This window comes from Ensifer sp. 1H6 (assembly GCF_001976035.1).
In the GTDB taxonomy this organism is placed as follows: Bacteria; Pseudomonadota; Alphaproteobacteria; order Rhizobiales; family Rhizobiaceae; genus Ensifer; species Ensifer canadensis.
Genome location: NZ_MOAI01000010.1, coordinates 165,384 through 220,322 on the forward strand (window position 1 = coordinate 165,384; position 54,939 = coordinate 220,322).

The 54,939-nt window shown below is 61.9% G+C and carries 52 protein-coding genes and 3 pseudogenes (1 of these 55 cut by a window edge); 34 read left to right on the top strand and 21 right to left on the bottom strand.

Annotated elements, in window-relative coordinates; genetic code table 11:
* Window positions 1-279, top strand: partial view of a TraR/DksA C4-type zinc finger protein gene (locus tag BKP54_RS14330; RefSeq protein ID WP_025426309.1) — the 3' portion only. The gene continues 66 nt to the left of window position 1, outside the view; 279 of the gene's 345 nt are visible here — the last part of the coding sequence; the start codon falls outside the window, past its left edge; the stop codon is at window positions 277-279.
* A 185-nt stretch (window positions 280-464) separates the two neighbouring features.
* On the opposite strand, the gene BKP54_RS14340 is transcribed toward BKP54_RS14330, so the two are convergent.
* Entirely contained in the window at window positions 465-920 is a 456-nt protein-coding gene (locus BKP54_RS14340) for a GNAT family N-acetyltransferase (protein WP_025426310.1), read from the bottom strand.
* Window positions 921-1,156: 236 nt separating this feature from the next.
* On the opposite strand from BKP54_RS14340, the gene BKP54_RS14345 reads away from it, so the two are divergent.
* Entirely contained in the window at window positions 1,157-1,819 is a 663-nt protein-coding gene (locus tag BKP54_RS14345) for a hemolysin III family protein (protein WP_025426311.1), read from the top strand.
* Between the two features lie 17 nt (window positions 1,820-1,836).
* On the opposite strand, the gene BKP54_RS14350 is transcribed toward BKP54_RS14345, so the two are convergent.
* From BKP54_RS14350 to BKP54_RS35090, 4 genes are all read right to left on the bottom strand, one after another.
* A complete protein-coding gene (locus tag BKP54_RS14350; RefSeq protein WP_025426312.1) occupies window positions 1,837-2,361 on the bottom strand; it encodes a hypothetical protein in 525 nt (174 codons plus the stop codon).
* A gap of 114 nt (window positions 2,362-2,475) precedes the next feature.
* Window positions 2,476-2,883 (bottom strand): peptide-methionine (R)-S-oxide reductase MsrB, encoded by a 408-nt coding sequence (msrB, locus tag BKP54_RS14355; RefSeq protein ID WP_025426313.1) that lies wholly within the window; start codon window positions 2,881-2,883, stop codon window positions 2,476-2,478.
* Between the two features lie 215 nt (window positions 2,884-3,098).
* Window positions 3,099-4,715 (bottom strand): EAL domain-containing protein, encoded by a 1,617-nt coding sequence (locus tag BKP54_RS14360; RefSeq protein ID WP_025426314.1) that lies wholly within the window; start codon window positions 4,713-4,715, stop codon window positions 3,099-3,101.
* Window positions 4,716-4,839: 124 nt separating this feature from the next.
* On the bottom strand, window positions 4,840-5,139 hold the full coding sequence (locus tag BKP54_RS35090) for a hypothetical protein (RefSeq protein ID WP_057221497.1): 300 nt from the start codon (window positions 5,137-5,139) through the stop codon (window positions 4,840-4,842).
* A 202-nt stretch (window positions 5,140-5,341) separates the two neighbouring features.
* Between BKP54_RS35090 and BKP54_RS14365 the strand changes: the two are divergent.
* From BKP54_RS14365 to BKP54_RS14410, 9 genes and pseudogenes are all read left to right on the top strand, one after another.
* Window positions 5,342-7,701 (top strand): annotated as a pseudogene (locus tag BKP54_RS14365) (putative monovalent cation/H+ antiporter subunit A).
* Window positions 7,698-8,116 (top strand): annotated as a pseudogene (locus BKP54_RS14370) (Na(+)/H(+) antiporter subunit B). Before BKP54_RS14365 ends, BKP54_RS14370 begins: the two co-directional pseudogenes overlap by 4 nt.
* Window positions 8,116-8,493 (top strand): Na+/H+ antiporter subunit C, encoded by a 378-nt coding sequence (locus BKP54_RS14375; protein WP_025426317.1) that lies wholly within the window; start codon window positions 8,116-8,118, stop codon window positions 8,491-8,493. Before BKP54_RS14370 ends, BKP54_RS14375 begins: the two are co-directional and overlap by 1 nt.
* 7 nt (window positions 8,494-8,500) lie before the next feature.
* Window positions 8,501-10,063 (top strand): Na+/H+ antiporter subunit D, encoded by a 1,563-nt coding sequence (locus BKP54_RS14380; protein ID WP_084814543.1) that lies wholly within the window; start codon window positions 8,501-8,503, stop codon window positions 10,061-10,063.
* The gene (locus tag BKP54_RS14385) at window positions 10,063-10,536 is read left to right on the top strand and encodes a Na+/H+ antiporter subunit E (protein ID WP_084814546.1); all 474 of its coding nucleotides are present in this window, start codon (window positions 10,063-10,065) and stop codon (window positions 10,534-10,536) included. The genes BKP54_RS14380 and BKP54_RS14385 overlap by 1 nt, the downstream gene beginning before the upstream one ends.
* Complete coding sequence (locus BKP54_RS14390; protein WP_025426320.1) at window positions 10,533-10,916, top strand: cation:proton antiporter; 384 nt, start codon at window positions 10,533-10,535, stop codon at window positions 10,914-10,916. Before BKP54_RS14385 ends, BKP54_RS14390 begins: the two co-directional genes overlap by 4 nt.
* Before the next feature lie 8 nt (window positions 10,917-10,924).
* Window positions 10,925-11,275 (top strand): monovalent cation/H(+) antiporter subunit G, encoded by a 351-nt coding sequence (mnhG, locus tag BKP54_RS14395; RefSeq protein WP_025426321.1) that lies wholly within the window; start codon window positions 10,925-10,927, stop codon window positions 11,273-11,275.
* 405 nt (window positions 11,276-11,680) lie between these two features.
* On the top strand, window positions 11,681-12,112 hold the full coding sequence (locus BKP54_RS14400) for a MucR family transcriptional regulator (RefSeq protein WP_025426322.1): 432 nt from the start codon (window positions 11,681-11,683) through the stop codon (window positions 12,110-12,112).
* Between the two features lie 356 nt (window positions 12,113-12,468).
* Window positions 12,469-12,918, top strand: coding sequence for a helix-turn-helix domain-containing protein (locus BKP54_RS14410; RefSeq protein ID WP_025426323.1), 450 nt, complete (start codon window positions 12,469-12,471; stop codon window positions 12,916-12,918).
* A 159-nt stretch (window positions 12,919-13,077) separates the two neighbouring features.
* On the opposite strand, the gene BKP54_RS14415 is transcribed toward BKP54_RS14410, so the two are convergent.
* The 3 genes from BKP54_RS14415 to BKP54_RS14425 all read right to left on the bottom strand — a co-directional run bounded on the left by BKP54_RS14415 (window position 13,078) and on the right by BKP54_RS14425 (window position 15,184).
* Window positions 13,078-13,500 (bottom strand): SufE family protein, encoded by a 423-nt coding sequence (locus BKP54_RS14415; RefSeq protein ID WP_025426324.1) that lies wholly within the window; start codon window positions 13,498-13,500, stop codon window positions 13,078-13,080.
* A 295-nt stretch (window positions 13,501-13,795) separates the two neighbouring features.
* Window positions 13,796-14,518, bottom strand: coding sequence for a hypothetical protein (locus BKP54_RS14420; RefSeq protein WP_025426325.1), 723 nt, complete (start codon window positions 14,516-14,518; stop codon window positions 13,796-13,798).
* A 210-nt stretch (window positions 14,519-14,728) separates the two neighbouring features.
* Window positions 14,729-15,184: a DUF5330 domain-containing protein gene (locus BKP54_RS14425; protein ID WP_025426326.1), complete on the bottom strand. Its 456-nt coding sequence runs from the start codon at window positions 15,182-15,184 to the stop codon at window positions 14,729-14,731.
* A 636-nt stretch (window positions 15,185-15,820) separates the two neighbouring features.
* Between BKP54_RS14425 and BKP54_RS14430 the strand changes: the two genes are divergently transcribed.
* The 3 genes from BKP54_RS14430 (at window position 15,821) to BKP54_RS14440 (ending at window position 18,785) form a co-directional block, all read left to right on the top strand.
* Window positions 15,821-17,392, top strand: a complete 1,572-nt coding sequence (locus BKP54_RS14430) for a HAMP domain-containing sensor histidine kinase (protein WP_057211476.1) — start codon at window positions 15,821-15,823, stop codon at window positions 17,390-17,392.
* Complete coding sequence (locus BKP54_RS14435; RefSeq protein ID WP_025426328.1) at window positions 17,364-18,329, top strand: peptidoglycan-binding protein; 966 nt, start codon at window positions 17,364-17,366, stop codon at window positions 18,327-18,329. The genes BKP54_RS14430 and BKP54_RS14435 overlap by 29 nt, the downstream gene beginning before the upstream one ends.
* A gap of 96 nt (window positions 18,330-18,425) precedes the next feature.
* Complete coding sequence (locus BKP54_RS14440; RefSeq protein ID WP_025426329.1) at window positions 18,426-18,785, top strand: DUF1491 family protein; 360 nt, start codon at window positions 18,426-18,428, stop codon at window positions 18,783-18,785.
* Between the two features lie 142 nt (window positions 18,786-18,927).
* Here the strand turns inward: BKP54_RS14440 and BKP54_RS14445 are convergent, their stop codons facing one another.
* Entirely contained in the window at window positions 18,928-19,998 is a 1,071-nt protein-coding gene (locus tag BKP54_RS14445) for a DUF2336 domain-containing protein (protein ID WP_084814547.1), read from the bottom strand.
* A 294-nt stretch (window positions 19,999-20,292) separates the two neighbouring features.
* Between BKP54_RS14445 and BKP54_RS14450 the strand changes: the two genes are divergently transcribed.
* The 3 genes from BKP54_RS14450 to BKP54_RS35095 all read left to right on the top strand — a co-directional run bounded on the left by BKP54_RS14450 (window position 20,293) and on the right by BKP54_RS35095 (window position 21,892).
* Complete coding sequence (locus BKP54_RS14450; RefSeq protein WP_025426331.1) at window positions 20,293-20,976, top strand: SH3 domain-containing protein; 684 nt, start codon at window positions 20,293-20,295, stop codon at window positions 20,974-20,976.
* Between the two features lie 145 nt (window positions 20,977-21,121).
* Window positions 21,122-21,406, top strand: coding sequence for a hypothetical protein (locus BKP54_RS14455; RefSeq protein WP_025426332.1), 285 nt, complete (start codon window positions 21,122-21,124; stop codon window positions 21,404-21,406).
* 312 nt (window positions 21,407-21,718) lie between these two features.
* Entirely contained in the window at window positions 21,719-21,892 is a 174-nt protein-coding gene (locus BKP54_RS35095) for a hypothetical protein (protein ID WP_164474925.1), read from the top strand.
* A 163-nt stretch (window positions 21,893-22,055) separates the two neighbouring features.
* Here BKP54_RS35095 and BKP54_RS14460 read toward each other — a convergent pair whose 3' ends face one another.
* The 3 genes from BKP54_RS14460 to BKP54_RS14470 form a co-directional block, all read right to left on the bottom strand.
* Window positions 22,056-22,601, bottom strand: a complete 546-nt coding sequence (locus tag BKP54_RS14460) for a membrane protein (RefSeq protein ID WP_025426333.1) — start codon at window positions 22,599-22,601, stop codon at window positions 22,056-22,058.
* On the bottom strand, window positions 22,594-23,181 hold the full coding sequence (locus BKP54_RS14465; protein WP_025426334.1) for a DUF1214 domain-containing protein: 588 nt from the start codon (window positions 23,179-23,181) through the stop codon (window positions 22,594-22,596). The genes BKP54_RS14460 and BKP54_RS14465 overlap by 8 nt, the downstream gene beginning before the upstream one ends.
* Before the next feature lie 150 nt (window positions 23,182-23,331).
* Window positions 23,332-25,536: a transglycosylase domain-containing protein gene (locus tag BKP54_RS14470; protein ID WP_025426335.1), complete on the bottom strand. Its 2,205-nt coding sequence runs from the start codon at window positions 25,534-25,536 to the stop codon at window positions 23,332-23,334.
* A 264-nt stretch (window positions 25,537-25,800) separates the two neighbouring features.
* Between BKP54_RS14470 and BKP54_RS14475 the strand changes: the two genes are divergently transcribed.
* The gene (locus BKP54_RS14475) at window positions 25,801-26,268 is read left to right on the top strand and encodes a YcgN family cysteine cluster protein (RefSeq protein ID WP_025426336.1); all 468 of its coding nucleotides are present in this window, start codon (window positions 25,801-25,803) and stop codon (window positions 26,266-26,268) included.
* A 108-nt stretch (window positions 26,269-26,376) separates the two neighbouring features.
* Window positions 26,377-26,886, top strand: coding sequence for a GNAT family N-acetyltransferase (locus tag BKP54_RS14480; protein WP_025426337.1), 510 nt, complete (start codon window positions 26,377-26,379; stop codon window positions 26,884-26,886).
* Window positions 26,887-26,949: 63 nt separating this feature from the next.
* On the opposite strand, the gene BKP54_RS14485 is transcribed toward BKP54_RS14480, so the two are convergent.
* Together BKP54_RS14485 and BKP54_RS36045 are read right to left on the bottom strand one after the other, a co-directional pair.
* Window positions 26,950-27,285, bottom strand: a complete 336-nt coding sequence (locus BKP54_RS14485; RefSeq protein WP_025426338.1) for an MmcQ/YjbR family DNA-binding protein — start codon at window positions 27,283-27,285, stop codon at window positions 26,950-26,952.
* 324 nt (window positions 27,286-27,609) lie between these two features.
* Window positions 27,610-27,750, bottom strand: coding sequence for a hypothetical protein (locus BKP54_RS36045; RefSeq protein WP_164474924.1), 141 nt, complete (start codon window positions 27,748-27,750; stop codon window positions 27,610-27,612).
* A gap of 896 nt (window positions 27,751-28,646) precedes the next feature.
* Between BKP54_RS36045 and BKP54_RS14495 the strand changes: the two genes are divergently transcribed.
* The 12 genes and pseudogenes from BKP54_RS14495 to BKP54_RS14550 all read left to right on the top strand — a co-directional run bounded on the left by BKP54_RS14495 (window position 28,647) and on the right by BKP54_RS14550 (window position 42,840).
* Window positions 28,647-28,901, top strand: coding sequence for a hypothetical protein (locus tag BKP54_RS14495; protein WP_025426340.1), 255 nt, complete (start codon window positions 28,647-28,649; stop codon window positions 28,899-28,901).
* A gap of 42 nt (window positions 28,902-28,943) precedes the next feature.
* Window positions 28,944-29,615, top strand: coding sequence for a two-component system response regulator FeuP (feuP, locus tag BKP54_RS14500; RefSeq protein WP_025426341.1), 672 nt, complete (start codon window positions 28,944-28,946; stop codon window positions 29,613-29,615).
* On the top strand, window positions 29,605-30,990 hold the full coding sequence (locus tag BKP54_RS14505; RefSeq protein ID WP_025426342.1) for a HAMP domain-containing sensor histidine kinase: 1,386 nt from the start codon (window positions 29,605-29,607) through the stop codon (window positions 30,988-30,990). Before feuP ends, BKP54_RS14505 begins: the two co-directional genes overlap by 11 nt.
* A 172-nt stretch (window positions 30,991-31,162) precedes the next feature.
* Window positions 31,163-31,606 (top strand): membrane protein, encoded by a 444-nt coding sequence (locus BKP54_RS14510; protein ID WP_025426343.1) that lies wholly within the window; start codon window positions 31,163-31,165, stop codon window positions 31,604-31,606.
* A 91-nt stretch (window positions 31,607-31,697) separates the two neighbouring features.
* Entirely contained in the window at window positions 31,698-32,846 is a 1,149-nt protein-coding gene (ccmI, locus tag BKP54_RS14515; protein ID WP_084814544.1) for a c-type cytochrome biogenesis protein CcmI, read from the top strand.
* The gene (gene ccmE, locus BKP54_RS14520) at window positions 32,843-33,295 is read left to right on the top strand and encodes a cytochrome c maturation protein CcmE (RefSeq protein ID WP_025426345.1); all 453 of its coding nucleotides are present in this window, start codon (window positions 32,843-32,845) and stop codon (window positions 33,293-33,295) included. Before ccmI ends, ccmE begins: the two co-directional genes overlap by 4 nt.
* Entirely contained in the window at window positions 33,292-35,280 is a 1,989-nt protein-coding gene (locus BKP54_RS14525) for a heme lyase CcmF/NrfE family subunit (protein WP_025426346.1), read from the top strand. The genes ccmE and BKP54_RS14525 overlap by 4 nt, the downstream gene beginning before the upstream one ends.
* The gene (locus BKP54_RS14530) at window positions 35,277-35,732 is read left to right on the top strand and encodes a cytochrome c-type biogenesis protein (RefSeq protein ID WP_025426347.1); all 456 of its coding nucleotides are present in this window, start codon (window positions 35,277-35,279) and stop codon (window positions 35,730-35,732) included. Before BKP54_RS14525 ends, BKP54_RS14530 begins: the two co-directional genes overlap by 4 nt.
* 318 nt (window positions 35,733-36,050) lie before the next feature.
* Window positions 36,051-37,610 carry a Do family serine endopeptidase gene (locus tag BKP54_RS14535; RefSeq protein ID WP_025426348.1) on the top strand — a complete coding sequence of 520 codons (1,560 nt, stop codon included), beginning with the start codon at window positions 36,051-36,053 and terminating at the stop codon, window positions 37,608-37,610.
* A 135-nt stretch (window positions 37,611-37,745) separates the two neighbouring features.
* A complete protein-coding gene (locus tag BKP54_RS14540; RefSeq protein WP_025426349.1) occupies window positions 37,746-38,447 on the top strand; it encodes a response regulator transcription factor in 702 nt (233 codons plus the stop codon).
* The gene (locus BKP54_RS14545) at window positions 38,444-39,850 is read left to right on the top strand and encodes an ATP-binding protein (RefSeq protein ID WP_025426350.1); all 1,407 of its coding nucleotides are present in this window, start codon (window positions 38,444-38,446) and stop codon (window positions 39,848-39,850) included. The genes BKP54_RS14540 and BKP54_RS14545 overlap by 4 nt, the downstream gene beginning before the upstream one ends.
* Before the next feature lie 33 nt (window positions 39,851-39,883).
* Window positions 39,884-42,840: pseudogene (locus tag BKP54_RS14550) on the top strand (bifunctional [glutamine synthetase] adenylyltransferase/[glutamine synthetase]-adenylyl-L-tyrosine phosphorylase).
* Here BKP54_RS14550 and BKP54_RS14555 read toward each other — a convergent pair.
* The gene (locus BKP54_RS14555) at window positions 42,819-45,179 is read right to left on the bottom strand and encodes an ATP-binding protein (RefSeq protein ID WP_025426352.1); all 2,361 of its coding nucleotides are present in this window, start codon (window positions 45,177-45,179) and stop codon (window positions 42,819-42,821) included. The pseudogene BKP54_RS14550 and the gene BKP54_RS14555 overlap by 22 nt on opposite strands.
* 183 nt (window positions 45,180-45,362) lie before the next feature.
* Window positions 45,363-48,011 carry an aminopeptidase N gene (pepN, locus tag BKP54_RS14560; RefSeq protein ID WP_084814548.1) on the bottom strand — a complete coding sequence of 883 codons (2,649 nt, stop codon included), beginning with the start codon at window positions 48,009-48,011 and terminating at the stop codon, window positions 45,363-45,365.
* A 419-nt stretch (window positions 48,012-48,430) separates the two neighbouring features.
* Between pepN and BKP54_RS14565 the strand changes: the two genes are divergently transcribed.
* Window positions 48,431-49,369, top strand: coding sequence for a DMT family transporter (locus BKP54_RS14565; protein ID WP_025426354.1), 939 nt, complete (start codon window positions 48,431-48,433; stop codon window positions 49,367-49,369).
* Between the two features lie 15 nt (window positions 49,370-49,384).
* Here BKP54_RS14565 and BKP54_RS14570 read toward each other — a convergent pair whose 3' ends face one another.
* The 5 genes from BKP54_RS14570 to BKP54_RS14580 all read right to left on the bottom strand — a co-directional run bounded on the left by BKP54_RS14570 (window position 49,385) and on the right by BKP54_RS14580 (window position 53,679).
* Window positions 49,385-50,677: an MFS transporter gene (locus BKP54_RS14570; protein WP_025426355.1), complete on the bottom strand. Its 1,293-nt coding sequence runs from the start codon at window positions 50,675-50,677 to the stop codon at window positions 49,385-49,387.
* A 210-nt stretch (window positions 50,678-50,887) separates the two neighbouring features.
* A complete protein-coding gene (locus tag BKP54_RS36050) occupies window positions 50,888-51,043 on the bottom strand; it encodes a hypothetical protein (RefSeq protein ID WP_164474923.1) in 156 nt (51 codons plus the stop codon).
* Between the two features lie 65 nt (window positions 51,044-51,108).
* Complete coding sequence (locus tag BKP54_RS35100; RefSeq protein WP_107026881.1) at window positions 51,109-51,285, bottom strand: hypothetical protein; 177 nt, start codon at window positions 51,283-51,285, stop codon at window positions 51,109-51,111.
* Window positions 51,286-51,427: 142 nt separating this feature from the next.
* Window positions 51,428-52,339: a uracil-DNA glycosylase gene (locus tag BKP54_RS14575; protein ID WP_025426356.1), complete on the bottom strand. Its 912-nt coding sequence runs from the start codon at window positions 52,337-52,339 to the stop codon at window positions 51,428-51,430.
* Between the two features lie 41 nt (window positions 52,340-52,380).
* Window positions 52,381-53,679 carry an Hsp70 family protein gene (locus tag BKP54_RS14580; protein WP_025426357.1) on the bottom strand — a complete coding sequence of 433 codons (1,299 nt, stop codon included), beginning with the start codon at window positions 53,677-53,679 and terminating at the stop codon, window positions 52,381-52,383.
* Between the two features lie 177 nt (window positions 53,680-53,856).
* On the opposite strand from BKP54_RS14580, the gene BKP54_RS35105 reads away from it, so the two are divergent.
* Both BKP54_RS35105 and BKP54_RS14585 read left to right on the top strand, forming a co-directional pair.
* On the top strand, window positions 53,857-54,099 hold the full coding sequence (locus BKP54_RS35105) for a hypothetical protein (protein WP_128090422.1): 243 nt from the start codon (window positions 53,857-53,859) through the stop codon (window positions 54,097-54,099).
* 59 nt (window positions 54,100-54,158) lie between these two features.
* The coding region (locus tag BKP54_RS14585; RefSeq protein ID WP_143347939.1) for an NAD(P)/FAD-dependent oxidoreductase at window positions 54,159-54,939 on the top strand (781 nt) is incomplete at its 3' end.

Below are 54,939 nucleotides of genomic sequence, written 5' to 3' on the forward strand. Positions count from 1 at the left end.
CGACTGGTGAAGATCGAGCACGATCTCGATGAGCCGATGAATGCCGACGTGCCGGATCGGGTAACCGAACGGGAGAACGACGAGGTGCTGGAGGGCATTGGCCTTGCCGGTCAGGAGGAGATCCGTGGGATCGACGCGGCGCTCGACCGTATTGCGGCCGGCACCTTCGGAACCTGCGTGCGTTGCGGCCTACCGATTTCCGCAGAACGGCTCAATGCCGTGCCCCATGCGCCGCTCTGCCAGGAATGCGCCGCCGAGGTCGCCGCCGGCGCGAAGTGACGATGTTTTTCGGCGACTGTTACTTGCCCTAGAGGCTGCTTGCGATAGGCAGCCTCGCTGCTACGTCTTACAGCGCCGCGCGTCTTACTAGACGCGCAAAGGTCGCTGTAACACTTTGAATTGCTGCATGTTTTTATCCTTAAATCGAATAGGATTTAACGAAACATGCAGTAGGTGATCCGGACTTACCTGACGCTCGTCAGGTCGAGCTTCAATCTCGGCAAGAACCGTCCTGGTATAACAGAGGCGACCACTCCGTCATCGACCGCCCCCAGCCGGCGATAGAAATCGGCTGCGCCCGGGTCGGCATCGACAGTCATGACCTTCGCACCCTTGCGCAGCGCCGTTTCCACGCTCCATTCGAACAGGCGTCGGCCGATCCCGCCACCCAGCGCGGCCGGATCGACGAACAGCTTGTCGAGATCGGCGATCTCTCCGTGATACAGGACCTGCGCCATGCCGACGATATCGTCATCCTGAACGGCAATCTGGATATCCGACTGCATCCAGTCGTCCGCCGTCACCGTCAAGGCCGGGCGGCAGGCGGCCATGAAGGCCTCGTCATAGCCCCAGACGGCCTTTGATCTTAGGCAAAGCGCCGTCAGGATTGCTGCCTGTCCCGGCTCCGGCGTGCGCAGCAAAACTCTCCTTTGGACGTTGTTCTCCCGCCTCTGCGGACAATTTGGTCGCAACCCGTGCTGCAGACAAGGGACGTCCGTCTTCGCAATCACGTCATGTCTCTGTTGTAATGCGTTGCAAAAGTTGATGCTTTCGCCATCGTCGAGCACTTTGCCACGGCGCCAGGCTGTGGCAGGATAAGGCAAATAAGCAAGACGACCGCCGCCTGAGCGCGAAAGAAGGTCGGAAGCGGGGTAAAGTGGAATTCGCCGGCGTCAAGTGGAACTACGATCGATCGGAACTGATTGCCGATGGCATCGTGCACGGCGTCGGCCTTGCAGCGGCCCTCGTCGGCGTAACAGCACTTATCTTTTACGCGATGCTCTGGAGCACGACCGGCCAGCTTGCTGCCGCCGCGATCTATGGCGCGGGACTGCTGGCAACCTTGTCGATTTCGTTCCTCTACAACCTCTACCCGGTTTCGCGGACCAAATGGTTTCTGCGCCGTTTCGACCACTCGTCCATTTTCGTGCTGATCGCCGCCACCTACACGCCCTTCCTCCAGCGCGGCTGGGAGGATCCGTTCCTGTTTGCGATGTTGATTGGCATCTGGGCGATCGCCACCCTCGGCGTGGTGATCAAGTGCCTCTTCCCCGGCCGCTTCGACCGGCTTGCGATCCTGCTCTATCTCGCCATGGGCTGGAGCGGCGTGCTTGCGGTGGGGCCGTTATTGTCGGCACTCTCGGCGACAACGTTCGTGCTGATCCTGATCGGCGGCATCATCTATTCCGCCGGCGTGATTTTCCATGTCTGGGAAAAGCTGCGGTTCCAGAACGCCATCTGGCATTCCTTCGTCGTCACCGGCGCCGCAGTGCATTATTCGGCCGTCGTCAGCTGTCTGAGCGGCACGGCGATTTCCTGATCAAAAAATCCGGGCGCTCAGTTCGGGGCGGCTACGGGGGCTGCCGCCACTGGCGTCTGCTGGCAGCCTTCCGAGGGCCTCAGAGCCTCCGCCATCCGCGAGATGACGCCATCGAAGCTGGTCAACCGGCTCTTGCGGTACTGCAGACGGAAATAGGCGGCGCTGCCGTCGCAGAGTGCGATGGCGCGTGTGTAAAACACTTCCTCGCCGCGTACGCCCGAGAAACTGGCCCAGGCTGAGGTCACGCGTGAATAGGAAATCCGCCATTGGTCTTCCCGCTCGGTCGCCATGCGGTCGTTGACGTCGATCTCGAAATCGCCATCGACAAGTTCACTGCCAAAAACGGAGAGCGTGGCGCCGTTATCGTTGGCATGAAAGCTGACACCGTCGCCATTGTCGGCTTCACCTTGCACTTCGAAGCCCGGCGGAATGTCGAGAATATAGCCGAAGCGGGGATTGGCGTAGGCGTGCCAGTCATTGTCTGCCGCGGCCGGGCAAGCAGCCGAGAACAGAAGAACGAATGCAGCCAGAATGCGACGCATGCGGACCTCCTTCCGGCTTGCTTCGACGGTTTCACTATCAATAGCACATCCGTGCACGAACAGCTGTTTCTATTGGAACAGCGCTGAGCTTGCGAATGCTTCCGTCTGTTTGCGTCAATCCTCGGTAAACGTCATCGCGTGACCATTGAGACAGTAGCGCAGACCGGTCGGCGGCGGGCCGTCGGGAAAGACGTGTCCGAGATGGGCATCGCAGTCGGCGCAGCGGATTTCTGTGCGCACCATGAAGTGCGAACGGTCCTCGATCTCGCGGATCGCCTCGTCGTCGATCGCCGCGAAATAGCTCGGCCAGCCGCAACCGGAATCGAACTTGGTATCGGAGCGGAACAGCGCCCGGCCGCAGCAGACGCATTCATAGGTGCCCGCCTTCTTGTTGGCGAGGAACGGGCCGGTGAAAGGGCGCTCGGTGCCGTGCTCGCGGGTGATGCGGTACTGTTCGGGCGACAACTGCGCGCGCCACTCCGCTTCGCTCTTGATCACTTTCGCCGCCCTTGCGTCTCTCATCGAAGATCTCCCTGTGATTTTCGCGACTATATAGGATCGGCGGTGACGCGCCGCAAATCACGCTCGCGTGCCGATATGGGTGCGCATCGGCGCCAACGAGGCTGCAGCCTATCTCGACAGCCTCGTCGTGTGACCGCGACCGTCAGTTTGGCCGATCAGCGTGCCTTCGCGCCGCAATCGCAACGGATTGATCGTGGACTGGCCGGGCGCCGTTTTCAATCGCCGCCGACGGCCGGCGGCACCTCGGGAATATCTCGTCGGATCACGGTTGGGCCGGCACCGTGAACACGTTTGCTGTCGTTGTAGAATGCGATGAACTCGGGCGCTGGTAGGGCCTTGGAATAGAGCCAGCCCTGGCCGTATTGCACGCCGCGCGCGAGCAGATAGTCCGCCTGCTCCTGTCGTTCGATGCCTTCGGCGACGATGTAGAGGTTCAGCGATTTGGCGATGTCGATGATGTGCGGAGTAACGGCGCTGGTCGCCGAGACGAGACCCACCGTATCGATAAACGACTTGTCGATCTTCAATGCGTCGAGCGGCAGGTCCTGGATATATTGCAGGCTGGAATAGCCGGTGCCGAAATCGTCGATCGCTACCGAATGGCCGAGCCGACGGGCTTCCTCGATCGTTGCGCGGGCGGATTTCACGTCCATGAAACCGCGTTCGGTCGCCTCGAGCCAGATCTGCTCGGTGAGGACGCCGGAGTTTGCAAGCGCCGCCTGGATAACCGGCAGGACGCGCCCGGACTTGATGTCGTCGGCCGACAGATTGATGGCGATGTGTAGCGAGCGGTCGGCGACAAGGACCGGCCCGAGATCCTTGATAACCCCGCCGATGACCTGATCGGTAATGGCCTGGATCAGGCCGCTTTCCTCTGCGAGCGGGATAAAGGTATCGGGCCTGACCAGCGAACCGTCGGGTCTGCGCCAACGGACCAGCGCTTCCGCGCCGACGCAGATGCCGGTCTTCATCTCGATGAGCGGCTGGTAGTGCACGATGAATTCGCGGCGTTGCACGGCGATCGAGAGTTCGCCGAGCGGCGACAGACGCCGCCGCGACAGCCAGAAGACGAGGCCGACCATTAGCGCAGCGACGATCGCGCCGAGCGGCAGGAGCAGTAGCCGTTCGCGGCCGAGATCTTTCAGCAGCAACGCCCGTGACGATGTTGCAATGGCAATCCAGCCGGAGCCGGTCGCGGTGGCAAACAGATTGTCCGCATCGGTGCCGGTCTGCGTATGCTCGATCAGCCGCTTGATCAACGATGCATCCGGGTTGTTCAATTCGCTGACGAGGGTGCCGGTATCGCTGGCGATCGCAAGGCGCGTATCCGGGGTGGCGAGCACGTCGACGAGCCGAGCCGGATCGGTCAGCACGCTGTAGGATCGGTACCGGAATCCCAGCATCGCCCGACCGTTGCTGATCGTCGGATGAACCCGGGCCGACACGCCGATGCCGCTGGCTGTGGTGAAGTCGACTTGCCCGCGGCCGACGCTCGTTTCCGGCTTGCCCCAGGAGGAGCATTTGAGCGCATCGCCCTCGAAGTAACCGATATCCTCGACGGAGCGCGTGTTGACAACCAGAGCGCGCATCGCCGCGATATGTTGCTGGGAGCAGGGCGTGAAGCTGAATTGGTCGGCAGACTTGAGCGCGGATGTTGCTTCGCCGAACGCCGTATTGGTACGCATGATCGCATATTCGGCAAGGCGGCTGAGGCGGGTCTCCTCTCTGCTGGTGGCGACTGACCAGGAGAGATAGAACGCGGCGACGATCGGAAGGATGGCGCCCAGCGCCGCAAGTACACTGGTCACCGCCACAATGTGAGACCGTTCCAAGCCAGACCTCGCAGGTTCAAGAGAAACGCCGTGCAATTCGGTGCATCAGTCAATCAGCGATAACGAACGATCTACAGCGCCGCGCGTCTTGTTAGACGCGCAAAGGTCGCTGTAGCACTTTGAATTACAGCATGCCACGCCCGGCGGGAAGCATGAAATGGCGCTGAAGCCCCTGAAAATTCAAATGCTTGCCTATCTTCAACTTATCGAGGAAAGGGCGTTGGCCTTCGGTCGAAGTCGGCATCTGTGCCGCTGCGTATCTTATATCGGAGATACCATCCAATCGCGACGAATTACCAGATACAGCGCGTTTCATGCCATCGATACCACTGGATGTTGCTAACAACACTTTAATCGCATGCGCAGGCCGATCGGCGGCGATGACCGGTGTTGTGCGGACGTGTATGCCAAGGCGATGTCGCATCGGATGATTTTGCCTTGTCGGTCAAACGTGACCACCAATCTCACGAGAAAACTGGAGATTTTCCGGGCATTTGCCGGACTTAACAGCGCATAACGTCGATTTTACCCGATTTACCCTTGAGGCGCCTTTACCCTTCTTTTATGTCGGGTGTTCGTTCGTTCGTCGATCAATCAATCAAAGCGCAAAGGAGCTGGCCCGGACGATGGATGTTGCGGCCCTGACATTGCTGGCTCTTGCTCTCCCTTTCGTCGCGGCACTCGTCGCGCCGCTCCTGACCCGACTCCTTGGGCATAACGCGGCCTGGATCCTGGCGCTTTTTCCTGCCGCGATCGTCCTGCACTTCATGGGCTTTTGGCCGGAAGTCTCTCGTGGCGAAGTCGTCACCGGCGGCTATGAGTGGATTCCGTCGTTCAATGTCAGTTTCTCCTGGCTGATCGATGGCCTGTCCCTGACCTTCGTGCTTTTGATTGCCGGTATCGGCGCGTTGATCGTGCTCTATTCCGGGGGCTACCTGAAGGGCCACCCCCAGCAGGGGCGGTTCTTCTCGTTCATCCTGATGTTCATGGGATCGATGCTCGGGCTCGTCGTGTCCGACAGTTTCCTGATGCTCTTCGTTTTCTGGGAGCTGACCTCGATCACCTCGTTCCTGCTGATCGGCTTCGACCATTCGCGCGAAGCGCCCGGCGCGCCGCCCTGCAGGCGTTGGTGGTCACCGGGGGAGGCGGGCTGTTTCTGCTCGCGGGCCTGTTGATCATCTGGAATGTCACCGGTGTCACCCAGCTTTCGTTGTTGACGTCTTTCGGTCCGGAGATGCGCGAGAGCCCGTTCTATCTCGCCGCGTTGCTGTTGGTGCTCGGTGGCGCCTTTACCAAGTCTGCCCAGTTTCCGTTCCATTTCTGGCTGCCCAACGCGATGGAAGCGCCGACACCCGTTTCGGCCTATCTGCATTCCGCAACGATGGTTAAGGCCGGTGTCTATCTGTTGATGCGCCTCAACCCGGTGCTCGGCGGAACGCCGGAATGGCAGATGCTGTTGCCGCTCTTCGGCGGCACCACGCTCATCATCGGCGCGGTTCTCGCTTGTCGCCAGACTGACCTGAAGCTGATGCTCGCCTACACCACCATGGCATCTCTCGGCCTGCTCGTGATGCTGACCGGTCTCGGTTTTCCGCATGCCATCGAGGCGGCGGCGCTCTATCTGGTGGCGCATTCGCTGTTCAAGGGCGCGCTGTTCATGGTCGCCGGCATTATCGACCACGAAACCGGCACGCGCGATGTCACAAAGCTCGGCGGACTGCGCTCCGCCATGCTGCTGACGTTCGTGATCGCACTTGCCGCAGCACTTTCCATGGGCGGCCTGCCGCCGTTTTTCGGTTTCCTCGCCAAGGAGGAGATCTACTACGCGCTGCCTAGTTTTGACCGGCGCGCGATGGTTTTCGCTTCACTTGCCATCCTCGGCAATGCGCTGATGTTTGCCGTCGCTTTCGCCGTCGCGCTCAAGCCCTTCATCGGCGCAAAGATCGAAACGCCGAAGTCGCCGCATGAGGCGCCGCTGCTTCTCTGGCTCGGGCCTGCACTCCTGGCTGCCAAGGGACTGTCGGCTGCCCTGTTGTCCAACCTCACCCACGAGCTTGTGTCGACACCGATGGCGACGGCGATTGCCGGCGAGCCCAGGCAGATCACGATCTCGGCGATCCCCGATATCGGCATGCCGCTGGTGTTGTCCTTTGCCACCATCGCTCTGGGCATTGTCTGCTATCTCAACCTCGCCCGCTTGCGTGCCTTCATCGCGACCATCCTGAGTGACATCGGCTGGGGGCCGGATCGCGGTTTCGATCAGTTCATGCGAAACCTCGTGCGCTTTTCCGTCGCGCTGACCCGCCGGCTGCAGTCAGGTCGCCTTGAAGTCTATATGACGGCGACCTTCGTGCTGGTGGCCGCCGTGCTCCTGGGCGCGCCGATCTACTATGGCGAATTGCCGCGCGCACCGTTCTTTGCGGGCGACGTGCCGCTGCATGAGCTCGCGATCATGGCGATCGCCGTCATCGGGCTCTTCGCTGTCGTTCTCGCCGCCGACCGGCTGACCGCAATCGTCTCGCTCGGCATTCAGGGCTTTGCAGTCGCCGTCATCTTCCTGCTTTACGGTGCGCCGGATCTCGCCTTTACCCAGTTCATGATCGAGACCCTTTCGGTCGTGGTGCTTGCGCTGGTGATGACGCGGTTGAGGCTCTCGCCCTCCGATCATCGGCCGCTCGGCCAGAGACTTCCTGATTTCACCATCGCGCTCGCCTGCGGCATCGGTTTCGGGCTTATGCTGCTGAAGGTGACCGGCGTGCCCTTCGACGCCTCGTTGACCGATTTCTTCAATCTCTATTCGAAGACGGTTGCGCATGGCGCCAATGTCGTCAACGTCATCATCGTCGATTTCCGCGGCACTGATACGCTCGGCGAGATTGCCGTCGTCATGGTGACGGGTCTCGCCATCCTGTCTCTCGTTCGCCTCAGGGCCGGCTCGCTGCGGCGCATCGCCGATAATGACCCGGACGCGGAGGACGGCGCATGAGATCGGTGATCTTCCGTGCCGTTGCGCCGTTTCTGACCAGCCTGATGGTGCTGTTTTCGATCTTCGTCCTGTTGCGCGGCCACAACGAGCCGGGTGGCGGCTTCATCGGCGGGCTGATCGCCGTGTCGGCGCTGGCGATCTACGGTATCGCCTGCGGCGTGGAGACGGTACGTCGCGCCATTTATTTCCATCCGATGGCGATTGCCGGCGCCGGCCTCTTCGCTGCCACCATCGCCGGCCTGATCTCGATGGCTGCGCGCGTGCGTTCATGACCGGGCTTTGGATCTATCCTTCCTTGCTTGGCGTGGAGGTGCCGCTGTCGACGGTGATGCTGTTCGATGGTGGCGTCTATCTCGTCGTCGTCGGCGCCATCAGCTCGATCGCCCTGTCGCTCGAAGAGCGGGGAGGTGAATGATGGAGGCATGGTTCGCGCTGCTCGTCGGCATCTTCTTTACCGTTGCCATCTACCTGTTGCTGTCGAAATACATCATTCGCGTTCTTTTGGGCGTGGCGGTCCTCGGCAATGCCGTCAACCTTTTGATCTTCACCGGTGGCCGGTTGACGCGCGGCGTGCCGCCCGTCATTCCGGAGGGCGCCGATACGCTCGCAGGGCCGGCGGCGAATGCGCTGCCGCAGGCTCTCATCCTGACGGCGATCGTCATCTCCTTCTCTTTCTTTGCTTTCCTGCTGGTCCTGGCCTGGCGCGCCTACGAGGATCTTTCGACCGACAACACCGACGAGATGCGCGTCGCCGAGCCGGAAGAAGAGCCGGCTCCGCCGCTTGGATACTGACCGACCCATGGCCGTTTCGACTTCACCTCCCGCCGATCTCTCCGCTGCCCTCGTTCTCGAGCCGGTTGCGGCTGCCGACTGGCTGGTGATCCTTCCGGTTGCCTGGTGCCTGGCGATCGGCGCGCTGCTGGTCATGCTGCGCCGTCCGATCGGCCTGCACCCGTTCGTCGCGGTGGCCGGGCTTGCCGGTCTGGTGGTGATCGACGGGCTGCTGCTTCAACACGTGATCGCCAGCGGCCCGGTGACGATGGTCATGGGGCGCTGGCTGCCGCCTTTCGGGATAGCCTTTACCGTCGATCTGACCGGCGCGCTCTTTGCGCTTGCGGCCTCCATCGTCGCGCTTGCCGGCGGCATCTACTCGCTTGCCGATATCAACGACAGCGGCCGGCGATACGGCTTCTATCCCTTCCTGATGCTGTTGATGGCGGGCGTCTCCGGTGCATTTCTGACCGGCGACGTCTTCAATCTCTATGTCTGGTTCGAGGTGCTGCTGATCTCGTCCTTCGGCCTGATCGTGCTCGGCTCCGAGCGCGAGCAGATCGACGGCGCGGTGAAATACGGTTTCCTCAACCTCGTCGCGACGACGCTTTTCCTGATCACCACCGGTTATCTCTACGCAAGCTTCGGCACGCTCAACATGGCCGATATTGCCCGCAAGGCGGAGGGCCTGCGCGGCACCGCGCCGCTGATGACGCTGACGGCCTTGTTCCTTTTGGCCTTCGGCATGAAGGCTGCGGCATTCCCCGTCAATTTCTGGCTCCCGGCGTCCTATCATACGCCGCGTGTCGTCGTGTCCGCGCTCTTTGCTGGTCTGCTGACCAAGGTCGGGATCTACGCTCTGATCCGTGTGACGGTGATGCTGTTGCCGTTGGAACGGGAAGAACTCAGTTTCGTCATCGCGGCGGTCGGCGCCCTGACGATGCTGGTCGGTGTGTTCGGGGCGCTGGCGCAGTCGGATTTCCGTCGCATGCTCGGTTATCTCGTGATCTCCGGCATCGGCTCGATCCTCGCCGGCATCGCCGTTGGCGGGCCGGGTGGCATCGGCGGCGCGATCTTCTATGCGCTGCATTCGATGCTTGTGATGACGGCGCTTTACTTTGCTTCCGGCGTGGCAGCGAAACTCGGCGGCAGCTTCTCGTTGTCCTCGCTTGCCGGTCTTTACCGCCGCCATGTCGGTTTCGCTGCGATCAGCCTGATGCTTGCCTTTGCCGTGTCCGGCCTGCCGCCGTTCTCGGGCTTCTGGCCGAAGGTCATGCTGGTCAAGGCCGCACTCGACATTGGCGCCTGGTGGCTTGCCGCAGTGCTGCTCGTCACCGGTTTCCTCACGACGATCGCCACCGGTCGTTTCTTCCTGCTTGCCTATTGGCGGGACACGGCAGACGGGCAGGCGGCAACGGCCGAGACGCAGATCCCGGCCGCCATTCTTCTGCCGCTTGCGGCGCTGACGATGCTGACGCTCGCGATCGGCCTTTATCCCGAGCCGCTGCTTGCAACGATCCAGAATGCTGCCGTCGGGCTTTCGGAACCGTCGAGCTATCTGAACTCGGTCTTCCCGGGAGCCGCCCGATGATCAAGTTCCTTTGGATCAATCTGATCTTCACTGCGATCTGGGCTGCAATCAGCGGCAGTCTCAGCGTGCCGAACCTGTTGCTCGGCTTTGCAGTCGGCGCGCTATCCCTGTGGCTGATCCGGCGCGAATTGCAGCCTGTTGCCTATCCGGTTCGACCGCTGAAGATCCTGCTGCTGACCGCATTGTTCTTCAAAGAGCTGGCAGTCTCGGCGACCAAGGTCGCTCTCTTGGTCATTCAGCCGAAAATGCGGCTGAAGCCGGGCATCTTCTCCTACCCGCTGACGATCAAGAGCGACTTCGAGATTGCGTTGCTTGCCAACCTGATCACGCTGACGCCCGGCACGCTTTCGGTCGACGTCTCCGAGGATCGCAAGACCCTCTATGTGCACGCGCTTGATTGTGCGGACCCCGGTGGCCTCAGGCGCGATCTTGCCAACGGCTTCGAGCGTCGGATCAAGGAGGCCTTCGAATGACGATGCCGGAGCAGATACTCAGCGGCGCCACCGTCTTCGCGCTCGCGCTCTTGTCACTGGCGCTGCTGGTGACCGTGTGGCGCATCATCCGCGGCCCAACACTGCCCGATCGGGTCCTGGGCCTCGATATGCTCGTGGCGATCGCCATAGGCCTGATTGCGGTCGTTGCCATCCGCACCGGCTTCAATCTCTATATCGATATCGCCATCGCCCTTGGACTGGTCGGCTTTCTCGCAACCGTCGCCTTTGCCCGCTTTGTTCTGGCGCGCGGTCTCTCGCCGGAGAAGGCGAGCCCGGAGCAGGCTGCGGCCGGTGCCGGAAAGCGAGGTCGGACGCCGCAGGCGAAAGTTGCCCGACGCAAACGCAAAGGGGGACGCTGATAGAACCGATGTTTGAGGCCATCATTACGCTTTCTGTTGCTGTCCTGCTTGTCGGCGGCGCCACCTTTTCCCTGCTGGCGGCAATCGGCATCGTGCGCTTTCCCGACCTCTACACCCGCATGCATGCGGCCTCCAAGGCGGGCACCGTCGGTTCGGGCCTGCTGCTTCTGGCCGCGGGACTGCACTCGCTCGACGTGGCAATATTGTTTCGGGCGCTGGCGGGCTTCTTCTTCTTCGTACTGACCGCTCCGATTTCTGCCCATCTCTTGGCAAAGGCTGCTCATCAGGCGGGTTACAGGCTGGCGAAACAGTCGGTCATAGATCAGCTTCCGCAAAAGGAAGAGCCGCGCCGGCATTGAACGGCAACGTTTCTGATTTTGTATTTCAGAACATTCCGATAGAGCGCCGCCGCGTCAGCAATTTCGAAATAAAGTTGCTAGCGGCGGGCAAATTTATGTTTGGAATTTTCGCTGATCAATGTTAATCGAGTAAATGTAAAGTGTCGTTGTGAAAAATACTTAGAGCTGAAATTCCAGCTTGAGTTGTGAATATTGGCTGTTGCTTTGAGAGGTTGGTTGTTCCAGCGACTCGGCAATAGGTTTCGTGATCAAAATTCCAACTCTTGATATTGCGGCAAGAATTTGTCCTTGCTGTACGATTGATGGTCTATCCCAAGGCAGCGAAGGCTTCCCGACGGCATTTGCACGTATTCCTCTCCCTGAAACATGTTTCGGGCTTGTGCTGTATTCCGATAGGAGAAAGAAATGACTGAAACAACGCTTGGCGCGAGCCATGAACTTCTGGTTGAGCTGACGGCTGAGATCGTGTCCGCTTACGTCAGCAACCATGTCGTTCCGGCTGCCGAGCTCTCCACGCTGATCGCCGACGTCCATTTGGCTCTCAACAACACGGCGGCACCTACGCCGGTCGTGGTCCCCGTTGAAAAACCGAAGCCGGCCGTATCGGTCCGCAAATCCGTGCAGGACGATCAGATCACCTGCCTGGAATGCGGCGGTACCTTCAAGTCGCTGAAGCGCCACCTGATGACGCATCACAGCCTGTCGCCGGAAGAATATCGCGAGAAGTGGGATCTGCCGACCGACTACCCGATGGTTGCTCCTGCCTATGCCGAAGCACGTTCGCGGCTCGCCAAGGAAATGGGTCTCGGCCAGCGTCGCAAGCGTCGCGGCAAGTAAGCTGACCTGCCGCCCATCGCCACGACCGCGCCCTGCGCCGGTCTGGTTCGAGGGGCGGAGCGTAACTGAACACACAAAGGCCGGGCTGTCGCCCGGCCTTTGTGTTTTTCAGCTTGGGAAAATGTGCCTATTCGCGACGCTACAGCGCCGCGCGTCTTATTAGACGCGCAAAGGTCGCTGTGGCACTTTGAATTGCTGCATGTTCTTATCCTTGAATCGGATACGATTTAAGGAAACATGCAGTAGGCTGTAGCTGCAACTGGACGCAAAAGGGGCGGGAAAGTGTGCAAAAAATTTCCTTATTCCCCTCCCGAGAAATGGATATATGAATTAATTCCTATTGAAGGGGTTTTCATATGTCCTTTATCGAAGCCGACGGCCGAAACGAATTTTCATCCGGGACGGTCCATCATCTCAAGACGGCCGCGTTGACGGCAGGGCAGGTTGCTGCAGTGAAGCGCGGGCAGGGCGGCGCGCGTGAGATGTCGACGCGGTTGACCTGCCGCCTCGTGCAAAATCTGACGGCCGAAGCGGTGCATCTTGCCGCAGACCGGATACCGCTTCTTCGTGATAGGAGACGCGCCAAATGCCATGTGCGCCAGATCGCCATGTATGTCTGCCATGTCGTCCTGCAAATATCGCAAGGCGATATCGCCAACGCTTTCGAGCGAGACCGGACGACCGTCCGGCATGCCTGCTCCGTCATCGAGGATCGACGGGATGCTGCCGATTTCGATGCGTTCATAGAGACGATCGAGCGCCTGGTGTCATCTGCGTTCACCGCACAAGCGGAGCGGGGTGAATAGCTGTTCGCCAGGCATTCGGCCGGTAGCGATTGGCCGGCACGGATCCTCAGGCATTGTCAGCGTCAAAATGGCTGCGTCGCGCAACGCTTGTGGTGCCGGGCGACGCTCACATTCGCGCAAGTTCGGCGATTGTGTGAATGCATGGGGACGGCCGCGATCTCAGGCGGCGAGGCGGGTCTCGGCTTCGTTCTTGATCCGCCGGATCATCGAGCGCAGGCCGTTCGCCCGTTGCGTCGACAGATGTTCGATCAGGCCGATCTTGCTGAAAGTAACGATGGCATCCAGCCTGGAAATCTCGGAGGCACGCTTGCCGGAATAGATCGTAAGCACAATGGCGACCAGTCCGCGCACGATGTGGGCGTCGGACTCGCCTTCGAAGAGCAATACCGGATCTTCCGGGTCGCCGGTCGCCTGGGTGGCGAGCCAGACCTGGCTGGCGCAGCCTTGCACCTTGTTCTCACTGGTGCGCTTGGCGTCCGGCATCTCGGGCAGGGCCTTGCCGAGTTCGATCACATAGCGGTAGCGATCCTCCCATTCGTCCAGGAAGGCGAAGTCGTCGATGATCTGGTCAAGCGTGGTCATGGTCCGGTCCGTTTGTCGACACCGTCAGGCGGCGCGCTTGTCCGCCCGAGGTCAGTGCCTCTGCTCCGATCCCCAGCAGTCCTTACGGTGCCGGGATCGTTGTGACCCTCATATAGGTGATGGTAGCACAGATGAGAACCGCGAATTGCCAACTCGGACGCATCAGAGTTCGATTCGGGCGAGGATCTACAGCGCCGCGCGTCTTATTAGACGCGCAAAGGTCGCTGTAGCACTTTGAATTGCTGCCTGTTGTTATCCTCAAATCGAATGGGATTTAAGGAAACATGCAGTAGCGCTAGATCGAAACGCTTGTAGGAATTGCGATGGCACCGGCAGCCGCGCCGACTGTTGAATCCAGAGATGCAATCGAGGTGGTGAGGGAGGCGCTTGCTTTCCTGGCGTCGTCCGCGTCGCTGCCAGCGCCCTCAGCGCGCAGATCCTGCTCCGCTTTCCTCAGCAATTGCTTGAGCTGTTCGGCAAGTGCCTTGAACTCTGCAACCGTCCTCGCATCGGAGTTTTCCTCCGAACTCCCGGAGCTGAATTCGCGGTAGGCGCGTTCGGCAAGGGACGATGGCTCTGTCTTGTCGGCGCTGTTGCCTTCTTCGCCGCCGGCATTCGCCATCTCGTCGGCATTCACTTCCATCGCCGCCGATGCAACCGTTGTTGCTGCGGATGCGGCACCGGCCGCCGTGTCGCCACCGGCCAGGCCGGACGAGCCGCCACCGGCGAATTGCTGTGCGGCCGCGCCAAGCTGCTGGGCCAACTGTTTTGCAAGCCTTGCAAGCGTCTCCGGGTCCGAGGCCCAGAACCGCAGCATCTGCATCTGCTCCTTCAACTCGTCCAATTTCTTCTTGGCAATGGCCTTGCGGTTGGCGGCGGTCTCATCGTCCGTACGCAAAAGATTGAGAAGGGAAGATCTGCTCTTTTGCTCCAGCGGCGCCACGTCGGTGCCCGCTTGCGATCCGGCCGCGGGGACACGCGTTGCGCTCGCATTTGAAAAGAACCCGTATATCTGCATCGGGGCAGTCTCCGCTGAATGTGCGGGGACCTAAACAGCCATGTCTTGTGCGGACCTGTTGCTGGACCGCCCCTCGGTTGCAAACCGAAAAAAGAAAACGCCGCGAGGGGATGGGATCCTCGCGGCGGCCGCAAGAAGGCGGCAAGTCAGGCAGTGTCAAAGGATGGCTCGGCGGCGGTCGCGCGGACCTGCTGCCACGGCAAGAAATGTTTACTTGGCGAGGGACGCCTTCGGGTCGAGGCGCTTTTCCGGAACCGGCGTACGCTTGAACACCGGAGCCGTCTCCGCAGCGGTCTGTTCGACCGGCGCCACCAGCGTGGCGGCAGCCTCGGTCGCCTGACCGACAGTGCCGGTCGTTACCTTGGCATCGGGCTTGATCGCATCGGTTTCGGCAAACTGGGTGTCAAGGAATTCATAGGCGATGCGGGCGCCTTCCCGGGCCCGATGGCCAAGTGCGACGAAGGTTTCAGCACCCTTCTCGCAGACCTCCGGCTTCTGGATGCAGATGGCGCTGATATACTGGAATGCCTCATTGGCGGCCGAGAAGGTATCGCCGAGCTCGACCTTCGGTCCGTGCTCCAGCTTCTGCGCGCTCGACGGATCGAGGAACGGCAGCAGCACCAGCACCATCGAAAACCAGAATGTCGCCTTGATGAGAAACCACATGTTCTGCCCATCCTATATTCGGCTGCCGCGCCCGCCGGTCTTCTAGCCGGTTTTACTGCTTTCGGCATCCTGGAGCGCCGCAGTATCCCCTGATACCCGTTCACGCCCGCCGTCGTTTGCATGAGGACCGCCGTCTTTCGTCGCCCGGCCCTTTGTTGAGACTGACATTAGGCAGGGAATCACAAGACCGCTTTTCAAAAACCCGCAGCATTTGTTTCGAATTTTAATGAAATTCCCGATTTTGAGGATTTGCCGGGCATTTGTGTCGCATTTTAGCTTTCGCCGTTAAGGTTCATGGCGGCGGGCCGCCGGCAAAGGCCGAAAGCGTGGGCAACGGCACCGGGGCGCCCTGCCCAAATCCTTAACGTGAGGCGGAAAATGCACGGAAATCCGTTGCTTACGCCCCGTTAACCACAAGAAATGAAGGTCGCCCGAATTGCCTCAAAACGGGATTTTTCAGGCATTTGGCGCCGTTCCGGGACAGTCCCGTTTATTCTTTCATTAAGCCGGGGATGCGAGATTCCGACATGTCACGAGGCAGTTCGAATGGCGGCCCGCATGAAGCGGAAATCGGTCACGCTCAGTCTCGCAAGAACAACAAATGTGGCAGGGTAAGGCGTGAGCGTATTGCGTGACATGGCTGGCAGATGGACGTCCCGCGTGGACGAGGCCGCTGCCCTGTGGTTGCCCCGCCGCGAGGCTGGCTCCGCCATTGGCCGTCGGGACCTCAAGCGTCTGCGTACGGTCGCTGCCGTCTCCCTGACAGCACTTCCGGCAGTACCGCTGGCGCTTGCGCTCGCCATGCCCGTTTCCTCCGCATTGCCGCTTGGGACCGCTCTTTGGGCGTCCGCCTCGCTGCTGGCCGCTGCTACCGCCATTGCTCGTGGACGCGGCAACCAGGCCTCGGAAACGCTCGAGCCGGCTGTACCAGATCTTCCGGATCTTTCGGCCGCCTACGACCTTTTTGCCGGTCTTGTCACCGTGCACGATCTGCGCGGCAATGTTCTCTCCATTCACGGCCGTGACTCGGCCGAGCATCTGACCCTGATGCGCGACCCGGGCGGCCGCGGCTTCATCGAGCAGATCCACGTCTCCGATCGCATCACCTTCCTGAGCGCGATCGATATTCTGCGCCAGGGCGGCGAGCGGGCGACCGTCAACATTCGCATCGAGCGCCGGTCGCTGCCGGCTGAAGGCGAACAATTCGTCCATATGTGCTGCGAACTCGCACCGCTTCTCGACCGCAACGGCGGTCTGACGGCGATCCTGGCACAGTCGCGCGATGTATCGCAGGAAGCACGGCTGCGCGTCGAAGCTGCGGCGAGAACCGCAGAAGCGGAATCGGCCAACGATGCCAAGACCCGTTTCCTTGCCGCCGTCAGCCATGAACTGCGCACGCCGCTCAACGCCATCCTCGGCTTCTCCGACGTGCTGACGGGCGAGTATTTCGGCAAGCTCGAAAACGACCGCCAGCGCGAATATGTCAGCCTGATCCACAAGTCGGGCGAGCACCTTCTGTCGGTCGTCAATACGATGCTCGACATGAGCAAGATCGAAGCGGGCCGCTACGAGCTGGTTCCCGAGCCCTTCCGCGTGGCCGAGGCGGTCGCGGCCTGCGAAGCGATGCTGTCGCATCAGGCCCAGGAAAAGGGCGTCAAGCTGGCGAGCCGCGTGACCCGCAGTGTCGGCGAGATCAATGCCGACCAACGCGCCTTCCAGCAGGTTCTGATCAACCTTGTCGGAAACGCCATCAAGTTCACCGACCACGGCGGCATGGTGACGATCGACGCCGAGCTTGACGGTCCGGCCTTGAAGCTGACCGTCAGCGACACCGGCATCGGCATCGCCGCCGACAAATTGCAGATGTTGGGGCAACCCTTCGTCCAGATCCAGAACGACTACACCCGCCGTTACGAGGGCACCGGTCTCGGTCTCTCGCTGGTCAAGGGCCTCGTGGCGCTTCACGGCGGCGAGGTCGCGATCCGCAGCCGCGAGCGCGAAGGCACAGTCATCACTGTTACGCTGCCCAGCGACGGGTCCGGCATCGTCGAGGCCAATCGCGAGGAACCGCGCTCGGCCGTGACCGTCGAATTTCCGCCGCGGCTGAGAGATAGTGACACGCAGGCGGTTGCCGATGGCGACCGATTCGAAAGGACGGGTTTGAACGAGGAACGGGGATATGGCGCCGCGCAAGCGAAAACAGCCTGATCGCAAGAAGGCGGCGCGTTCCGCGCCAGGCCTTGCCATGCGTGGGCTGGCTCTCGCCGGCCGCGGGGTTGCGCTTGCTGGACGGCTGGCGGCCCGGCACCCGTTGAGTGCCGGCGGTTCGGCTGCCTTTGTTGTGGTCTTCTCCTTCGTTGCTGCAAACGCCATGTGGTACCAGCATGGCGCCCATCCATCGCCGTTGCTTCGCACCCGCGTGCCGCTTGTCAGTCCAGAGACCGCCGAGCGCATCGCCGTCGCCAAGGGCGCCGAGATCGAGCCGCGCAACGTCACCACCTTCGTCATCAAGCGCGAGGACGACAAGGCGACGGAAAACGTCGAGGAGGTGATCGCGGCGGTCCCGTCTGAGGCGCCTGCCGAAAAGCCGTCGCCCGAACGTGTCGCCTCGGTGCCGGAGACGTCCGCGTCACCACTGGTCGCCGATATCCAGAAGGAACTGAACCGCATCGGCCTTTATGATGGCGTGCCGGATGGACGCACAGGCCCGCGCACGTCAGCCGCAATCCTGCGATTTGAGAAGCAGGCCGGACGCACCGAGACAGGCGCCGTGAGCGCCGAACTGCTGCGCGCCCTGCGCACGACATCTGGCCAGAAGATGGCCGCGGCACTGCCGGCAAGCCGGCCCTACGCCGATCCGAAACGTGCAGTTGCCGATGTCGACCCTGTCGCCGCAGCCATCCGCTCGGCCGAGACCGACAAGATGCTGATTCCGCGTGCCGAGATCCCGGTGTCGAGCGAGCTGGTCCTGGACATCCAGAAGGGCTTAAGCAACCTCGCCTATGCCGACATCGTCGTCGACGGCGTTGCGGGGGACCAGACGCGTGCAGCGATTCGCCATTTCGAGAAGCACTACCGGTTGCCGCAGACCGGTGAGCCCAATGCCAAAGTGCTGAAGAAGCTCAAGGAGATCGGCGCGCTTTGAGGGACCTTCTCACGGGCGCGTCTCCCATCCGTTGAACACATTCTTGTCGCGGCAGCCAATTTGCATGCCTGGCTCCGCCCGTGTACAGGCATGTCCATGCGTCTCAAATCCCACATTTTCGTCTCCGCGTTGCTGCGCCGCGCCTTTGCGCTCGGTGGGTACGCAGCTATCCTGCGCAAGGGGGCGGAGGACGCTGGCGCGATCTTTATTCGTCAACGCACGCGGATGGGTACCGAAACGCTGTTTGCACCGGCGCCGCAGAACTTCTTCGATGACGACGCCAATATCGGTCGCAAGTTCGAGATCCGCTTGAAGGATCGCGATGGCGACGCCGTGGATGATGCACTCTCCCGTGAAATCCGTTTCGATCCGGATTGCTGGATCGTCGAGATCGAGCTGGACGATCGCGCCGACCTGTTCGATGTCGTGCCGGAAGACGGCGCAAACCACTCTTGAACCATATGTGAGAGCTGGGCCGGCTCGGTCGTGACCAGGACTAGAGCATTTCCAGGAAAAGTGCGAAGCGGTTTTCCGTCAGGAAATGCGTAAAAACAAAGAGATAGAGCGTTTGTTCGGTTCCGTCTAAATCGGAAACGCTCTAACGGCGGCCGAACACCCGTTGCGGCTTGGCGCCGCCGGCGGCCCCGGCTACCTTGCGGACGGTCAGCTGGCACGCATCATTGGCATGGTCATCCGCAAGATAGGGCTGGTGCCGTGCCGCGGGCGCGTCCCGTTCCTCGGATTGCAGCCAGGCGTCAAGCTGTTCGCGGCTCGATGTCGGGTCCATGGCGCCGGTCAAGGCTTCAGCGCGCGTGGTGCCGCCGATGCGTTCGGCGAGGTGCGGATAAAGCGACTGCAGCACGAAGGTGAGATCGTCGGTCGGCAGCGATAGGGCGATCAGGCTCGTCGCCAGCTGTTGGCCGGAAACGTCGAGAAGAATGCGCTCGACCAGGTGCCCTCCGGCATCGAGCGCCGTCGCCAGCGCACGCGAAAACAGGATGATCTCGCCGCTGCGGGCAAAGCGCACCAGGAGGGCGCTTAGCGTAGTGCTGATCGGTATAATGGTAGATGCGGCGGCAGCCGCCTCGTGCGCCGCGACACGGGCAAGTGTCTTGATTTCGGTGCGCAAGGTTTCCTCGCGCGCGGCCCTTGCAGCATCGACATCCGGCTCGGCCAGCGTTGAAGGCGCAGCGACTGTCTGTTGCCGCACGTCCGGGCGGGCGGAAAGGCCGGCGGGGTTGTGGTGCTCGACCAGGGCATCGATCACGGAAGGCGACAGAGCGGTGCGGCGGGCGATTGCACCGGCGTGGGCCGCTCCCTGCTGGCGGATGATGCCGATAAGCGTTCGATCCGACAGGGCCTGCGAACGGGTCAGGAAAATGGCGGCGATCGAGATCGGCATGCTGCCGATCAGGGCTGCGACCGGCTCCGGAACATGGGGGCACTGCGACAGCGCGGCGGCGGCCTGACGGCGCGCTTCGCTGCTGGAGCCGAGGAACAGCGGCTCGAACAATTCGGAAAATTGCTTCATGTCGGACTTGCGAGGGATCCGCAGGCTTTCGAAACCGCTGACGGTTGCCATCAGGACGACGTCCTTCAAGCGGCCCGTCTGTGGCCTTTCCAACTCACGAAAGCGTTCCGTCACGATAAATCCTTGCACGCAAAACATGATCGCCATTGCCGGCGATCCGGAACGGCACACGTCACTAAAAATAAAAGAAAAGCGTTAGCGTACTGTTAACTATGGACGTTGGGGCTTTATTCAGGCTTGCGGCGTGCGAGCGGCTGGTGATTTTGTGCGCTTTCTATCGCAAAGCCCTGCTTCCTGTGGGCTCGATCGTTTCCAGCCTTAAAAAATCCACAAGCGGCTTTAAGTGATCGCGGTGACGGTGAAGGGTTCCGGACGCCCGCCGACGCAAGAGGGCTTAGTGAAGAGGGGCCTTCCGATGGGAGAAAGCTTACTGTGAAGAAAATAGTGTTGCGCGCAGCGGCCATATGCGCGCTTTTCCTGGCGCCGGCGATTGCCGAGGCGGCAGAGGGGTTTGCAACCGCCAACGTCAATATGCGGTCCGGTCCGAGCACGCGCTATCCGGCAGTGTCGTTGATCCCGGCCGGAGAAGCCGTCGAAATCCACGGCTGTCTTGCCGATCTGCCCTGGTGTGACGTTTCCTTCTTTGGCGGCCGCGGCTGGGTCGCCGGACGCTATGTGCAGGCGGATTATCGTCGCAACAGGGTCTATGTCGAACCGCAATATTACCGCCCGCTCGGTATCCCGACGGTGGTCTTCCAATTCGATCGCTACTGGGACCGCAACTATCGCGGCCGTGACTTCTATCGCGACCGTGACCGGTGGCGTCGTGGGCCGGATTGGGTCGACGACAACCGTCGCCCGCGGGACTGGGAACGTCAGCGTGACCGCGATCGCCGCGAGTGGGAACGCGACCGCACCCGGCAGGACTGGGAGCGTAACCGCAGAGACGGCGAGCGCTGGGACGATCAGGCAGGCGGCGATGACCGCCGCGACTGGGAACGTCAACGGGACCGCGATGGCACCCGCGTGCGCGAGGACTTCGAAGATGGTTACGGCGGCGCTCGCCCGGTTCCATTGATTCGATGCCAGGCGATGGACCCATCCTGCGTGGAGTGATGCGAGTGGTGGGCGATGCGCCCAGCTTTCGGACGGGCGGCCCAAGGGCCGCCCGTTTTTCGTTGGCGTTCGGATTTTCGCTGCTCTCGATCGGAACCATTGCCGTTGCGATGCGTTGAAAGCGGGCAAGAGAAGGAGCGTTGCAATGGTAGAAAAGAAACTGCAGGCGGTGCGTGACACGGTCGAGAGTGAAGTCGAAGCATCGGCTGCTCGCGTCGAGTTGGAAGCGCAGATTGCCGAGTTGCGCGCCGAGATTGCCCGGCTGACCGATAGCGTGTCGGCGATCGGGTCCGGTGCAAAAGCGGTTGTTCAGAGCGAAGCGGAGTTGATGACCGAGCGGGTGCGAGAGCGCGTCCGTGAAGAGCCGATTTCGACGCTTCTGACCGTTGCCGGCGTTTCCTTCCTGTTTGGACTGTTGTCCAGGCGCTAGCCATTCCCGTTCCGCCCGAAGCTGTTACCCCGGATACAGTGTTTTGTTTTTCCGGGGGACATACTCCCACAGGTTAGGGGTGCAGATGCGGCGTTAACCATCTGTTAACCAGCCTATGGCTCAATCGAAGCGGACCGTCTATGATTGGTCTGTACCACTTGAGCAAGCAGCAACCTCCGGGCGACCGGAAGAAGGAGAAGATGAGAAAAGCGCGCCTGTCCGGGCACTGCCCGGGAAAATGCGCTGGCCCCGAAAGGGCAGGGTGAAATCTGTACGGTAGTTCATCCGTCTCAAGCCTATATGGAGACGAGCATGGCAGACGTGATCAGAATGCAGGACCACAAGGTCCAAATGCCACCACGCAGACCTCCGGCCATATCGGGCGGAGCAAAAGTGCTTCTGTTTACCGGAATCCGCTACGAGCGTCTCGATGGCCGCGATCCGCAGCCAACCGCGCCCGACGGACGTCGGATCAAGAAGCAGTAGTTATATCCACCGCCCATGTGTCGGCTGCATCGGCCGGCCTGCGCACGGCTTTGCTTGTGCCAACAACGCTCCGCCCCTTGCGGTCGCGTTCATCTTCTCCACGACATCGAGATAGGAACGGCAAGGCTGAAGGCCGCGTACCCTGTCCGAGGGACTGCGCTGACTAACGACGGAACGGCTCGCAGCTTGATTCCGCCAGGAAGTTCCGGACCTGATCCTCGAAGCTGTCGAGCGGCGCCATGGCGCGCAGCACCGCATAGCCATCCTCTTCCTTCATCTCCACCATGATCGATTGTGCCAGAGCTTCCGGCGGCGTCTTGCGCAGTTCCACCAGCTGGATCGGCGTCGCAACCACGAGGTCGAGCCTGCCGTTGACGGCGGTGTGGTCGTTCATGCTGAAGACCTCATTCGATGCGCTGTCGAAAACCGCAAGCGACCAGAAAGGTACCGCGCCTCTGGCGAGGAACCGCGCCGGACCGTCGGTGATCGAAAAGCTGCAGACGGCCGTGCGGAGATAAGGGTCGTCGTTGCTGAGGCCGGTCGGTCCAGGGGTACTCGTCAAAGAAAAGAAGCTGTCCATCTCGAGAAGACCGAGAACGCGCGTATAGGCGTCGCGACCGGTAAATTGCGGCAGCACCAGCACGATGATGATATGCAGCAGTGCTGCGCCCACGAGACCAAGGATGGAAGCGAACAGAACACTACGCATCGCCGCATCCCGTTTTCACGATTTTCGGCATGGCGAGATCGATAAGGCCGGAGGAACCTGCCGTCGGGGTATCGAGCAGCGTCAGGACCAGCCGGAAGGTTCCGGAATGCCGTAACGCTACCCAGTTGTCCGGCTTGGCGTTCGGCGAGACATGGATGGTGAAGGAACTGTCTTCGGCGCGCAGCACCGTCCACGAGTTGATCGCCGAAGGCAGATCCGAGCCGGGGCGCAGCGGCACGCCATCGGCATTCGCTGCATAGAGCGTCCAGAATCGCGCCTGCGGCGTCAGCCCCGAGACATCGTAGGAGCAGGCGGCCGACAGCTTCTCGCCCCTGTCGTCGACCTGTGCCATGAACATCAGCCCTTCGGCGCCGCCATAGAGCAGTTCGCCGGCCCGGGCGCGATGTGCCTTGGCATAGGGGTCGGCATTCTCGGTCTGTGCTTCGGGGAAGGCGACCCACGGGCCGATCGAGATCGAGCCGAAACCGACCGTCGCCTTCAGCGCCCAGACGGCTGAAGCGATGCCGCCGCCGAAGGCGATGGCAAGGGCAAGGGCGACGAGGAGGGGAATTCGGAACAAGGGCGGCTCTATCGAATATGGTTATGCATAGGCGCAATGCGCCGCGCAGCCCATGTCTCGCCCAAACGGGCGCGCGACGCAACGGCGATCATCGCGCCGACCTGGCAACCGGTATCGATCCGGCCGTTCAATTCAAGGTTTCGAGCGCGTTCAATTGCTGGCGGCATTCGGGAGAGCCTGTTGGGAGGACCCGCCGTCGGCGGCGCCGAGTACGGCGACTTTGCCGCCGCTCCTTTCCGGCGCCTTCAAGGCGGGGGCCTTTTCGAAGGTATCGCCCACCGAACGCAGGAGCCGTGTCACGTCTGCCGATAGCGACCGCGGCCGCACCAGCGGCGGCAGGGCATTTTCATCCGGCTTGGCATTGGCGACCTCCGGTTGCTTGCTCGGTGCAGGCGCCGGGGACGTTATCCCCGGTATCTGGCGGTGCTCGATGCCCTGTTCGGCATAATCCATCAGCCGCTTGAAGGTCATTGCCGGCAGCGAACCGCCGGTCATGTTGTTGGTCGAAGTATAGTCGTCGTTTCCGAACCAGACCGCCGTCGTGTAGTCACCGGTAAAACCGACGAACCAGGCGTCGCGATAGGCCTGGGTGGTGCCGGTCTTGCCGCCGGTAACGATGCCGTTGTCGAGGGCCGCCTTGCGTGCCGTGCCGATCACCGGGATCTGCGTCAGCATCGAATTCATCGATGCGTTGGCCTGCTCGGAAAGGATGCGTCTGGCCGGCGGTTCGTCGCGGGAAAAGTCGTAGAGGATGTCGCCGTCATAATTCAGGATCTGGCTGATGCCGTGGCGGCGTGATTGTAGGCCGCCGGCTGGGAACACGGCATAGGCCGTCGCCTGGTCGAGTACCGTCACTTCGGAGGTGCCGAGCGGCATCGTCTTGTCGGTGCGCAGTGGCGTTTCGATGCCCATGTTCTTGGCGGTCTGCGCGATCAGCTCCGTGCCGAGCTTGTCCTTGGCGAGGCGCACCGGGATCGAGTTGATCGACCTAGCGATCGCCGTCAGGATGGTGATGCGGCCGGCATAGCTGCGGCCGTAATTCTGCGGTGACCATCCGCGCCAGGTGATCGGTGCGTCGACGACGATGGTCTCCGGCGTCATGCCTTTTTCCATGGCCGCCGCGTAGGTGTAGACCTTGAAGGAAGACCCCGGTTGGCGCAGCGCCCGCGTGGCGCGGTTGAACTGGCTCTCGCCATAGTCGCGGCCGCCGACCATCGCCCTGACAGGACCTCCGTTTTCGACCATCACCAGTGCGCCCTGCTTCACATGGAAGCTCTCGCCATATTGCCGAAGGCTGGACTCGACCGAATCCTCGGCCGCATTCTGCAGCCCCATGTCGATGGTGGTGCGCACGATGAGTGAATGCTGGGCAAATGGCCGGGCGATGCGCTGCACTTCGTCAAACGCCCAGTCGAGGAAGAAGTCGGGCGCCTTCACCTGGGCGCGATCGATGACGGTTGCCGGGTTGAGACGTGCCGCAATCACTTGGCCCTCAGTCATCAGCCCGCCCTGGACGAGGTTTGTCAAAACCTCGTTGGCGCGGCCGCGGGCGGCCGGCAGGTTGACGTGCGGGGCGTAGCGCGCCGGTGCCTTGAAGAGGCCGGCGAGCATGGCGGATTCCGCCAGGTTGACGTCGGTGATCGCCTTGCCGAAATAAAACTGCGCCGCTGCCGCAGCACCAAACGTCCCGCCGCCCATATAGGCGCGGTCGAGGTAGAGCCGCAGGATCTCTTTCTTCGAAAGGTTGGATTCGAGCCAGATGGCCAGAAACGCTTCCTTGATCTTGCGCTCGATCGTGCGCTCGTTCGACAGGAACAGGTTCTTGGCGAGCTGCTGCGTCAGCGTCGAGCCGCCCTGGACGACACCGCCGGCGCGTGCATTCTCGGTCATGGCGCGGGCGAGCCCGAGAAAATCGATGCCGTAGTGGTCGAAGAAGCGCCGGTCTTCCGTTGCGAGCACAGCCTTGATCAGATGATCCGGCAATTCGTCGATCGGCACGGAATCTTCGTGAATGATGCCGCGATGGCCGATTTCGTTGCCGTAGCGGTCAAGGAAGGTGACGGCGAAATCGCTTTGCGCCCGCCAGTTGCCCTTGGTCTCCTCGAAGGCCGGAAGAGCGAGAGCCAGCATCAGCACCGAGCCGGCCGTTCCCCAGGTCATACCTTCACCGAGGACCTCGAAGACCGCCTTCTTCCAGCCCGTGACGCGGAAGCGGCGGAAGAAAATAGTGGTATCTTCCCACCATTGTGAGAGTTTGAACCCGGCATTCCAGACCGTCGAATCGATCCAGGAATCGATTCTCAGAAAGATGTGCCGCTTTTTCGGCCGGTTATCGTCTTTCCTCGGTTCCCGCACGGTCTCAACGTCCTGAAGGCTTTTGGCATCATGCCGGTGCCGCGCGATATTTGCACGGCGTCAAATTCCAATCTACTTGCATATCGCGCCGGTGGCCTTAAAAAACCGGCAATTTTCTGCGAAATTTCTCTCCTGCATGTTTCCTTTGGTCGTCGCCGATTAAAGGACAAACCTGCAGCAACTCAAATCGCTACTGTGACCTTTGCACGTCTGATAAGACGTGCCGCGCAGTAGCGCGACCGATTTGACGAAAGTGTGATGGCGATGGGCGAAATGCCTTTCTGGAAGGCGAAGAGCCTTGACGAGATGAATGACGCGGAGTGGGAAAGCCTCTGCGACGGCTGCGGGCTCTGTTGCCTCAACAAGCTCGAGGATTGGGAAACGGCAGAGATCGCCTGGACCTCGATCCGCTGCACGCTGCTCGACGGCGAGAGCTGTCGGTGCAAGGACTATCCGAACCGTCAGGCAACGGTGCCGGATTGCATTCAGCTGACGCCGGACGCGGTGCGCGAGATTACCTGGCTGCCGCCGACCTGCGGCTATCGGCTGGTGGCGGAAGGCCGCGACCTCTATTGGTGGCATCCGCTGCTCTCGGGCGATGCCGAGACGGTGCACACCGCCGGCATTTCCGTGCGTGGCCGCACCGTTGCGGAAGACGGCATCGACATCGAGGACTACGAGGATTACCTCGTGACCTGGCCGCTGGAAGTCGGCGAGAAAAGTTTGGGTTAACAGCCTGTTAGCTGCCCTTGCGGAATCGGTTTTGGAACGGGGCGCCATTGCAGGCACTGCGGAGAGCAGCTAGAGATCGGTGGTATTCCATCGTTCTCAGGCATTCCGATGATCAGCACCGACCGCCTCATTCTCCGCAGACCGCAGCTGGAGGATTTCGAGCCCTATCAGCAGATGTGGTCGGATCCAGAGATCCTTCGTCATATCGCACCGGCCCCCTTTTCCGGCGAACAGATGTGGACGCGGTTTTTGCGTCAGGAGGGCGGCTGGCAGTTCTTTGGCTTCGGTTATTTCGTGATCGTAGAGAGAAGCTCCGGGCGCTTCGTCGGGCAGGTCGGCTTTCAGGAACTGCGCCGCGAGATTTCTCCCGCCCTGACCGGGACGATGGAGACCGGCTGGACGATCGCGCCTGAGGCGCAGGGACGCGGTTATGCCAGCGAAGCTGCGCATGCGGCTTTCGGCTGGGCGCGGGAACATCACGCCGGACGCCGCGTAACCGCTATCGTCAGCCCGGCCAATGCGGCATCGATCAGAATCGTGGAGAAACTCGGCATGCGGCCGTTCGCGCAGACGGAGTATCACGACAAGCCGGTCACGCTTTTCGACTATGTTCTCTGAGACGATTGCCTGCGGATAGAAGGTCGTCTGCAGACGGCTTTCGAAACGTCGATGCCGGCCGCGTCAATGACGGCCGTTCTTCTTCACCAGGCTTTTGGGGGCAACATTGCGCCACGCGGTTTCCATCGACTGGCGAACGAGATCCTCGTCGGCCTCGACAAAGTAGAGCGAGGTCCAGCCCTTGTTGCCCCAGCCACCGGGGACCGCAGCGCAGACGCCGGGTTCCATTTCCAGCAGCATGCGCTGCTGATCCGGTGTGAACTTGAAAACCGCCCGCCCTGCCTCGGGCAGAGACATGAAGATGCGCTTGCCCACACGGAAGTCCCGCGTGCCGAAATGGGCATTTTCTTCCGTTCCCGGCAGGCTCAGCGCCAGTTTTTCAATCTCGTCGGTCAGCATGGAAAAAGAGTAACACGGTTTTTCCGATTGGCCAAAAGGCAGGAAATCGCCACACGGCTGGCCATACGCGCGGCTCGATACGCCACCGCGGGAGGCGGGATTCACAGCGTTGTCAGCTTCTTTTGGGGCTGCGCGGGCGGGGGGAATACCAGCTGGATGCGACCGATCACCCCCGAGAACGAGAAGGCTCTTCAAGACACAAGGCGCTTTTAGAGCTGCATTAAGCCAAAAAGCGAAAGCCGCTCGCGGCGTTGACCGCGGGCGGCTTTAAGGTCGATGGGCATAGTCGTGTCGACAAGCCTATTCTCGCGCGCTAGCGCAGGCTTATTCAGCCGGCTGAACGGGCTTCGGTGTTGTCTGGGTGGCTGAGCGCATTTCGCGCCATTCGCTTTCGAAACGGTCCAGCAGCGACTGCGGTACCTTGGACTGCTGAGATGCCGGCTGGTTGTTTACGAGCGTCTGCATCCGATCCTCCCGGGCCTGTTGCAAATTCATGACTAGTTGACGGGCGGACAATTTCACATCGTAAACGCTTTGTAAATCAGTGGCTTAAATCATTTAAACGATTGAAAAATCTTTAAATCGATTAATTTTTCAATGATCCACAGTTGCATTCAGCCGACCGGGGACAGCGGGCCAATTTGGCGCTCGGTGAGTCGGGAGGGCGGTCTTTTGAGCAAGCGGCTTTGGCGATCAGGCGCTGTAGTGGGTTGATAGCGCGCGTGCGCGACGTCACCGCAAAGCGAGCAAGTTCAGTTGCGAACGGCGTTTCGATAATCGCGATCTGGCTGTGAGATGAGAGTATTTGACCCCATGAGGCGTCCTGAAGGCCCGACGTGCGCGCGGCAACACCAAACAATGCAGAGGCTTAGATGAGGGGTCGGACTCTTCGCCGGATCGCGCTCATTCAACCCCGCAAGAGCCGGACTCAACTTTGGAAGATGTGCGGCCAAGAGATTCAAAGGACTCGGGATTTCGAGCCCACTTCAAGTCTTGCCGTAAGCCGAGCGACGGAGGCTGCGGCCATCTGGTTCTCGACCGAGTACCCAACGATAGCAGGAAGGGCTTAACAAATGGCTGATCGTCAAGCCGGCGGCTCCGTCGCGGAATGCGCCTCGTTGATTGGCGGCTGGCACGGCGCTGCAGCGGATCGATGTTCGGCACGGACCGCTGTCAGGCGGAGGTTTTCTTCCGTCGAGTTTCACCGTCGAAGGAATCGTTGCAATCTGCGGTCGGGTCACTGTGGATACAGCCATTCACAGGTGGCTGTTCGCCCGGCTGGGCGGCCGACATTCATTTGCCATTCAGCCTCTATCGGTTATTGCTTTTGCCATGATGCTTCCCAAGTCGAAAGTGCGTTCATGTCTTCACCAGTGATCATAGCCGCGCTTGCCGCAGGCCTTGCGGGCTTTGCTCCGCCTGAGGTCAACGTGCCCACGGACTTTGTCGTCCGCGTGGCCGGCGATTGCAGCGCGGCTGCTCAGCAAGTCGTTTCGGAAACCGGCGGCGAACTGCTGTCGGCACAGCCGACGTCCGATGGCCAGTGCGTGATCACGGTGCTTGTGCCGGGCAATGGCGGGCGACCGAAAAAGGTGACCGTAAGGGTGCCGATGTAATTCGCCCGTGACGACGGTGCGAAAGAGGAAAAGTGGGTACGAATGCGCATTCTGATAGTCGAGGACGACGTCAACCTGAACCGGCAGCTCGCCGAAGTGCTGAAGGAGGCCGGCTACGTCGTCGATCAGGCCTATGACGGCGAAGAGGGTCACTATCTCGGCGATGCCGAGCCCTATGACGCCGTGATCCTCGATATCGGCCTGCCCGAGATGGACGGCATCACCGTTCTTGAAAAATGGCGCGGCGGCGGCAAGAGCATGCCGGTGCTGATCCTGACGGCGCGTGATCGCTGGAGCGACAAGGTGGCCGGCATCGATGCCGGTGCCGACGATTATGTCGCCAAGCCGTTCCATGTCGAGGAGGTGCTTGCCCGCATCCGCGCGCTGATCCGCCGGGCGGCCGGCCACGCAAGCTCGGAAATTGTCTGCGGCCCGGTGCGGCTCGACACAAAGGGGTCGAAGGCAACCGTCGACGGAACGGCGCTGAAGCTGACGTCGCACGAGTTCCGGCTGCTCTCCTACCTCATGCACCACATGGGCCAGGTCGTATCCCGGACGGAACTGGTCGAACACATGTACGATCAGGACTTCGACCGCGATTCCAACACGATCGAAGTTTTTGTCGGCCGTCTTCGCAAGAAGATCGGCAACGACCTGATCGAGACGGTGCGCGGCCTCGGATACCGCATGCAAGCGCCCGGCAATGGCAATTAGATCCCTTACGGCCCGCGTATTGGCGGTTTCGACCGTCTGGGCCGTCGTTGCCCTGGTGGTGATCGGGGTTGTCATCTCAGCCCTCTACCGGCAAGGATCGGAACGCGGCTTCAAGGACCTGCTGCGTGCCCAGCTTTTCAACGTCGTCAACTCGATTTCGGTCAATGAGAAGACGGTGCTTGCCGGCAGTCCCCAGCTCGGCGACCTGCGCTTCTCCCAGCCGCAGACCGGCTGGTACTGGATCGTCGATCCGATCGGCGAGTTCGACACGCCGCCGCTGATTTCTACCTCGCTCGGCAACGCGAAGCTGCCGATCGCGAGCGTCGACGAAGTCCCCTTCGATACCGGTTACGTCCGTTTCTACACCACCAAGGACCCGTTCGGAAACGAGGTCGAAGTGGCCGAGACCGAAGTCGTTCTCGACATTCAGGGCCACACCGCCCGTTTCCGCGTTGCCGGCAATCGTGACGTTCTAGAGGCGGACATCAACCGCTTTACCCGCAATCTGACCATCGCGCTCTCGATCTTCGGCCTCGGCGGGCTCGGCATGAACGCGCTGACCATTCTCTTCGGTCTCAGACCGCTCGACCAGGTCCGCCGCTCGCTGGAGAAGATCCGGGCCGGCGAAAGCGAAAGGCTCGATGGTGCCTTTCCGCGCGAGATCCAGCCACTTGCAAACGAAGTGAATGCGCTGATTGACAGCAACCGCCGCATCGTCGAGCGGGCGCGCATGCAGGTCGGCAACCTCGCGCACTCGTTGAAGACGCCGATCGCGGTCCTCCTCAACGAGGCCCGCGTGCTTGAGGCGTCGCATGGCGAACTCGTCAGAAACCAGGTCGATGCGATGCAGATGCAGGTTCAATCCTATCTGAGCCGCGCGCGGATCGCCGCCCAGCGCGAATCCATTCTCGCCCGCACAGAAGCGCAGCCGGCGCTGGAGCGGCTTGTGCGCGTGATGCGCAAGCTCAATCCGGAAAAAGAGGTTCATCTGTCGATCAACCCGCCGGGCCTGGTGCTAGCGATGGAGCTGCAGGATGTCGAGGAGACTGTCGGTAACCTGCTCGAAAACGCCGCTCGCCACGCCAAGGGCGAGGTCTGGCTGAATGTTCGTCCGGCTACAAACGAAGAGCACGCAAAGGAAACCGGTCGGCAATGGATCGTTCTCGACGTCGACGACGACGGAGCTGGCCTCGACCCGGATCAGATCGCGCTGGCGATGAAGCGCGGCAAGCGGCTGGATGAGAGCAAGCCGGGAACGGGCCTCGGTCTGTCGATCGTCAGTGAAATCGTACGGGAATATCAGGGCACGCTGACGCTGTCGCGCCGGGAAGAGGGCGGGCTGCGCGCCGAGCTCGTGCTGCCGGCTGCGGTTTAGGTGTCACACTGGCGCGCGAAAGTATCGCGTCGACTGCCCTTCCAGTTGCCTCTGCCAACAGGGAATGCCAAAAGAAAATCAAAGGGAAGTCTCCGCTCGGCCCCGCCGGTCGGCGCAGGCGGAGCCCCGCGTTAGAAAGTACATGTCGCGGATCATGAGGAACCAGGCAGAAATGACACGAACTATTGTCGTCAGCGGCAGGATCGCGTTGATCGCGTCGGCGGTGGCTCTTGCCGGCTGCAGCACCACCTCGGGCGGACAGACCGCGGCGGCCGGGTTGGGCACGACCGCGACCCGCAGCGTGTCTTCGACGACCTACATCACGGCCCTGCAGGGCGGCGTTATCGGCCGGCTCAGCAATCTCGATATCGGAACGTCGGACCGCCAGCGTGCGCTCGAGGCCGAGTACCGCGCCCTGGAGGCTGCTCCGGGCGGTCAGCCGGTCAACTGGCAGGGGCGTAGCGTCACCGGTTCGGTCGTCGCCGCCGCACCTTATCAGGTCGGTTCGCAGAACTGCCGCCAGTACAGCCACACCGTGACCGTCAAGGGACAACCGACGACGGCGCGTGGTGCGGCCTGCCGGAATTCCGACGGAAGCTGGACGCCGCTCAGCTGACCGGATTTCCGGTTGCGGCGAAACGCCTCAAATCTCTGTCATTGCAGGTTTTCGAGTTGGAATGGCATGGGTGCCATAGTATTGAGCATCCATGTTGTTCTGGATCCTCGTCGCCACGTTGACGGCGGCTGTAGCTGTCGTACTCATCCTCCCGCTCTTGCGGGCGGCAGCGCCCGCATCGTCTCCCCATAGTCATGATATCGAAGTTTATCGCGATCAGCTCGATGAACTGACGCGTGACCAGGAGAGCGGCCTGATCAGCGGCGACGATGCCGAACTCGCCCGCGCCGAGGTCGCCCGCCGGCTGCTTGCGGCTGGCGAGATCGACAATGCCGCCGAGCCGGCCGCAGCCACGCGCCGCGGCGTCAACATCGTGGCGCAGGCCTTCGTGCTTCTCTGTCTTCCCGCAATTGGGCTCTGTCTCTACATGTTCACTGGCAGCCCAGGGGTTCCGGCGCAGCCTTTGGCGGCGCGCCTTGCCGATCCCGGTGCCGATATCAACATTCTGATTGCGCGGGCGGAAAATCACCTGGCGCAGAACCCGAACGACGGTGCCGGCTGGGACGTGCTGGCGCCAATCTACATGCGCAACGGTCGCGTCGAGGAGGCGGTCGCCGCCTATGACAGCGCCGTGCGCCTGCTGGGGCCGACGCCGGCGCGGCTGGGTGGCTATGCCGAGGCGGTGATCACGCTGTCCGGCGGACTTGTGACCACCGAAGCGCAGTCGGCTCTCCGCAGATCCCTCGCCATCGACCCGAACGACCCGCGTTCCGAATTCTATCTTGCCCTTGGCCTGAAGCAGGAAGGCAAGAAGGACGAGGCGCTTGCAGCCTTCAACAGGCTGATCGCCAGTTCCCCGGCGGATGCGCCCTGGGTGCCGCTCGTCAAGCAGCACGTGGCCGAGCTTTCAGGTGGCGCTGCCGGCAATGTTGCGGGCGCTGCACCGGGAAATCCGAGCGCGGACGATATCGCCGCCGCACAGGACATGAACGCCGGCGACCGCCAGGAGATGATCCGCGGCATGGTCGAAAGCCTGGCGAACCGGCTTAAGGAAGACCCCGCCAACGCCGAAGGCTGGGCGCGGCTGATCCGTTCGCATGTTGTGCTTGATCAAAGAGACCAGGCGGCGGCCGCCCTAAAGGAAAGCCTGAAAACCTTCCCGGCGGACGGCGAACAGGGAAAACAGCTGCTTGCGCTGGCCCGTGAACTCGGGATCAAGACGGACGGAGAGACGCAATGACGCGAAAACAGAAGCGACTGGCGATCATCGGCGGTGGCGTCGGCTTTCTGACGCTTGCCGTCCTCCTCGTAATGTTCGCCTTCAGCCAGGCGATCGCCTATTTCTACGTGCCGAGCGATCTCGCCAAGACCGACGTGCCGCCGGGAACCCGCATCCGTCTAGGCGGGCTGGTCGAGGCCGGTTCGGTCAAGCGCGGCGACGGCAAGACCGTGACCTTCACCGTTACCGATACGCTCGGCCAGGTGCCGGTGACCTATACCGGCATCCTGCCGGACCTGTTCCGTGAGGGGCAAGGCGTGGTCACCGAGGGCACGTTCGTTGCCGGCAGCTCGGTCTTCGTTGCAGACTCCGTGCTCGCCAAGCATGATGAGACCTATATGCCGAAGGATGTCGCCGACCGCTTGAAGGCGCAGGGTGTCGAACTCAGCGGGAAGGAAACCGTTCGATGATTATCGAACTTGGACATTATGCGCTGGTTCTGGCGCTTGCGACCGCCTTCGTGCAAGCGGCTTTGCCGATCCTTGGCGCCAGGCTCAACGATCGCGCCCTGATGGAGCTCGCCTCCAGCGCGGCGATTGCCTGTTTCCTGCTCGTCGCCTTCTCCTTCGCCGTGCTGACCTTCGCCTATGTCACGTCGGATTTTTCGGTCCGCAACGTCTGGGAGAACTCGCATTCGCTGAAGCCGCTGATCTACAAGATTTCCGGCGTCTGGGGGAACCATGAAGGATCAATGCTGCTCTGGCTCTTGATCCTGGTGTTCTTTTCGGCGCTGGTCGCCACATTTGGTCGTAATCTGCCGGAAACGCTGAAGGCGAATGTGCTCGCGGTGCAGGCCTGGATTGCCGTGGCTTTCACGCTGTTCATCCTGCTGACATCCAACCCTTTCGCCCGCCTTATCCCGGCACCGGGCGAAGGCAAGGACCTGAACCCGATCCTGCAGGACGTCGGTCTCGCCATTCACCCGCCCTTACTTTATCTGGGCTATGTCGGCTTTTCCGTCTGCTTCTCCTTTGCCATCGCCGCCCTGATCGAAGGGCGTATCGACGCTGCCTGGGCGCGCTGGGTGCGTCCCTGGACCCTTGCTGCCTGGACGTTCCTGACGGCCGGCATTTCGATGGGCTCCTATTGGGCCTATTACGAGCTTGGCTGGGGTGGCTGGTGGTTCTGGGATCCGGTCGAAAACGCCTCGTTCATGCCGTGGCTTGCCGGCACCGCGCTGCTGCATTCCGCTCTGGTCATGGAGAAGCGCGAAGCGCTGAAGATCTGGACCGTGCTGCTGGCGATCATGACCTTCTCGCTGTCGCTGCTTGGCACCTTCCTCGTTCGCTCTGGCGTGCTGACTTCGGTTCATGCCTTCGCGACCGACCCGACCCGCGGCATCTTCATCCTCGCCATCCTCGTTTTTTTCATCGGCGGCGCCTTTTCGCTGTTTGCCTACCGCGCATCGCGGCTGAAAGCCGGCGGCATCTTCGCGCCGGTTTCGAAGGAAGGCGCTCTTGTCTTCAACAACCTCATCCTGACGACCGCGGCCGCGACCGTGCTGACCGGCACGCTCTACCCTCTGGTGCTTGAAGCGCTGACCGGCGACAAGATTTCGGTCGGGCCGCCCTTCTTCAACATGACCTTCGGGCTGTTGATGCTGCCACTCCTGTTTGCGGTGCCCTTCGGTCCCCTGCTGGCCTGGAAGCGCGGAGATCTCATGGGCGTTGCCCAGCGGCTGTTTGCAGCGGTTGCCGTCGGCCTCGTCGTCGGCTGCGTCTATTACTACGCCATGAACGGCGGACCGATCCTCGCTTTGTTCGGCATTGCGCTGGGCGTCTATCTGATCGCCGGTTCGGTGACGGATCTGGCGCTGCGCTCGGGGCTCGGCAAGGTCGCGGGCAACGTCGCCTGGCGGCGGTTCTCCGGCCTGCCGCGCTCGGCCTTCGGCACCGCACTTGCGCATATCGGCCTCGGCGTCACGCTGATCGGCATCGTCGCCGTCACCGCCTTCGAAACCGAGACCGTCGTCGAGATGAAGCCGGGTATGACCGTGGACGCGGGAGGCTACACCCTGCGGTTCGACGGCATGCGCAACGGTAGCGGTCCGAATTATTCCGAGGAATCCGGCCATTTCACCATCAGCAGCGGTGGCGTCGTCGTCACCGACATCTGGTCGTCGAAGCGGCTCTATCAGGCGCGGCGCATGCCGACCACCGAAGCCGGTATCCGTACCTTCGGCCTGAGCCAGCTCTACGTTTCGCTCGGTGACCAGATCAGCGAAGGCGGCATCGTCGTGCGCATCTGGTGGAAGCCGATGATCCTGTGCATCTGGGGCGGCACGCTGTTGATGATGGCGGGAGGTTTCGTCTCGCTCAGCGATCGCCGCCTGCGCGTTGGCGCGCCGACGCGCGCCAAGCGGCCGAAGACGATCCCGGTGGGAGCGGCCGAATGAACCGATTGCTGCTGGCGTTCTTTCTGTTTCTGGCGTCGCTCGGCCCGACCTTCGCGGTCAATCCGGATGAGGTCTTGTCCGATCCGGCACTCGAAGCACGGGCGCGGGCGATCTCGGCCGAGCTCCGCTGCATGGTCTGCCAGAACCAGTCGATCGACGATTCCAACGCAGAGCTTGCCAAGGATCTCAGGGTTCTGGTGCGCGAGAGGTTGGCAAATGGCGACAGCGACGAGGCGGTGATCGACTATGTCGTCTCGCGCTATGGCGAGTTCGTGTTGCTGAAGCCGCGGTTCGAAACCAAGACGATGATCCTGTGGGGCATGCCGATCCTGCTTTTGCTGGTCGGCGCCGCGACGTTGCTGGTGGCGGCACTCAAACGCGGCCGGCAATCGCGCGGCACGCCGCTTTCCGACGACGAGAAGGAAAAGCTGAAGAAGCTGCTTCAGCCGTAGAGCATTTCCAGGAAAAGTGCGAAGCGGCTTTCCGCCAGGAAATGCGTAAAACAGAGAGATAGCGCGTTTCTGCGACTCCGCCTAAGGCGGAAACGCTCTCGATCCCACGGGCAATGCGCCGTTGCAGACGCCCGCCACCAACATTACCAAAAATTCATCCTCCGGACAGAACTCAGTAAGGTCCAATCCGTTACATCTTTCGTCATCGGCTGTTCCTCCAGTCAGCCAAGAGCGAAATCGCTACCCCCGCGGCGATCCTCGAAATCAAGATGCCGAAGCTGCTTCCAGCGGCTTCAAGGAAGAGAAAAGGCAAAACGGATGATTACGACCAAACTCCTGCGTCCCTCCCTCAAGACTGTTCTGAAGACCTCGACCGTTGCGGGTCTTGCGGCCGTCATGCTGACCTCCGGCCTGCCGGCCACGATTGCCCAGTCCTTCGCCGAACCCGTCAAGGTCGATGCGCCCCAGGTGCCGAGCTTTGCCAATGTCGTCGACGCGGTTTCCCCGGCCGTAGTCTCCGTCCGCGTCCAGTCGCGTGCTAATCCCGTTTCCGACGAGGGCAATGGCTTCACCTTCGATTTTGGCGGTCGCGGTCTGGATGAGCTTCCCGACGATCACCCGCTGAAGCGTTTCTTCAAGGAATTCGGCGGCCCGCGCGGCGATGACCGTGCCGAACGCGGCCCCGGCCGTCGTGGCCCGCACGGCGAAGGTCGCCTGCGCCCGACTTCGCAAGGCTCCGGCTTCTTCATCTCCGAAGACGGTTACCTCGTCACCAACAATCACGTCGTTTCCGATGGCTCTGCGTTCACGGTCATCCTCAATGACGGCACCGAGCTTGACGCCAAGTTGATCGGCAAGGACAGCCGCACCGATCTCGCCGTGCTCAAGGTCGATGACAAGCGCAAGTTCACCTATGTCAGCTGGGCCGACGACAACAAGGTCCGCGTCGGCGACTGGGTCGTTGCCGTCGGCAACCCCTTCGGTCTCGGCGGCACGGTAACCTCCGGCATCATCTCGGCCCGTGGCCGCGATATCGGTTCGGGTCCCTATGACGACTATCTGCAGGTCGACGCAGCGGTGAACCGCGGCAACTCGGGTGGTCCGACCTTCAACCTTTCGGGCGAAGTGGTCGGCATCAACACCGCGATCTTCTCGCCGTCGGGCGGCAATGTCGGCATCGCCTTCGCCATTCCGGCATCCGTCGCCAAGGACGTCGTTGCCGACCTGATGAAGGACGGCTCGGTATCGCGCGGTTGGCTCGGTGTTCAGATCCAGCCGGTGAGCAAGGATATCGCCGAATCGCTCGGTCTGTCTGAGGCAGCCGGCGCACTCGTCGTCGAGCCGCAGGCCGGCTCGCCGGGCGACAAGGCCGGCATCAAGAAGGGCGACGTGGTCACTGCGCTCAACGGCGACACGATCAAGGATCCGCGCGATCTTGCCCGCAAGGTAGCCGGCATGCGCCCGGGCACCACGGTCGACGTTGCACTGTGGCGCAACGGCAAGTCGGAAACCGTCAAGCTCGAGATCGGCACGCTGCCGAAGGACGACAAGGAAGCGGCCACGGATCAGGGCAACCAGTCCGAGGAAACCCAGCCGTCGAGCGAGCAGGCCCTGGCCGACCTTGGCATGACGGTGACGCCGTCGGATGACGGCAAGGGCGTGACGATTGCCTCGGTGGACGAGGACTCGGACGCCAGCGACCGTGGCCTGAAGCAGGGCGAGAAGATCGTTTCCGTCAACAATCAGGAAGTGAAGTCGGCGGACGATATCCTCAAGGTGATCAACATCGCCAAGAAGGACGGTCGCAGCAAGGCGCTCTTCCAGATCGAGGCCGAGAACGGCAGCCGCTTCGTGGCGCTTCCCATCGATCAGGGTTGATCGCGGCTGCGAATGAATGACCAGGGCGCGCGATATCCAAGCGATTTCGCGGCGCCGGCCGTTTGGGGCGAAGTGATCGCCATGCCGGTTGTCGGAAGAACCGAAACCGGTTGAGACAGACAGGGGTCCGGGACTATGGTCACGCGTATGAAGATTCTTATTATTGAAGACGATATCGAGGCAGCCGCCTATCTGGCAAAGGCGTTCCGGGAAGCCGGCATCGTCTGTGATCACGCGAGCGACGGCGAAAGCGGCCTCTTCATGGCCAGCGAAAACAGCTACGACGTTCTCGTGGTCGACCGCATGTTGCCGCGCCGCGATGGCCTGTCGGTGATTTCGGAGCTGCGTCGCAAGGAAGTCCATACGCCGGTGCTCATTCTGTCGGCGCTCGGCCAGGTCGATGATCGGGTGACGGGTCTGCGCGCCGGCGGCGACGACTACCTGCCGAAACCCTATGCCTTCAACGAGCTTCTCGCCCGCGTTGAAGTGCTCGGCCGCCGCAAGGGTACGCCGGAACAGGACATGGTCTACCGGGTCGGAGATCTCGAGCTCGACCGCCTGTCGCACTCGGTTCGCCGCCAGGGCAAGGAAATCCCGCTGCAGCCGCGCGAGTTCCGGCTGCTCGAGTACCTGATGAAAAATGCCGGCCAGGTCGTGACCCGCACGATGCTGCTCGAAAACGTCTGGGACTATCACTTCGATCCGCAGACCAATGTCATCGACGTGCACGTGTCGCGACTGCGTTCCAAGATCGAGAAGGACTTCGATCTGCCGCTGCTCCGAACCGTGCGCGGCGCCGGCTATATGATCAAGGATGACCGGACCGCCAGCGCATGAGCAAACTCGGCGTCCTGTTGAGGACAACCGCCGTCCGGTTGTCCGCGCTCTATCTGATCCTCTTCTCGCTCTGCGCCGCCTTTCTCGTCTTCTATGTCACCGGCATGTCCGAGCGTCTGCTACAGCAGCAGACGCGCGACGCAGTGACCGCAGAGGTGACCCAGATCGAGCAGGTCTATACCCGTGCGGGGATCAATGGGCTGCTGCGCTCATTGGAACGGCGCGCGCGCCAGCCTGGCGCCAATCTCTATGTGATCGCCGGGCCAAGCGGTGAAATCCTTGCTGGCAATGTGGCGAGCCTGGAGCCGGGCCTTCTCGATCGCGAAGGCTGGACGGAGAAACCCTTTGCCTACCAGCGCTATACCGACGAGACCCGCCAGGACAGCCATGTGGCACTTGCCCATGTGCTGATGCTCGACAACGGCCTGCGCATCCTTGTTGGCCGTGACCTGCAGGAGCCGCAGAAGTTTCGTGCGCTGGTGCGCCAGGCGCTGATGGTCGCCCTCGGCATCATGGGCCTCGGTGCGCTGATCATCTGGTTTGCCATCGGCCGCAATGCGCTGAAGCGCATCGACCGCATGTCCGAGGCGAGCACCAAGATCATGGCGGGCGACCTGTCGCAGCGTCTGCCGACCAGCGGTTCCGGCGACGAATTCGACCGGCTTTCCGAATCGCTGAACGCGATGCTCGGCCGCATCGAGAAGCTGAACGAGGGGCTGCGCCAGGTCTCCGACAACATCGCCCACGACCTGAAGACACCGTTGACGCGGCTGCGCAACAAGGCGGAAGCCGCACTTGCGCGCAAGGGTACAAGTCAGCGCGGCGCGCTGGAGGAAATCATCGGCGAGTCGGATCAGCTGATCCGCACCTTCAATGCGCTCCTGATGATTTCGCGCGTCGAAGCGGGTTCGGCTGCTGCCGAGATGAGCGAGATCGACCTTTCGCAGATTGTGTCGGATTGCGTCGAACTCTATGAACCAGTCGCCGAAGATGTCGGCCTGCGGCTGGAGGCGGATGTGGCGCCAGGCATGGTGATTTCGGGCAATCGCGAGCTTGTCGGCCAGGCGCTCGGCAATCTACTCGACAATGCGATCAAATATGCCGAAGGCGCCGCCGATCCGCTGATCAAGGTTTCGCTCGGCAGGCGCGACGGCAAAGTCGTTCTTTCGGTTGCCGACCACGGGCCGGGTGTTCCTAGGGAAAAGCGCGACGAAGTCGTCAAGCGCTTCGTTCGGCTGGATGAGAGCCGCTCCAAGCCCGGCACGGGTCTCGGCCTGTCGCTCGTCGAGGCAGTGATGGAGATGCATCATGGTGTGCTGGATCTGGCTGCAACCGATGCTGATGGCGCTGACAACTGCAAGGGACTGACGGTACACATGGTTTTCCCGGCGTCCGCGACCTGATAGACCGGTTTGCGGAGAACACGGGGGAACGGTATGCAGGACACGATGGCAGGGCACTGGTGGGGCATGGAGACGGCGCCGATCAAACCGGCAAGCCAGGCTGACGCCAAATCCGCGCTGTCGGTGCTGAAGGATATGGCCAAGGGCCATGACCAGATCAGCCGTCTGCTGGCATCCGAAACGCCGTTCAAGGCGTTCATCGTCGCTGCCTTTGCCCTGTCGCCATTCCTGCGCGACACCGGCGGCAGCCAGCCCGGCATACTCGAACAGCTCCTGTCGGAGCCGCTGCAGGAATTTCTCACCGAAAGGGTCCGGCGGGCGCGGGATGCCTGGGTATCGGCAGAGCCCGGCGTGGCACTGCCAGATACCGAGATCATGACGCGGCTTCGAAAGGCCAAGCGCGAGCTAGCCTTCGCCGTTGCGCTTGCGGACCTCTCACGACATTTCGACGGTCGCGAGACGACGCGCTGGCTGAGCGAATTTGCCGGCGCTGCCGTTTCGGCAACGATCGATCATCTGCTGCTGAGCGGTCACCAGGGCGGCAAGCTCGCGCTCAAGGACGTGACGGCCCCGAGCCGGGGGTCTGGCGTTGTCGTGCTCGGCATGGGCAAGCTCGGCGCCTTCGAGCTCAATTACTCCTCCGACATCGATCTCGTGGTCTTCTACGATCCGCAGTCCGGCATCATCATCGATCGCGACGATGCATCCGAGACCTTCGGCCGGCTTCTGCGCCGCCTCATCCGCATTCTCCAGGAGCGCAGCGGCGACGGCTACGTCTTTCGCACCGACTTGCGGCTGCGCCCGGATCCCGGCTCGACGCCACTCGCAATCCCCGTCGAGGCGGCGATGCTCTATTACGAGAGCAGGGGGCAGAACTGGGAGCGCGCAGCTTTCATCAAGGCGCGGCCCGTTGCCGGCGACATAGCTGCGGGCGATGCCTTCTTGAAGGAATTGACGCCGTTCGTCTTCCGCAAGTATCTCGACTATGCGGCAATCGCCGACATCCATTCGATCAAGCGGCAGATTCACGCCCACAAGGGCCATGGCGAGATTGCGGTCAAGGGACACAATATCAAGCTCGGCCGCGGCGGCATTCGTGAGATCGAGTTCTTCGTTCAGACCCAGCAGCTGATCGCCGGTGGACGCATGCCCGAACTGCGGCTGAAGGCGACGGAGCCGATGCTGCATGCGCTGGTAACGGCCGGCTGGATCGACGAGACGACCGCGGCCGAACTGGTCGAGGCCTACTGGTTCCTTCGCGATGTCGAGCACCGCATTCAGATGGTGCGTGACGAACAGACCCATGTGCTGCCGGAGACCGAGGCAGAGCTGAAGCGGATCGCCTTCATGCTCGGCTTCGAGGATACGGCTTCCTTCTCCAAGGCGCTGTCGAAGGTGCTGCGCACCGTCGAGCGCCGTTATGCCCAGCTCTTCGAGCAGGAGGCGAAGCTTTCGAGCGAGACGGGCAATCTGGTTTTCACCGGCCAGCGCGACGATCCCGATACGCTCGAGACCCTAAGAAAGCTCGGCTTCCAGCGGCCGTCGGACATCTCGCACACGATCCGCACCTGGCATTACGGCCGCTACCGCGCGACGCAGTCGGTCGAGGCGCGCGAGCGGCTGACGGAGCTGACGCCGCAGCTCCTGCGCGTCTTCGGCGAAGCCGGCGCGCCGACGAGGCGCTCCTGCGTTTCGACCATTTCATCTCGGGCCTGCCGGCCGGCATCCAGCTGTTTTCGCTGCTCGGCAACAATCCGCGGCTCTTGTCATTGATCGTCAACATCATGTCCTCGGCACCAAGGCTGGCCGAGATCATCGCGGCGCGGCCGCATGTGTTCGACGGCATGCTCGACCCGGGCCTTCTGGCGGAGCTGCCGACCCGGGATTATCTGGCGCCGCGCATCGCCAACTTCGTTGCCGGCGCCCGCCACTATGAAGAGGTGCTCGACCGGCTGCGCATCATCGCCGCCGAACAGCGGTTCCTGATCGGCATCCGCCTGTTGACCGGCTCGATTTCGGGCGCGCAGGCCGGTCGCGCCTTTACCGATCTCGCCGACCTGATCATCGCTGCCGCAGTGGACGCGGTGCTCGCCGAGGTCCGTTCGGTCCATGGCGATTTTCCGGGTGGGCGCATTGTCGTCGTCGGCATGGGCAAGCTCGGCAGCCACGAGTTGACGGCGGGCTCCGACGTCGACCTGATCCTGCTCTACGACTATGACGACGCGGCCCCGGAATCGGATGGCGGCAAGCCGCTCGATCCGATGCGCTATTTTACCCGGTTGACGCAGAGGTTGATTGCAGCGCTCTCAGCGCCCACAGCCGAGGGCGTACTCTATGAGGTCGACATGCGGCTGCGGCCGTCCGGCAACAAGGGCCCGGTCGCCACCCGCATCAACGCCTTTGCCAAGTACCAGCGGGAAGAGGCCTGGACCTGGGAGCATCTGGCCCTGACGCGGGCGCGCTGCATCTGCGGCGACGACAGTCTGAAGGCGCAAGCCGATGCCATCTTCGCCGAAGTGCTCGGCCACACGCGTGATGTCGCCAAGGTCAGCACTGACGTGATCTCGATGCGCGAGATGATCGACAGCGAGAAGCCGCCAAGCGACATCTGGGATTTCAAGCTGATCCCCGGCGGCCTGGTCGATATCGAGTTCATTGCGCAGTACCTGGCGCTGATCGCTCCCGCCAAGGGCGTGCCGCCGCTTGAGGCCGGCGCCCACACGGCCGACGCCTTGAAGGTCCTCGGCGGTGCGATGATGAACCCCAATGATCTCGACACGACGATGGAGGCGCTGAGCCTCTTTACCGAGCTGTCGCAGATCGTGCGCCTGTGCATCGAAGGCGAGTTCGACCCGAAGGAGGCGCCTGCCGGTCTTGTCGATCTCGTCTGCCGGGCAGGGGACTATCCCGACCTGAAAACGCTGGAGGCGGATATCAGGCGGCTGTCGAAGGCCGTCCGGCGTATTTTTCAGTCGGTGGTTTCGGGATAGGGCTGCGGGTCGCTGTCGCGATCGGGCATGCGCAATGAAATGATGGTGCCGACATTTTCGGCGGAATGGATCTTCATCGTTCCGCCGTGAAGGCGCGTCAGCGACCGGGAGATGGCAAGCCCGAGGCCGGAGCCGCCCTTGCTCTTGGCATACTGGCTCTGCACCTGCTCGAAGGGCTGGCCGATCTTCTGCAGGGCATCACGCGGGATGCCGATGCCGGAGTCGGCGATCGTCAATGTCACAGCGCCCGTGACCTTGCGGGCGCGCAGCGAAATGCGCCCGCCTTCATTGGTGAACTTGACCGCGTTCGACAAGAGATTGAGCAGCACCTGCTTCATCGCCCGCCGATCCGCGACCACGGTCAGGCCCGAGGCGATTTGCTGCACCACATGGATGTTCTTCTGCTGCGCCGGGATCGTGGTGAAACGCAGCGTCTCCTCGATCAGCGGCGCGAGATCGATGGTCTCGCGGCTGATGCGCATATGGCCTGCTTCGATCTTCGACATGTCCAGGATGTCGTTGATGACGTTCAGCAGGTGTTTGCCGCTGTCGTGAATGTCGCGCGAGTATTCATCGTATTTCTCCGAGCCGAGCGGCCCGAACATCTGGGTCTGCAGGATCTCCGAAAAACCGAGAATGGCGTTGAGCGGTGTCCTCAGCTCATGGGACATATTGGCCAGGAATTCCGACTTGGCGTGGTTCGCCGCCTCGGCCCGTTCTTTTTCCGCCTGGTAGTTGGCGTTGGCGATCGACAGCTCGGTCTTCTGCCGCTCCAGGGTCATGCGCGAAGCCGAGAGATCGCCGATGGTCGCCATCAGCCGGCGCTCGGATTCGCGCAGCCGCACCTGGTGACGCTTGAGCAGCGTGATGTCGGTACCAACAGAAACGAGGCCGCCGTCGCGCGTGCGCCGCTCATTGATCTGCAGCCAACGCTCGTCGGCGAGCTGCACTTCGGTGGTCTGCGAATGGTTGCTACGGTCAGGATCCGCAATGCGGCGTTCCACTACCGGGCGTGCCGCAGCGGCGTGTACGGCGATGCGTTCGGTGCCTGGCACCAGAACGTGATCCGGCAGCTTGTAGGCTTCCTGGTAGTGCGTGTTGCACATGACCAAGCGGTCCTGCTTGTCCCAGAGGACGAAGGCCTCGGACGTACATTCGATGGCATCGGCCAGACGCTGATCAGCTTCGGCATAGCGCTGGGCGAGGCGGTGCTGCTCGGTGACATCCATGGCGATGCCGATGAGATGGGCGCGGCCTGAAACGGTGCGGATGATCTCGGCGCGGGCGCGCAGCCAGACATAATGGCCGTCCGCATGCCGCATGCGGAACACCTGGTCGATCTGTCGCGCATCGCCGCGGGCAATTGTCCGCGCCACGCCATAGATACCGCGATCGTCCGGATGCATCAGCCGTGCGGCGTCGCCGAAGGAAAGCACGCTGCTTTCGCCGGGCATGCCCAACATCTCATACATCGACCGCGACCAGAACAGCCGTCGGTTGGCAAGATCGAAATCCCAGAGGCCGCAGCGGCCGCGCGACAGGGCGGTTTCGACCCGCAGGTTCGATTCCGCAAACACCCCGTCGGCGTCGCGGGCGCGTTTGGCCTGGATGTAATAAGCGTAAAGCACCACCAGCAGGATCGCCGAGATGCCGGCAAACAGCGTCACATTCAGCGAAACCTCGTCGCGCCAGGCCGTTTCGAGCTGGGTCACCGGCGTTGCCGCCAGGACGACGCCGGCCGCTTCCGGCAACTGCGCCAAAGCGACGATATGGTCGACGCCGTTGATGGCCGTCTTCATGACGCTGGAATGTTCGCCGTAATACTGCAGCGTGGCGATATCGGGTGCAACCGAGGCAAGCGTCCGGCCGATCAGCGGCACACCATCAGGTGTGCTGGCGAAGATCCGTCCATCCTTGCGCACGGTCAAAAGAAACATGCCCGCGTCGAGCATGGTGTTGGGCAGGTATTGGGTCAGCCGCTGTTCGGCATCCCAACGCCGGCCCTCTTCGAACAGCGTCATGCCGTCAGCCTGGAACGCCGCGACCGCCGTTGCCGCGGCAAGCCCGACCGTCTGGCGCGAGTTGTCTTCCATCCGGGCGTGCTCGCCCATGATGCCGGACATGCGCGAAACGGCGACTATGATCAGGAATGCGATGATGAGGATGGGGATAGAGCGCTTGAGAATAGGTTCCGCGCTCGCAAGACGCTGCGACGTCGGCTCGGCGAAAATCTTCGCCTGCGAGATGAACTCGCGTTCCAGGCCGGAAAAGCCCGAAAACTTGAGTCGCAACCGCCCGTCGGCTGCGCTCGCTGGTCGCGCGTCCGCCATCTTACCCAATGTGAAACCCTCTGATGATTCGGCGCGCCGCTCGCCCGAATCTGACTCAATGAATCACAGGGCGATTCGCCTTGTCCAGAGGTAATGGTAAAGATTTCTTAACCATTTCTAATCGTTGGGAAATAATAGGCCGGGTCGAGCGAGCGACCCGGCCCTTGAAAAATGCCTGCATTCCCGGCCTTTTCAGGCCTTGAGCATGCGCTCGACGATGTCGCTGACATCGGCCGAAAGCTTGGTCGCGCCAGCGATTTCCTTCAGCGCATTGCGGGCATGATCGGCGCGCGTGTCTTCAAGCGAGCGCCAGGAGCGCATCGAAGTCAGGATGCGTGCCGCGAGCTGCGGATTGCGCGGATCGATATCGAGGATCTGCTTCGCGAGGAAACGGTAGCCCTCGCCATCGGCGCGGTTGAAGCCTGTCGGGTTGGCGAAGGCATAGCTGCCGACCAGAGACCGGACACGGTTCGGATTATTGCCATTGAATAGCGGCTCGGTCATCAGCGCCTTGACGCGATTGAGCGTCCCGGCCCCGGGGATTGTCGCCTGCACCGCGAACCACTTGTCGATGACGAGCGCGTTGTCGGCAAACCGTTTCCGGAAGGTTGCCAGTGCCTGAGCCGTCTCTGGCGCATCCGGGAACCGGTGCGCGAGCAATGCCAGTGCATGGCTGAGGTCGGTCATGTTGTCGGCGGCTGCGAAGACTTCTGCTGCCCGTTTCGGATCATCCTCGCCATGGACGAGATAGGTGAGTGCGGCGTTGCGCAGGGCTCGACGTCCCGCACTTTCCGCATCCGGACTGAAGGAACTCGTCGACGCCATTTCGTCGGCAAGCCGAAGGAAGGCTCCGCGGCCGGAAACCGCAATCGCCTTGAGGATCTGCTGCCGGGCGGTATGGATGGCATCGGGGTCGTTGTCGGCGCCGATCTCGCGGGCGATGTCGGCTTCGCTCGGCAGCGACAGCGCCTGCGACCGGAAAGCCGGCTCCAGTCCGTCGTCAGCCGCCGCGGCGACAAGGCCGTCGAGCAGCGCCTTTTCGCAGGTCACGGATTTGCCCGCACGGGCGTTGGCCGTCGCGGATACCAGATTGGCAAGTGCAATGGCGTTGAGTGCCTGCCAGCGTGCGAAGAGATCGCTTTCGTGCCGCGCGATCAGCGCCAGGTCGTCGTCGGTCTGCTCGATATGCAGGTTGATCGGAGCGGAAAAGCCGCGGTTGAATGAAGGCACCGGGCGCGAAGTAATGCCGGAGAAAACCACCGTCTGCTTGCGTTGGGTGAGGTGCAGCACGTCGCCGGTGATATCTGCGCCCGCCACGCTCGAAAGGTCGGCTTCCGCGCCGTTTCCAAGGAGCAGGCCCATGCGCAGCGGAATGTACATCGGCTCCTTGGCGCTTTGGCCCGGCGTCGGCGGCACGGTCTGTTCGAGCGACAGGGTGAAGGTCTGCTTGCCTGCGTCATAGGCGCCGGAGGCTGTCACCAGCGGCGTTCCCGCCTGATGGTACCAGAGCGAAAACTGGCTGAGATTGCGGCCGCTGACATCGGCGAAGCAGGCGACGAAATCCTCGATCGTCACAGCCTGGCCGTCGTGGCGTTCGAAGTAGAGATCCATGCCCTTCTTGAACAGGTCGCGGCCGAGAAGGGTCGCGATCATCCGGGTGACTTCGGAGCCCTTCTCATAGACCGTGGTCGTGTAGAAGTTGTTGATTTCACGGTATTTCGTCGGCCGGACCGGATGGGCAAGGGGGCCTGCATCCTCTGGGAACTGTTCTGATTTCAGGTGCCGGACTTCGGCGATGCGCTTGACGGCGCGCGAGCGCATGTCGGCGGAAAACTCGTGGTCGCGATAAACCGTCAGGCCTTCCTTGAGGCAGAGCTGGAACCAGTCGCGGCAGGTGATGCGGTTGCCGGTCCAGTTGTGGAAGTATTCGTGCGCGATGATCGCTTCGATATTGGCGTAGTCGGCGTCGGTGGCCGTTTCCGGATCGGCCAGCACGTACTTGTCGTTGAAGACATTGAGCCCCTTGTTCTCCATGGCGCCCATGTTGAAGTCGGAGACGGCGACGATCATGAAGATATCCAGATCGTATTCGCGGCCGAACGTCTCTTCGTCCCACTTCATCGAGCGCTTCAGCGCGTCCATGGCGTAGGCTGCGCGCGGCTCCTTGCCGTGTTCGACATAGATCTTCAGCGCGACCTCGCGGCCGGACATGGTGGTGAACGTGTCTTCGACCACGCCGAGATCGCCGGCAACCAGCGCGAAGAGATAGCTGGGCTTCAGGTGCGGATCGAACCAGGCGGCGAAATGCCGGCCATCGCCCATGTCGGCGCCGCCGAGATAGTTGCCGTTGGACAGCAGCAGCGGAGCGGATTTCTTGTCGGCGATGATGTTGACCGTATAGACGGCAAGTACATCAGGACGATCAGGGAAGTAGGTAATGCGGCGGAAGCCTTCCGCCTCGCACTGCGTGCAATAGACGCTGTTGGTGCGGTAGAGACCCATCAGCTTGGTGTTCGTCTCGGGCGAGAGCATCGTGGTGATGGTGACTTCGAACGGGGCGGTCTCGGGCAGGCCACGGATCGTCAGCGTGTCGTCGGTCACGTCGTAGAGCGCGGCTGCAAGCTCTTCCTGGTCGAGCAGCAGGCCGGTCATGACCAGCTCGTCGCCGTCAAGCACCAGCGGGGCCGATGCGTCCACGCCTTCCCGCCGATGCAGGATCAACCGCGCTTCGACCTTGGTTTCCTTCGGGTCAAGCTCGAAGGTCAGATCCACTCTTTCAAGTACGAAGTCGGTCGGCCGGTAGTCTTCCAGATGAATGATCTGGCCAGTATTTGTCCGCATGGTCAGTCCCGCTCGCGCCTTGCTACTGGTGGATTTGTAGAGGGCGCTTGTGATGGTGAAAAGGCCAAAGGGCGAAAAGCCGGATATGCCACACGATTGTGATGCCGGCGACCGCACTTCCGGCAGAAAAGACATGGTGTCCGGTATTCTTCCCGCTCCCTTATCGCCTTGACGTGTATCGAAGTGGCACTAACAAGAAATAAACCGGAAAGGTTTTTTTCGACCCCGCTAAAGAATTCTCGGCGATTGTCTTTGCTGCGATGAACTCATCAAGAAAAAAAGTCGGTTCATCAAGAAGATTGATCCGACTTTCGCGGCCGGCGCAGCTAGAGTGACATCGTTCTCCGGTGAGCCTCTCACCCAAATCTCCCAAACTGTCGCCGCCGCGGTCCTCCGCTAAGGCTCGAAAAGCGTTTTCCATGGATGCCGAAGTCGAAAACCCGATGAAGGGGATCCTGCTCAAGGTCCTTTCGGTCGTCATCTTCGTTTGCATGTCGACCTTGATCAAGGCGGCCGGGAGCGAGATCGCCACCGGCCAGATCACCTTCTACCGCTCCGCCTTCGCCATGGTGCCGATCCTCGGCTATCTCGCCCTTCGCGGACAGTTGCGCGACGCTTTCAAGACGAAGGATATCGGCGCTCACATCGCACGCGGCTTCGTCGGCATCCTGGCGATGAGCTTCGGCTTTTACGGCCTCGTGCACTTGCCGCTCCCCGAAGCGATCGCCATTGGCTATGCGATGCCGTTGATCGCCGTTGCCTTTGCCGCGATTTTTCTCGGCGAAACCGTTCGGCTTTATCGCTGGTCGGCCGTCGTCATCGGTCTGGTCGGCGTCATGATCATCACCTGGCCGCGGCTGACGCTGTTTCGCGAAGGCGGTCTCGGGTCGTCCGAGGCGCTCGGGGCGGCGGCGGTCTTGCTGTCGGCGGCGCTCGGCGCGATCGCCATGGTGTTGGTGCGCAAGCTGGTGAGGGCCGAGCGCACCCACACGATCGTGCTCTATTTCTCGCTCTCGGCCTCGGTCTTTTCGCTCGCGACCCTGCCGTTCGGCTGGCCGAGCATCTCGCAGAAAGCCTTCCTGTTGCTGATGATCGCCGGCTTCTGCGGCGGCGTCGCGCAGCTCCTCTTGACCGAAAGCTACCGTCACGCCGACATGTCGACGATCGCACCGTTCGAATACACCTCGATCGTGCTGGGCCTGATCATCGGCTATTTTCTGTTCGAGGACATCCCGACGAGCACCATGCTGATCGGCACCGCCATCGTTGTCGGCGCCGGTATTTTCATCATCTTCCGCGAGCATCGGCTTGGATTGGAGCGCAGGGGTGCGCGCAAGCACGTCACGCCACAGGGCTGACGGCCCCTGTTTCATTCATTCCGGCTGTCGTTCCCAAGCAGGCACCGTGTCGTCCTCGATCAGGCCGTCCTGCGACGCCTGCTGGGCGGTCGGGCTGGTAACGTCGGGTCCGGGTGTCGGCAGCACCGTGGTCGCCTGGAAGTCGGTCTTGGCGACGAGACCCTCGTGCTGCTCCCGCCGCAGGATGCGCCAGGCGGCGTAGCCTGCATAGAGTGCGAAATAGACGGCAAGCACGATGAACAGCGCCGCCGGCCCGAACCGATCCATGACCGGGCCGACCATCAACGGGCCGGAGATCGTGCCAAGCCCGTAGGTGATCATCAGGCCCGAGGAGATCTCGACATATTCGTCCGGCTTGGCGAGGTCGTTGGCATGGGCGACGTTCAGCGCATAGATCGGGAACAGGACCGAGCCGACGAGGGCGGCGACGATATAGAGCACCGTCGGGCTGCTGCCGATCGACGCGGACATGACCAGGCAGGAGATCACGCCGACAATGCCGCAGCCGACCATGACGATACGCCGGTCGATGCGGTCGGAGGCGCGGCCGATCGGGATCTGCGAGAGGGCGCTGCCGGTCAGGAGCGATGCGAGCAATGTTGCGCCTTCGCCGGTCGACAGGCCGATCTTCTGCGTGAACACGCCGCCGAGGTTCAGCCAGGCGCCCGAGAGCGCGCCTGCGAGAAAGCCGCCGACCACGGCAACCGGAGAGCGGCGAAACAGGCCTGGAATGTCGAATCGCGCCTGCGCCGGCGGTGCCGGCATCGGCGAGGAAGAAAGCGCCGTGGGCAGTAGTGCCAGCGAAAACAGCACGCCGCAAAGGATGAAGAGCGATGTGTTGGTCGGGTCTCCCAGCGGCACCATGTATTGCCCGCCGATGGTGCCGACCATCGTGGTGATGAGGTAGAGCGAGAACAGCATGCCGCGGTTCTCGTTGGTCACCCGTTCGTTGAGCCAGCTCTCGATGACGAGATAACTGCCGGAGATCGCGAAACCGGATATGGCGCGAAAGGCGATCCAGGCACGCCAGTCGACGACCAGCCCGCAAAGCAGGATGGCGATCGAAAGCAGGGTTATGAGTGCGGTGAAGACGCGGACATGGCCAACGCGCAACACGAATTTCGGCGTGATGATGCAGGAGAGGGTGAAGCCGACCGTGTAGCCGGTGGCAATGACCGAGACCGTCAGCGTCGACCAGTTCTCGGCGACGGAGCGAACCGGGATGACGTAGCTCTGAAGCCCGAAGGCCACCATCATCAACAAAGTGGACAGCATCAGGCTGAGGACGGAAGCGAGACTGGCCAGCATCGGCGCTCCTGAAAACAAAGACGCGCCGACTTGACCAACCGGGTGGCTGGCAACGAAGGCGCGATGCGGAGCGAGGGCAGTCAGACGGGGTTGCCGGAGTGACCGATCGCTTCGAACTCGAAATGAGTGTGGCTCTATCCAGTTTTCGAGGCGCTGTCGATTGCGACAGCCGATAGCAAAAAGACGGTAACGGTCCGTCCTCGGGCGCTATCAGTTCGGCAGCAGTGGTCTGATCGCCGAGCGATGGGCGCGGCGGGCGTCCTTGGTGGTGCTGAGCGCGGTGTATTCGCGCGAGGCACGTACGGCAGTGCCGATATCGGCGATCGAATCGAACAGGACCTTGAGGCTTGCAATGGGCTTGGTCATGATCTTGTTCCTTGTCTTACGTCGTCTCTTTCGCGCGACACGCCTTTTGGCGCATCGCGTGGGGATCAGCGCTGGATGAAGTCGGCGAAGAGCTGCGACGGACGGGTGGTCCGGGCAAGGCCGATTGCAGTCATCTGCTCGTTGGCTGCCGAGCCGAAGCGGTTGAACGGCGTCCGCCGGGCAGCGTCCGTATGACGGAGCGTCTCAAAGCTGCTGTGGATCGGGCGAAAGCGGGCAGTCATGGTTCTTGTTCCTTATTCCATTCCTCCCGTGTTGATATATTGCGCTGCAACATGGATTTTGCAATGCACTAGAACGCTGCGCAGATATGCGCAAACCGCATGGCTTTCTTCACACTTTGTTCATGAAACGGGCAGGCGGCCGTCAGCCGTTGATGCGGGCCTTGAAGGCAAGCATATCCTGCCAGGCAAAGCGCTTGTTGATCGGCGCTGTCACCAGGTCCTGCGGGTGCAGGGTCGCAAGGGTCTGGACGCTGTGTCCGCCCATCTGAAGGTCACGCCATTCGCCGCGCAGCTGGTGGATTGTGTCGCTGCCGCCGAAGAAGAAGCGCGCCGTAAAATTGCCGAGCAACAACAGGTGCTTGGGCTCGGCCAAAGCGACCTGGCGCTCGATGAAGGGGCGGCAGATATCGGCCTCGCGGGCGGTCGGCACGCGGTTGCCCGGCGGGCGCCACGGCACGACATTGCTGAGCAGAACGCCCTCGCGCGATAGTCCGATGCCGGCGAGCATGCGGTTGAGCATGTCGCCCAGCCTGCCCGAGAAAGGCTGCCCGTCGCGATCGTCATCCGCATAGGGCATCGGGCCGACGATCATGATGCCGTTTGACGGATCGCCTTCGGCAAAGACCAGATTGCGGGCGCTGTTTCTGAGATTGCAACCGACGAAGCCTTCCATTGCCAACCGCAGCTCGGCGAGCGACCGCGCCGATTCGGCGGCAAACTGCGCCTCCTTGACGGCCTGGGCGTCGGGGATGGCCACAGCAGGGGCGTTGACGGCAGGTGCTGGCGCGCGCGTTTCGCGAGCTTGGCCACCGGCCGAGCTGGCCGGCTGCCGCGTAGCAGGCGAGGCCTCCGGGCGCGCAACCGGCTGGCTTGCGCTCGTCTGTGGGCGCGAATCGGCCTGTTGGCGCACGTCGGAACGCGCCGCCTTCATCGCTTCGAACTCGGCGAGGCGATCGACAGGCTCCTCCTCCATCAGCCACTCGACACCCGCATCCGCGTGGAATGCGAGCAGGGCGGCGAGTTGGCCGGGGGAGAGGTTGTCGGCAGAAGTCATGGGCGCCAACCTAGCACGTCAGAAAATGTGGTCCAATGGCTTCATGCGGCATTCGCGGTCCAGTGGCCGATATCCTCATGTTCTCCGATCAGCGCCAGGCCGTGGGCGATGGACAGCAGTTCGCCGCCGCTTTCGATCCGGTCCTTTTCGAAGCGCCGCTCGAACAGGTTGCGCACCGCCGGCACGAACGAGGTGCCGCCGGTGAGGAAGACCTTGTCGATGCTTTCGGGCGGCGTTTCCGTTGTCTGTAACACCTCGTCGAGCGCGTCTTCGATGCGCGCAAGTTCAGGCGCAATCCAGCTTTCGAAGTCGGCGCGGCGCACCGTGCGGCGCGACATCTCGCCAAGCGGCGAGAAGTAGAACTCGGTTTCCTCCTCCTGCGACAGGCGCATCTTCGTCGCCGAGATCGCCTGGTAGAGCGGATAACCCTCGTCATGCTCGATCAGGTCGACGAAGGCCTCGAGCTTTTCCGGCTCCAGGCTCTGGCGCACCAGCTTCTTCAGATCCGTGAAATCTTTCAACGTCTTGAAGATCGAAAGCTGATTCCAGCGGCCGAAATTCGCATAGTAGTTCGACGGGACTTCAAGCAGCTTGTCGAAGCTCTTGAACAGACTCCCCTTTCCGATGAGGGGCGAGATCACATTGTCGATGATGCGGAAGTCGAAATGGTCGCCGGCGATGCCGACGCCCGAATGGCCGATTGGCGTTGCCGTCAGACGTCCCGCCTTGGTCTCAAAACGGATCAGCGAATAGTCGGTGGTGCCGCCGCCGAAGTCGGCGACCAGCACCGTGGCGTCGCGCTTGAGGTTCTGGGCAAAGTAGAATGCGGCCGCCACCGGCTCGTAGACATAGTGGATCTCGGGAAAGCCGAATTCGGAAAGGGCGGCGCTGTAGCGCTCGAGCGCCAGTGCCGGATCGGGGCTGGAGCCGGCAAAGCGAACGGGCCTTCCGACGACGATGCGGCTGTATTGGCTCGCCCAGTCGTCGCCGGCATAGTCCTTCAGCTTGGAGAGGAACACCCGCATCAGGTCTTCGAAACTATGGCGCTTGGCATAGATCTGCGTGCCCTGGAACAGCGGGCTTGCGGCGAAGGTCTTGATCGACTGCAGGAAACGACAGTCGCCGGGATTGTCGATGAACGAGCGGATTGCCGCCTGTCCGGCTTCCACCTTCAGGGCGGACGCGCCGAGGTTGGAATCCTTCATGAAGGAGAGTGCCGTGCGCATCGCATCGGTGCTGCCAGCCATGCTGTCGAAGTTCATCGAATGGGTGGTGTCGCCTGCCGAAACCGCGAGGACCGAGTTGGTGGTGCCGAAATCGAAGCCCAGTGCTCTGGCCATATGATGTCTCCTGACGCCTGTGTTTTGGTGTCGCTTCGCGACGCGCCCTTCCGGGGCTTGCGAAGGCGACACGGCTCTGTTCCGCACGCCGCCTTCTGGGCCGGTGCCGGGAAGGTCGGCGGAGCCCGGAATGAAGCGAAAGGCATGCCGTTCCGGCGCCGTAGGGCGCCTTGCCGAATGCTGGTTGCGGATGGGATTGCCGGCGTCTTCCGCCGGAAAATGAATGCCCGGCCTCCTGACATGGCTATTCGGCAAAAGCAAGGCTGCAAGGCGGCGGCCCACAAGGACATGGGTGAAATCACGTATTTACGTTTACGTTCACGTCATATAGACATTTGTGCTAAACTCATGACCTCATGCGCAAAAGCGGGCATCGACTGTCGCATCCCGGCTCGACAAGCCAAACTGCATTTGCCATGACGAGATGATATGGCCTGGGAACTGAGCTGGCAGAAGACCGGCGAGACTGGAGAGACGGTATGAGCGAGGCGATGGATCTACCCGAGCGCGAGAGTATGGAGTTCGACGTGGTGATCGTCGGCGCGGGGCCTGCGGGGCTTTCGGCTGCGATCCGGTTGAAGCAGGTCAATCCCGAGCTTTCGGTGGTGGTGCTGGAAAAGGGCGCCGAAGTCGGCGCGCATATCCTGTCGGGTGCCGTCGTCGACCCCATCGGCATCGACCGGTTGCTGCCGGGCTGGCGCGACGAGGCCGACCATCCGTTCAAGACCGAGGTTACCGACGATCATTTCCTCTTGCTCGGTCCCGCCGGCTCGATCCGCCTGCCGAACTTCGCCATGCCGCCGTTGATGAACAATCACGGCAACTACATCGTCTCACTCGGCAATGTCTGCCGCTGGCTTGCCGGCCATGCCGAAGCGCTCGGCGTCGAGATCTATCCGGGCTTTGCCGCAACCGAGGTGCTCTATAACGACGAAGGCGCCGTCATCGGTGTCGCCACCGGCGACATGGGCATCGAGCGCAACGGCGAGCCGGGCCCGAACTTTGCCCGCGGCATGGAACTGCTCGGCAAGTACGTGCTGATCGGCGAGGGCGTGCGCGGCTCGCTCGCCAAAGAGCTGATTTCAAAATTCGATCTCTCTAGGGATCGCGACGTCCAGAAATTCGGCATCGGTCTCAAGGAACTGTGGCAGGTCAAGCCCGAGAACCACAGGCCCGGTCTGGTGCAGCACTCGTTCGGCTGGCCGCTCGGCATGAAGACCGGCGGCGGTTCGTTCCTCTACCACCTCGAAGACAACATGG

Excerpts from the sequence above, each read along its gene's own strand:
- BKP54_RS14350 (WP_025426312.1), bottom strand. The coding sequence starts at position 2,361 with ATGCGTCGCATTCTGGCTGCATTCGTTCTTCTGTTCTCGGCTGCTTGC.
- msrB (WP_025426313.1), bottom strand. The coding sequence starts at position 2,883 with ATGAGAGACGCAAGGGCGGCGAAAGTGATCAAGAGCGAAGCGGAGTGG.
- BKP54_RS35090 (WP_057221497.1), bottom strand. The coding sequence starts at position 5,139 with ATGCGACATCGCCTTGGCATACACGTCCGCACAACACCGGTCATCGCC.
- BKP54_RS14375 (WP_025426317.1), top strand. The coding sequence starts at position 8,116 with ATGGAGGCATGGTTCGCGCTGCTCGTCGGCATCTTCTTTACCGTTGCC.
- BKP54_RS14380 (WP_084814543.1), top strand. The coding sequence starts at position 8,501 with ATGGCCGTTTCGACTTCACCTCCCGCCGATCTCTCCGCTGCCCTCGTT.
- BKP54_RS14390 (WP_025426320.1), top strand. The coding sequence starts at position 10,533 with ATGACGATGCCGGAGCAGATACTCAGCGGCGCCACCGTCTTCGCGCTC.
- mnhG (WP_025426321.1), top strand. The coding sequence starts at position 10,925 with ATGTTTGAGGCCATCATTACGCTTTCTGTTGCTGTCCTGCTTGTCGGC.
- BKP54_RS14400 (WP_025426322.1), top strand. The coding sequence starts at position 11,681 with ATGACTGAAACAACGCTTGGCGCGAGCCATGAACTTCTGGTTGAGCTG.
- BKP54_RS14410 (WP_025426323.1), top strand. The coding sequence starts at position 12,469 with ATGTCCTTTATCGAAGCCGACGGCCGAAACGAATTTTCATCCGGGACG.
- BKP54_RS14415 (WP_025426324.1), bottom strand. The coding sequence starts at position 13,500 with ATGACCACGCTTGACCAGATCATCGACGACTTCGCCTTCCTGGACGAA.
- BKP54_RS14420 (WP_025426325.1), bottom strand. The coding sequence starts at position 14,518 with ATGCAGATATACGGGTTCTTTTCAAATGCGAGCGCAACGCGTGTCCCC.
- BKP54_RS14425 (WP_025426326.1), bottom strand. The coding sequence starts at position 15,184 with ATGTGGTTTCTCATCAAGGCGACATTCTGGTTTTCGATGGTGCTGGTG.
- BKP54_RS14430 (WP_057211476.1), top strand. The coding sequence starts at position 15,821 with ATGGCTGGCAGATGGACGTCCCGCGTGGACGAGGCCGCTGCCCTGTGG.
- BKP54_RS14435 (WP_025426328.1), top strand. The coding sequence starts at position 17,364 with ATGGCGCCGCGCAAGCGAAAACAGCCTGATCGCAAGAAGGCGGCGCGT.
- BKP54_RS14440 (WP_025426329.1), top strand. The coding sequence starts at position 18,426 with ATGCGTCTCAAATCCCACATTTTCGTCTCCGCGTTGCTGCGCCGCGCC.
- BKP54_RS14445 (WP_084814547.1), bottom strand. The coding sequence starts at position 19,998 with ATGTTTTGCGTGCAAGGATTTATCGTGACGGAACGCTTTCGTGAGTTG.
- BKP54_RS14455 (WP_025426332.1), top strand. The coding sequence starts at position 21,122 with ATGGTAGAAAAGAAACTGCAGGCGGTGCGTGACACGGTCGAGAGTGAA.
- BKP54_RS35095 (WP_164474925.1), top strand. The coding sequence starts at position 21,719 with ATGGCAGACGTGATCAGAATGCAGGACCACAAGGTCCAAATGCCACCA.
- BKP54_RS14460 (WP_025426333.1), bottom strand. The coding sequence starts at position 22,601 with ATGCGTAGTGTTCTGTTCGCTTCCATCCTTGGTCTCGTGGGCGCAGCA.
- BKP54_RS14475 (WP_025426336.1), top strand. The coding sequence starts at position 25,801 with ATGGGCGAAATGCCTTTCTGGAAGGCGAAGAGCCTTGACGAGATGAAT.
- BKP54_RS14480 (WP_025426337.1), top strand. The coding sequence starts at position 26,377 with ATGATCAGCACCGACCGCCTCATTCTCCGCAGACCGCAGCTGGAGGAT.
- BKP54_RS14485 (WP_025426338.1), bottom strand. The coding sequence starts at position 27,285 with ATGCTGACCGACGAGATTGAAAAACTGGCGCTGAGCCTGCCGGGAACG.
- BKP54_RS36045 (WP_164474924.1), bottom strand. The coding sequence starts at position 27,750 with ATGCAGACGCTCGTAAACAACCAGCCGGCATCTCAGCAGTCCAAGGTA.
- BKP54_RS14495 (WP_025426340.1), top strand. The coding sequence starts at position 28,647 with ATGTCTTCACCAGTGATCATAGCCGCGCTTGCCGCAGGCCTTGCGGGC.
- feuP (WP_025426341.1), top strand. The coding sequence starts at position 28,944 with ATGCGCATTCTGATAGTCGAGGACGACGTCAACCTGAACCGGCAGCTC.
- BKP54_RS14505 (WP_025426342.1), top strand. The coding sequence starts at position 29,605 with ATGGCAATTAGATCCCTTACGGCCCGCGTATTGGCGGTTTCGACCGTC.
- BKP54_RS14510 (WP_025426343.1), top strand. The coding sequence starts at position 31,163 with ATGACACGAACTATTGTCGTCAGCGGCAGGATCGCGTTGATCGCGTCG.
- ccmI (WP_084814544.1), top strand. The coding sequence starts at position 31,698 with ATGTTGTTCTGGATCCTCGTCGCCACGTTGACGGCGGCTGTAGCTGTC.
- ccmE (WP_025426345.1), top strand. The coding sequence starts at position 32,843 with ATGACGCGAAAACAGAAGCGACTGGCGATCATCGGCGGTGGCGTCGGC.
- BKP54_RS14525 (WP_025426346.1), top strand. The coding sequence starts at position 33,292 with ATGATTATCGAACTTGGACATTATGCGCTGGTTCTGGCGCTTGCGACC.
- BKP54_RS14530 (WP_025426347.1), top strand. The coding sequence starts at position 35,277 with ATGAACCGATTGCTGCTGGCGTTCTTTCTGTTTCTGGCGTCGCTCGGC.
- BKP54_RS14535 (WP_025426348.1), top strand. The coding sequence starts at position 36,051 with ATGATTACGACCAAACTCCTGCGTCCCTCCCTCAAGACTGTTCTGAAG.
- BKP54_RS14540 (WP_025426349.1), top strand. The coding sequence starts at position 37,746 with ATGGTCACGCGTATGAAGATTCTTATTATTGAAGACGATATCGAGGCA.
- BKP54_RS14545 (WP_025426350.1), top strand. The coding sequence starts at position 38,444 with ATGAGCAAACTCGGCGTCCTGTTGAGGACAACCGCCGTCCGGTTGTCC.
- pepN (WP_084814548.1), bottom strand. The coding sequence starts at position 48,011 with ATGCGGACAAATACTGGCCAGATCATTCATCTGGAAGACTACCGGCCG.
- BKP54_RS14565 (WP_025426354.1), top strand. The coding sequence starts at position 48,431 with ATGGATGCCGAAGTCGAAAACCCGATGAAGGGGATCCTGCTCAAGGTC.
- BKP54_RS14570 (WP_025426355.1), bottom strand. The coding sequence starts at position 50,677 with ATGCTGGCCAGTCTCGCTTCCGTCCTCAGCCTGATGCTGTCCACTTTG.
- BKP54_RS36050 (WP_164474923.1), bottom strand. The coding sequence starts at position 51,043 with ATGACCAAGCCCATTGCAAGCCTCAAGGTCCTGTTCGATTCGATCGCC.
- BKP54_RS35100 (WP_107026881.1), bottom strand. The coding sequence starts at position 51,285 with ATGACTGCCCGCTTTCGCCCGATCCACAGCAGCTTTGAGACGCTCCGT.
- BKP54_RS14575 (WP_025426356.1), bottom strand. The coding sequence starts at position 52,339 with ATGACTTCTGCCGACAACCTCTCCCCCGGCCAACTCGCCGCCCTGCTC.
- BKP54_RS14580 (WP_025426357.1), bottom strand. The coding sequence starts at position 53,679 with ATGGCCAGAGCACTGGGCTTCGATTTCGGCACCACCAACTCGGTCCTC.
- BKP54_RS35105 (WP_128090422.1), top strand. The coding sequence starts at position 53,857 with ATGCTGGTTGCGGATGGGATTGCCGGCGTCTTCCGCCGGAAAATGAAT.